The sequence below is a fragment of the Streptomyces tibetensis genome (genome assembly GCF_040647715.1).
GTDB lineage: Bacteria > Actinomycetota > Actinomycetes > Streptomycetales > Streptomycetaceae > Streptomyces > Streptomyces tibetensis_A.
In genome coordinates this window covers 804,037-861,707 of sequence record NZ_JBEZCR010000002.1, presented here as the reverse complement: position 1 = coordinate 861,707, position 57,671 = coordinate 804,037, and the positions used below count along the sequence as shown (strand labels likewise).

46 protein-coding genes and 1 tRNA gene (1 of these 47 running past the window's edge) are annotated in these 57,671 nt (G+C 71.6%); 14 read left to right on the top strand and 33 right to left on the bottom strand.

The genetic code is table 11. The annotated features are described in order from the left end of the window. The 3 genes from AB0B29_RS08455 to AB0B29_RS08445 form a co-directional block, all read right to left on the bottom strand. Window positions 1–82, bottom strand: the 5' end (the start) of a protein-coding gene (locus tag AB0B29_RS08455; RefSeq protein WP_362235611.1) for a tetratricopeptide repeat protein. It extends 1,742 nt beyond the left edge of the window; 82 of the gene's 1,824 nt are visible here — the first part of the coding sequence; its start codon is at window positions 80–82; its stop codon lies beyond the left edge, outside the window. A 233-nt stretch (window positions 83–315) separates the two neighbouring features. Next, window positions 316–389: transfer RNA gene (locus AB0B29_RS08450), tRNA-Met, on the bottom strand. A 57-nt stretch (window positions 390–446) separates the two neighbouring features. Further along, on the bottom strand, window positions 447–3,398 hold the full coding sequence (locus tag AB0B29_RS08445; protein ID WP_362235706.1) for a UPF0182 family membrane protein: 2,952 nt from the start codon (window positions 3,396–3,398) through the stop codon (window positions 447–449). Window positions 3,399–3,561: 163 nt separating this feature from the next. On the opposite strand from AB0B29_RS08445, the gene AB0B29_RS08440 reads away from it, so the two are divergent. After that, window positions 3,562–4,104 (top strand): PPA1309 family protein, encoded by a 543-nt coding sequence (locus tag AB0B29_RS08440; protein WP_344458685.1) that lies wholly within the window; start codon window positions 3,562–3,564, stop codon window positions 4,102–4,104. A gap of 78 nt (window positions 4,105–4,182) precedes the next feature. Here AB0B29_RS08440 and AB0B29_RS08435 read toward each other — a convergent pair whose 3' ends face one another. The 4 genes from AB0B29_RS08435 to AB0B29_RS08420 all read right to left on the bottom strand — a co-directional run bounded on the left by AB0B29_RS08435 (window position 4,183) and on the right by AB0B29_RS08420 (window position 7,493). After that, window positions 4,183–5,271, bottom strand: coding sequence for a YlbL family protein (locus AB0B29_RS08435; protein ID WP_362235609.1), 1,089 nt, complete (start codon window positions 5,269–5,271; stop codon window positions 4,183–4,185). Between the two features lie 102 nt (window positions 5,272–5,373). Continuing rightward, window positions 5,374–5,538: a hypothetical protein gene (locus AB0B29_RS08430; protein ID WP_361868795.1), complete on the bottom strand. Its 165-nt coding sequence runs from the start codon at window positions 5,536–5,538 to the stop codon at window positions 5,374–5,376. 201 nt (window positions 5,539–5,739) lie between these two features. Next, a complete protein-coding gene (locus AB0B29_RS08425) occupies window positions 5,740–6,201 on the bottom strand; it encodes a molybdenum cofactor biosynthesis protein MoaE (RefSeq protein ID WP_362235607.1) in 462 nt (153 codons plus the stop codon). A gap of 170 nt (window positions 6,202–6,371) precedes the next feature. Further along, window positions 6,372–7,493 carry an SDR family oxidoreductase gene (locus tag AB0B29_RS08420; RefSeq protein ID WP_362235604.1) on the bottom strand — a complete coding sequence of 374 codons (1,122 nt, stop codon included), beginning with the start codon at window positions 7,491–7,493 and terminating at the stop codon, window positions 6,372–6,374. Between the two features lie 192 nt (window positions 7,494–7,685). On the opposite strand from AB0B29_RS08420, the gene AB0B29_RS08415 reads away from it, so the two are divergent. Next, window positions 7,686–9,146, top strand: a complete 1,461-nt coding sequence (locus AB0B29_RS08415; protein WP_362235602.1) for a zinc-dependent metalloprotease — start codon at window positions 7,686–7,688, stop codon at window positions 9,144–9,146. Beyond that, window positions 9,143–9,670: an NUDIX hydrolase gene (locus AB0B29_RS08410; protein ID WP_362235599.1), complete on the top strand. Its 528-nt coding sequence runs from the start codon at window positions 9,143–9,145 to the stop codon at window positions 9,668–9,670. The genes AB0B29_RS08415 and AB0B29_RS08410 overlap by 4 nt, the downstream gene beginning before the upstream one ends. A gap of 156 nt (window positions 9,671–9,826) precedes the next feature. On the opposite strand, the gene AB0B29_RS08405 is transcribed toward AB0B29_RS08410, so the two are convergent. The 4 genes from AB0B29_RS08405 to AB0B29_RS08390 all read right to left on the bottom strand — a co-directional run bounded on the left by AB0B29_RS08405 (window position 9,827) and on the right by AB0B29_RS08390 (window position 13,773). Further along, window positions 9,827–10,582, bottom strand: coding sequence for an AIM24 family protein (locus AB0B29_RS08405; RefSeq protein WP_362235596.1), 756 nt, complete (start codon window positions 10,580–10,582; stop codon window positions 9,827–9,829). 16 nt (window positions 10,583–10,598) lie between these two features. Further along, window positions 10,599–11,279 carry an AIM24 family protein gene (locus tag AB0B29_RS08400; RefSeq protein ID WP_362235593.1) on the bottom strand — a complete coding sequence of 227 codons (681 nt, stop codon included), beginning with the start codon at window positions 11,277–11,279 and terminating at the stop codon, window positions 10,599–10,601. An 11-nt stretch (window positions 11,280–11,290) separates the two neighbouring features. Continuing rightward, the gene (locus AB0B29_RS08395; protein ID WP_362235590.1) at window positions 11,291–13,021 is read right to left on the bottom strand and encodes a TerD family protein; all 1,731 of its coding nucleotides are present in this window, start codon (window positions 13,019–13,021) and stop codon (window positions 11,291–11,293) included. A gap of 143 nt (window positions 13,022–13,164) precedes the next feature. Then, window positions 13,165–13,773, bottom strand: a complete 609-nt coding sequence (locus AB0B29_RS08390) for a M48 metallopeptidase family protein (RefSeq protein ID WP_362235587.1) — start codon at window positions 13,771–13,773, stop codon at window positions 13,165–13,167. Between the two features lie 414 nt (window positions 13,774–14,187). Here AB0B29_RS08390 and AB0B29_RS08385 point away from each other — a divergent pair, with 414 nt between their 5' ends. Further along, entirely contained in the window at window positions 14,188–15,402 is a 1,215-nt protein-coding gene (locus AB0B29_RS08385) for a ThiF family adenylyltransferase (protein ID WP_362235585.1), read from the top strand. After that, window positions 15,395–16,765 carry an ABC1 kinase family protein gene (locus tag AB0B29_RS08380; protein WP_362235583.1) on the top strand — a complete coding sequence of 457 codons (1,371 nt, stop codon included), beginning with the start codon at window positions 15,395–15,397 and terminating at the stop codon, window positions 16,763–16,765. The genes AB0B29_RS08385 and AB0B29_RS08380 overlap by 8 nt, the downstream gene beginning before the upstream one ends. Window positions 16,766–16,937: 172 nt before the next feature. Here AB0B29_RS08380 and AB0B29_RS08375 read toward each other — a convergent pair whose 3' ends face one another. The 4 genes from AB0B29_RS08375 to AB0B29_RS08360 form a co-directional block, all read right to left on the bottom strand. Then, window positions 16,938–17,261 carry a hypothetical protein gene (locus AB0B29_RS08375; protein WP_362235580.1) on the bottom strand — a complete coding sequence of 108 codons (324 nt, stop codon included), beginning with the start codon at window positions 17,259–17,261 and terminating at the stop codon, window positions 16,938–16,940. Then, window positions 17,258–17,626 (bottom strand): WhiB family transcriptional regulator, encoded by a 369-nt coding sequence (locus tag AB0B29_RS08370; protein ID WP_362235577.1) that lies wholly within the window; start codon window positions 17,624–17,626, stop codon window positions 17,258–17,260. Before AB0B29_RS08370 ends, AB0B29_RS08375 begins: the two co-directional genes overlap by 4 nt. Window positions 17,627–17,800: 174 nt before the next feature. After that, window positions 17,801–18,127 carry a hypothetical protein gene (locus tag AB0B29_RS08365; protein WP_362235575.1) on the bottom strand — a complete coding sequence of 109 codons (327 nt, stop codon included), beginning with the start codon at window positions 18,125–18,127 and terminating at the stop codon, window positions 17,801–17,803. 164 nt (window positions 18,128–18,291) lie between these two features. After that, window positions 18,292–20,487 (bottom strand): ATP-dependent DNA helicase UvrD2, encoded by a 2,196-nt coding sequence (locus tag AB0B29_RS08360; RefSeq protein WP_362235572.1) that lies wholly within the window; start codon window positions 20,485–20,487, stop codon window positions 18,292–18,294. A 183-nt stretch (window positions 20,488–20,670) separates the two neighbouring features. Between AB0B29_RS08360 and AB0B29_RS08355 the strand changes: the two genes are divergently transcribed. Continuing rightward, a complete protein-coding gene (locus AB0B29_RS08355; RefSeq protein WP_003992805.1) occupies window positions 20,671–20,913 on the top strand; it encodes a mycoredoxin in 243 nt (80 codons plus the stop codon). 87 nt (window positions 20,914–21,000) lie between these two features. Here AB0B29_RS08355 and nudC read toward each other — a convergent pair whose 3' ends face one another. The 5 genes from nudC to AB0B29_RS08330 form a co-directional block, all read right to left on the bottom strand. Further along, window positions 21,001–21,945, bottom strand: coding sequence for an NAD(+) diphosphatase (gene nudC / locus AB0B29_RS08350; protein WP_362235569.1), 945 nt, complete (start codon window positions 21,943–21,945; stop codon window positions 21,001–21,003). Window positions 21,946–22,101: 156 nt separating this feature from the next. Beyond that, window positions 22,102–23,505: a dipeptidase gene (locus AB0B29_RS08345; protein WP_362235566.1), complete on the bottom strand. Its 1,404-nt coding sequence runs from the start codon at window positions 23,503–23,505 to the stop codon at window positions 22,102–22,104. Between the two features lie 10 nt (window positions 23,506–23,515). Beyond that, on the bottom strand, window positions 23,516–27,259 hold the full coding sequence (locus tag AB0B29_RS08340) for an ATP-dependent DNA helicase (RefSeq protein ID WP_362235563.1): 3,744 nt from the start codon (window positions 27,257–27,259) through the stop codon (window positions 23,516–23,518). 90 nt (window positions 27,260–27,349) lie between these two features. After that, the gene (locus AB0B29_RS08335; protein WP_362235561.1) at window positions 27,350–30,775 is read right to left on the bottom strand and encodes an ATP-dependent helicase; all 3,426 of its coding nucleotides are present in this window, start codon (window positions 30,773–30,775) and stop codon (window positions 27,350–27,352) included. A gap of 266 nt (window positions 30,776–31,041) precedes the next feature. Next, the gene (locus AB0B29_RS08330) at window positions 31,042–31,443 is read right to left on the bottom strand and encodes an MGMT family protein (RefSeq protein WP_436845802.1); all 402 of its coding nucleotides are present in this window, start codon (window positions 31,441–31,443) and stop codon (window positions 31,042–31,044) included. A 177-nt stretch (window positions 31,444–31,620) separates the two neighbouring features. On the opposite strand from AB0B29_RS08330, the gene AB0B29_RS08325 reads away from it, so the two are divergent. The 3 genes from AB0B29_RS08325 to AB0B29_RS08315 all read left to right on the top strand — a co-directional run bounded on the left by AB0B29_RS08325 (window position 31,621) and on the right by AB0B29_RS08315 (window position 37,633). Next, window positions 31,621–34,350: a lysylphosphatidylglycerol synthase domain-containing protein gene (locus AB0B29_RS08325; protein ID WP_362235555.1), complete on the top strand. Its 2,730-nt coding sequence runs from the start codon at window positions 31,621–31,623 to the stop codon at window positions 34,348–34,350. Between the two features lie 132 nt (window positions 34,351–34,482). Further along, on the top strand, window positions 34,483–36,027 hold the full coding sequence (locus tag AB0B29_RS08320; RefSeq protein ID WP_362235552.1) for an alpha/beta hydrolase: 1,545 nt from the start codon (window positions 34,483–34,485) through the stop codon (window positions 36,025–36,027). 136 nt (window positions 36,028–36,163) lie between these two features. Beyond that, the gene (locus AB0B29_RS08315) at window positions 36,164–37,633 is read left to right on the top strand and encodes an alpha/beta hydrolase (protein WP_362235550.1); all 1,470 of its coding nucleotides are present in this window, start codon (window positions 36,164–36,166) and stop codon (window positions 37,631–37,633) included. A 71-nt stretch (window positions 37,634–37,704) separates the two neighbouring features. Here the strand turns inward: AB0B29_RS08315 and moeZ are convergent, their stop codons facing one another. The 12 genes from moeZ to AB0B29_RS08255 form a co-directional block, all read right to left on the bottom strand. Then, on the bottom strand, window positions 37,705–38,883 hold the full coding sequence (gene moeZ, locus AB0B29_RS08310) for an adenylyltransferase/sulfurtransferase MoeZ (protein WP_362235547.1): 1,179 nt from the start codon (window positions 38,881–38,883) through the stop codon (window positions 37,705–37,707). 63 nt (window positions 38,884–38,946) lie between these two features. Further along, window positions 38,947–39,696 (bottom strand): spherulation-specific family 4 protein, encoded by a 750-nt coding sequence (locus tag AB0B29_RS08305; protein ID WP_362235544.1) that lies wholly within the window; start codon window positions 39,694–39,696, stop codon window positions 38,947–38,949. Beyond that, window positions 39,684–40,643, bottom strand: a complete 960-nt coding sequence (locus tag AB0B29_RS08300; RefSeq protein ID WP_362235542.1) for an NAD-dependent epimerase/dehydratase family protein — start codon at window positions 40,641–40,643, stop codon at window positions 39,684–39,686. The genes AB0B29_RS08305 and AB0B29_RS08300 overlap by 13 nt, the downstream gene beginning before the upstream one ends. 158 nt (window positions 40,644–40,801) lie before the next feature. Beyond that, the gene (locus tag AB0B29_RS08295) at window positions 40,802–41,953 is read right to left on the bottom strand and encodes a hypothetical protein (protein ID WP_362235540.1); all 1,152 of its coding nucleotides are present in this window, start codon (window positions 41,951–41,953) and stop codon (window positions 40,802–40,804) included. Further along, on the bottom strand, window positions 41,953–43,698 hold the full coding sequence (locus AB0B29_RS08290) for a DUF3492 domain-containing protein (RefSeq protein ID WP_362235538.1): 1,746 nt from the start codon (window positions 43,696–43,698) through the stop codon (window positions 41,953–41,955). The genes AB0B29_RS08295 and AB0B29_RS08290 overlap by 1 nt, the downstream gene beginning before the upstream one ends. Before the next feature lie 260 nt (window positions 43,699–43,958). After that, entirely contained in the window at window positions 43,959–45,551 is a 1,593-nt protein-coding gene (locus AB0B29_RS08285; RefSeq protein WP_362235535.1) for an ABC transporter ATP-binding protein, read from the bottom strand. Further along, on the bottom strand, window positions 45,548–46,546 hold the full coding sequence (locus AB0B29_RS08280; RefSeq protein ID WP_362235532.1) for an ABC transporter permease: 999 nt from the start codon (window positions 46,544–46,546) through the stop codon (window positions 45,548–45,550). The genes AB0B29_RS08285 and AB0B29_RS08280 overlap by 4 nt, the downstream gene beginning before the upstream one ends. After that, window positions 46,543–47,553, bottom strand: a complete 1,011-nt coding sequence (locus tag AB0B29_RS08275) for an ABC transporter permease (protein ID WP_362235529.1) — start codon at window positions 47,551–47,553, stop codon at window positions 46,543–46,545. The genes AB0B29_RS08280 and AB0B29_RS08275 overlap by 4 nt, the downstream gene beginning before the upstream one ends. A gap of 4 nt (window positions 47,554–47,557) precedes the next feature. Then, on the bottom strand, window positions 47,558–49,276 hold the full coding sequence (locus AB0B29_RS08270) for an ABC transporter substrate-binding protein (protein ID WP_362235526.1): 1,719 nt from the start codon (window positions 49,274–49,276) through the stop codon (window positions 47,558–47,560). 169 nt (window positions 49,277–49,445) lie between these two features. Next, on the bottom strand, window positions 49,446–49,538 hold the full coding sequence (locus AB0B29_RS08265) for an Ms4533A family Cys-rich leader peptide (protein WP_311774658.1): 93 nt from the start codon (window positions 49,536–49,538) through the stop codon (window positions 49,446–49,448). 68 nt (window positions 49,539–49,606) lie between these two features. Continuing rightward, entirely contained in the window at window positions 49,607–51,136 is a 1,530-nt protein-coding gene (locus AB0B29_RS08260) for a DUF3152 domain-containing protein (RefSeq protein WP_362235523.1), read from the bottom strand. A gap of 8 nt (window positions 51,137–51,144) precedes the next feature. Continuing rightward, window positions 51,145–52,185 (bottom strand): alpha/beta fold hydrolase, encoded by a 1,041-nt coding sequence (locus AB0B29_RS08255; RefSeq protein ID WP_362235520.1) that lies wholly within the window; start codon window positions 52,183–52,185, stop codon window positions 51,145–51,147. Between the two features lie 255 nt (window positions 52,186–52,440). On the opposite strand from AB0B29_RS08255, the gene AB0B29_RS08250 reads away from it, so the two are divergent. From AB0B29_RS08250 to AB0B29_RS08235, 4 genes are all read left to right on the top strand, one after another. After that, entirely contained in the window at window positions 52,441–52,665 is a 225-nt protein-coding gene (locus AB0B29_RS08250) for a hypothetical protein (protein ID WP_344458652.1), read from the top strand. 207 nt (window positions 52,666–52,872) lie between these two features. Next, window positions 52,873–53,520 carry a TetR/AcrR family transcriptional regulator gene (locus AB0B29_RS08245; RefSeq protein WP_352101908.1) on the top strand — a complete coding sequence of 216 codons (648 nt, stop codon included), beginning with the start codon at window positions 52,873–52,875 and terminating at the stop codon, window positions 53,518–53,520. A 136-nt stretch (window positions 53,521–53,656) separates the two neighbouring features. Beyond that, the gene (locus tag AB0B29_RS08240; protein ID WP_030854792.1) at window positions 53,657–53,884 is read left to right on the top strand and encodes a DUF3107 domain-containing protein; all 228 of its coding nucleotides are present in this window, start codon (window positions 53,657–53,659) and stop codon (window positions 53,882–53,884) included. A gap of 357 nt (window positions 53,885–54,241) precedes the next feature. After that, window positions 54,242–54,511 carry a hypothetical protein gene (locus AB0B29_RS08235; protein WP_362235516.1) on the top strand — a complete coding sequence of 90 codons (270 nt, stop codon included), beginning with the start codon at window positions 54,242–54,244 and terminating at the stop codon, window positions 54,509–54,511. Between the two features lie 142 nt (window positions 54,512–54,653). Here AB0B29_RS08235 and AB0B29_RS08230 read toward each other — a convergent pair whose 3' ends face one another. Further along, a complete protein-coding gene (locus tag AB0B29_RS08230; protein WP_362235513.1) occupies window positions 54,654–55,403 on the bottom strand; it encodes a ferritin-like fold-containing protein in 750 nt (249 codons plus the stop codon). Window positions 55,404–55,878: 475 nt separating this feature from the next. On the opposite strand from AB0B29_RS08230, the gene AB0B29_RS08225 reads away from it, so the two are divergent. Then, window positions 55,879–57,671 (top strand): DEAD/DEAH box helicase (locus AB0B29_RS08225; RefSeq protein WP_362235510.1); only part of this gene is annotated, 1,793 nt, incomplete at its 3' end.

Below are 57,671 nucleotides of genomic sequence, written 5' to 3'. Positions count from 1 at the left end.
GGGTCTCGGTGTCCTCCCGGCTGGAAGGCTGCACAAAACGCCCTGTCTCGAACAGAGTTGCCTTGTCCCCCATAACGTCCATCGTCGCACCACCTGCAACCTGGGTACACCTGGTATACCGCAGCCAGTGAGGTCACTTCAGCGTTTTGTCGACATGCCCACAGAGAGACAAGTCAAACACAGATCGGCCAACTCCCCCCGGCGGCGCGGCCACAGCCGGCGCCAGCACATGCGTTCACACATCACGAAGGCCCGGATTCCTGTGTGGAATCCGGGCCTTCGGTGCCGCTTCGTCACTCGACATCGCGACTTCAGTAGCGGGGACAGGATTTGAACCTGCGACCTCTGGGTTATGAGCCCAGCGAGCTACCGAGCTGCTCCACCCCGCGCCGTTGTGTTCACAACCGTATCACGGCGCGGGACGGGCATCTGACCAGGCCAGGGCGCTAGCTGCTCGGCTTGGGACTCGGACTGCCGCTCGGGTCGCCGCTCGGCTTGCCGCTGGGCTTGCTCTCGCCGCCCCCGGAACCGCCCGCCCGGCTCGCCTCGGACTGCGCGTCCTCGGCCCGCTGCAGGGCGTCCTCAAGGTCCTTCTGCGCCTTGCCGTACGCCTCCCAGTCGTTCTTCTTCAGGGCCTCCTGACCCGCGTCGAACGCCTTCTGGGCGTCTTCCAGGGCCTGTTGGACCGTCGGGTTCTCGGACTTCGGCGGTGGTTGCGTCGTATCGCCCTCGCCCGGTGGCTCGGTGGTCGGGCCGTCCGCTCCGAAGACCTTGTTGAGGGCCTCGTCGAGGGTGTTCTCGAAGGCGGTCTGGCCTCCGTAGGTGACCAGCACCTTGCGCAGCAGCGGATACTTCAGTCCGCCACCGCGTACGTAGACCGGCTCCACGTACAGCAGCCCTCCGTCGAGCGGCACCGTCAGCAGGTTGCCGTACTCGACTTCGGAGTCGCCGCCTCTCAGGAGCCTGATGGACTCGGCGATGTCCTCTTGGGAGTTGAACTGGCTCTGGACCTGCTTGGGTCCGTTGACCGTGGTGTTGGTCGGCAGTTTCAGGATTCTGATCCTGCCGTAGTCACTGGTGCCCGCCTCCGCGTCGACCGCCATGAACGCGCTGAGGTTGTCCCGGCCGTTGGGCGTGAAGGTCGTCGTCAGCGAGAACGCCTGCGCCTTCTGGTCGGGCATCTTCATGCTCAGGTAGTACGGCGGCACCGCACTGCCCGACCGGTTCGTCGGGTCGTCCGGCACCTGCCACACCTCGCTGCCGCTGAGGAACGTCGTGGCGTCCTTCACGTGGTAGCGCGTGAGCAGCTCCCGCTGGACCTTGAACAGGTCCTGCGGGTAGCGCAGGTGGTCCATCAGGTCCTTGGAGATGTCGCTCTTGGGTTCCACCGTGTTCGGGAAGGCCTTCATCCAGGTCTTCAGGACCGGGTCCTTGGTGTCCCACTGGTAGAGCTTGACCTCGCCGGTGTACGCGTCGACGGTCGCCTTCACCGAGTTGCGGATGTAGTTGACCTGGTTCTGCTGGGCCACCACCGCGCGGTTGTCGTTGGTGGCGGTCAGCGAGTCGGCCGTCGTGTCACCGAGGGTCGTACGCGAGGAGTACGGGTAGCCGTTCGTCGTCGTGTACGCGTCGACGATCCACTGGATCCGGTGGTTCACGACCGCCGGGTAGGCGTCACCGTCGATGGTCAGCCAGGGGGCGACCGCCTCGACGCGCTCCTTGGGCGTGCGGTTGTAAAGGATCCGCGACCCCTCGCCGATGGCCCCGGAGTACAGGATCTGCGGCTCCCCGAACGCCACCGCGTACGCGGCCCGGTTGACCGGGTTGGAGAGGTTGACCCCGCTGTCGCCCTTGTAGCTGGTGGTCTTCTCGCCGTTGTCGTCGGAGTAGTCGATCTCCTTCTGGGGACCGCCGACGATCGAGTACGTGGTGGTCTTCTCGCCGTAGTAGACCCGCTGCTCGTACGTGCCGAGGTCGCCCTCGGAGGGCAGGTCGGACTCGGTGAAGTTCGGACGGCCCTGGGCGTCGGCGCTGGTGCCCTCGGCGGCGACCACTCCGTAGCCGTGCGTGTAACGGAAGTGGTTGTTGATCCAGTTCTTCTTCGGGATGCCCGCGAGGTTCAGCTCGCGCAGGCCGATGACCGTGTCCTGGTCCTTGCCGTCCTTGGCGTACCGGTCGACGTCCAAGTTGGTCGGGAACGCGTAGTAGTTCCTGATCTGCTGGAGCTGCTGGAACGTCGGCGAGACGATGTTCGGGTCCATGATCCGGATGCTCGCCGTGGACGGGACGTCGTCACGCAGTGTGGTCTTGTCCTCGGTCTTGCTCGTGCCCGAGTAGTCGGTGACCTTGGTGCCGTCGATGCCGTACGCCTGGCGCGTGGCCTCGAGGTTCTTCTCCACGTACGGCGCTTCCTTGGCCTGCTCGTTCGGCTGGACCTGGAACTTCTGCACGATCGCCGGGTACAGCCCGCCGATGAGGATCGCGGAGAGCACCATCAGGCCGAAGCCGATCACGGGCAGCTGCCAGGTGCGCCGCCAGATGGTGGCGAAGAACAGCAGCGCGCAGATGACGGCGATGCAGAACAGGATCGTCTTGGCCGGCAGGTAGGCGTTGGCGTCGACGTACCTCAGGCCCGTCCAGTTGTCGGTCGCCCTGAAGTCGCTGGACTTCACCGCGAGTCCGTACCGGTCGAGCCAGTACGCGACCGCCTTGAGGGCGACGAAGACGCCGATGAGCACCGACAGGTGGCCGGTGGCCGCGGCCGTGGCGCGGGCGCCGGGGCTCGTGACGCGCAGCCCGCCGTACAGGTAGTGGGTGAGCGCGGCGGCGATCACGGAAAGGATCGCGGCGGCGAAGCCGAAGCCGAGCAGGAACCGGTACCAGGGCAGGTCGAAGGCGTAGAAGGAGACGTCCAGCTTGAACTGGGGGTCCTTCTGCCCGAAGGGCACGCCGTTGACCCACATCAGCCATGTCCGCCACTGGCCGGAGGCGGAGGCGCCGGCGATCAGGCCCACGAGGGCGGTGATCCCCAACAGCAGCCACTTCTTGTAGGGCGCGATGCCCATCCGGTAGCGGTCGAGGTTCTGCTGCTCCATCGACATGGCGCTCAGCGGCGGCCGCAGCCGGTGCGCCAGCCAGATGTTGAAGCCGACGGCGAGGGCCATGAGCAGGCCGAAGACGAAGAAGAGCCCGATCTTGGTCCACAGGGTGGTGGTGAAGACCGAGGAGTAGTTCACCGAGCGGTACCAGAGCCAGTCCGTCCAAAAGCCCGCGAACATGGTGAACGCCATGCCGGCAACGGCCAGGACGCCCAGCGTCATGAGCAGGGTGCGGACACGCCGGGACGGGCGGCCCACTCTGATCCGCGGCCCTGTCGGGCCTCCGCCGCGGTCCGGCATCTGGAAAGCCAAGGTGCGCACCTCGAAGTTCGCTGTTGATTCGTCAGGCCCGCGTCTTCACGGACCGTACGTGGCCCCCGTGATCGTGGGCCCCCACCTATGCAACTTACTCACCGTTTACTCGGTTCCCGATTCCGGCCGGGAACGAGGCAGGATTGTGACCATGTCCAACACTCCCATGGCTGCGAACCCGCTCACCCGGGCCGTTCTCGAGATCGACGAGTACGTCTCCGGCCTCGGCTGGGACCAGCCGGCCCGCCTTTTCGCCCTCGTCGACACCGCACGGCTGCGGGCCGAACAACCCTCCCTCGCGGACCGGCTCGGTCTGGGCGACGAGTCGGAGAACTCCGGTCTCACCCCGATCGAGCAGGACGAAGTGCCAACGGGCAAGCCGCTCGACGAGTTCCTCGCCACCATCGCCTGGCCCGACGCGGTGGTCGGCTGCGCCCTCGCCGTGGAGCGCCTGATGCTGCCGCCGTCCGCGGAAGCGCAGGTTCCGCAGGGGCTGAGCGAGGCCGCCCTCACGAAGTGGGTGGCGGACCACCCGGACCGCCAGGAGGTCCGCATGACGGTCGCGGTCCTGCGCGACGGCACGCGTGAGTCGGCCCTGCGGCTGCGCGAGAAGGACTCCCCCACCGAGGTCCTGACCGGTTCCGACCTGGTCCCGGGCCTTGCGGAGGCGCTGGCGGCGACGTTCGAGGAATAGCGACCGCAGGGGACCGCTGACCGCGGGGCCCGGCTTTCCGGGCCCCCGGTCCTACGGCTGCTTACCGCACTCGGCTACTTACCGGCACTTCGGCAGGTCCGCGGTGTCGCCGCTGCGGATGTCCTTCAGGGCTCCGAGGGCGTCCTTGATGGTGCCCACCTTGACCAGGGTGAGACCGTCGGGGGTGTCCTTGGCGGCGGCAGCGCAGTTGTCGGCGGGCGTGAGGAAGTACTTCGCGCCCTTGGCCCGCGCGCCCACGGTCTTCATCTCGATGCCGCCGATCGGCCCGACCTTGCCGGCGTCGTCGATCGTGCCGGTGCCGGCCACGAACGCGCCCCCCGTCAGGCTGCCCGGGGTGAGCTTGTCGTAGATGCCGAGCGCGAACATCAACCCGGCGCTCGGCCCGCCGACGTCCGCGAGCTTGATGTCGATCGTGAACGGGAACGTGTGGTCGGTCCCTGCGGAGATCCCCACGATGGCGCGCTTCTCGCCGCTGTCGTCGGACGTGGTGGTGGTCATCGTGATGTCCTGCGTCCTGGTCGGCGTCCGCTTCTCCTTCTCCGCGGCTGCCTGCTCCTTGGCCGGCACGATCGTGAAGCGGACCTCCTGGCCCGGCTTGTGCTTGGTCACGAGCTTCGCAACGTCGGCGGGCTCCTTCACCGCCGTGCCGTCGACCTCCTTGATCACGTCCCCCGCGTGCAGCTTGCCCTCGGCGGGGGACCCCTTGACGACCGTGGAGACGATCACCCAGGACTTCACCGGGACGTCCAGCTGCTTCAGGGCCGCGACCTTGGCGCTCTCCTGGGACTGGCTGAACTCCTCGGCGTTCTCCTGGGTCGACTGCTCCTCGGTCTTGCCGTCCGGGTAGAGCGTCTCGTGCGGCACGACCTTGTTGTCGTGCGCGAGCCAGCCGTAGACGGCTTCGACCAGGTTCATCCGGTAGTCGGCGCTCGTGACCCGGACCGTCGTCATGTTCAGATGGCCACTGGTCGCGTACGTCTTCCTGCCCGCGATCTGCAGCACCGGCTCGCCGTCGTGATCGCCCAGGGTGTTCACCGTCGGCCCCGGGGACATCTCCGCATAGGGCACGGGGATGAACACTCCCGCGCACAGGAGCGCGATCAGCATCAGGGTGGAGGCGAGCATCGTCGCGGTGCGGCGTGGCATGAGTCGACAGTACGGGACGGTCCTGTCAGCGCACCGTCAGGGCCGCCCGTCCGAGGCGGCCCTGCCCTCCACGACGTCTGTGACCTGCTGGTTCCTCGGCTGTCAGGCGCCCGGGCGGGGCTTCTCCATGGCCTCGCGGAAGCGGGCGTAGCCGGTGAGTTCCGGCCCGTCGTTACGGGCCTTGCGGGTCCGGTGGGCCCAACTGCCCCAGAGCCCCGCGCCGATGGCAGCCACAAGCGGAATCAGCAACCAGGCGAGCGCCGCCATGCCGACCTCCAACCCCTTTGAGCATCCGCAACTGACTGATCAGCAGATTAACGATCCGCAGTGACAACGCTCACGCCAGGGGTCCGGTTACGCAACCGGAGGCCGACTCCCGGAACCAGCAGGCCGGCTACGGGCCCGGAAGGCGGACTTACGCGGGCAGCAGGCGGACTCACGGGGGTCAGACCGGCGGACTCATGGGGGTCAGCAGGCGCCGACCCACTCCTCGGTTCCGTCGGAGAACTTCTGGTGCTTCCAGATGGGCACTTCGTGCTTCAGGTCGTCGATCAGCTTCCGGCAGGCCTCGAAGGCCTCTCCGCGATGCGGGCAGGAGACGGCGACGACCACGGCGAGGTCCCCGACCCGCAGGTCCCCCACGCGGTGCACGGCCGCCAGGGCCCGCACCGGGAACTCGGCGGCGACCTTCTCCGCGATGCGCCGCATCTCGGCCTCGGCGCTGGGGTGGCAGGAATAGCCCAGCTCGTCGACGTCGGCGCCACCGTCGTGGTTCCGCACGGTTCCCACGAAGAGCGCGGTGCCTCCGGCCGCGTCGTCCCCGACGGCCCGGAACACCTCGTCCAGGGAGAGAGCCGAGTCCCGGATCCCGATCAGCTTGATCGGGTCGTGCGCGGCCTGCTCACCGGGGTGATCGTTCGTGGTTGCCATGCCTCCATCGTGCCGCACGCGACCGACGGCACGGAATAGAGCCATCGACCGGCACGCGCGCGTACCCGTTTGGAGCCTCCTACAGGGACGGCCTCCAGTGGGGGCTTCAGCGGCGGCCTTCAGCGGCTCTCCCGTACAGGCGTCCCTCAGATCTCCCGTACAGGCGTCCCTCAGATCCGCCGCCGGGCCTTCCGCGCCCGCCGCACCACCGCCGCCGCGCCCAGCAGCGCCACCGTCGCACCAGCCGCACCCGCGGCCGTCGCGTCCTTGCGGCCCAGTCGCCGCCCGGCGACCGTGTGCCGTCCGGAGACCTCCTCCAGGAGTTCCGCCAGCACCTCCTCGTTGGTGTACTGCGGCCGCCACCCGGCGTCGTGCAGTCGGCTGCCGCTCACCACCCAGGGGTACATCGTGTACGCCAGGTCCCCGGCCGGTGAGGGTGTGAGGCCGATGCGGTGCAGTCGCGCCGCCGCCCCCAGCGCGACCGCCGACGGCAGCTCCATCCGCCGGATCCCGCTGAGCTCCTCGACCTCCTCCTGCTCCAGCCAGCCGTCACAGCCGACGGCCAGTTCCCCGTCGACCTTGTCCAGAACGGCGTACTCCAGCGCGCTGCACAGGTCCTCGACGTGGCAGAACTGCCACGCCGGCCGCGACCCTGCCACCACCAGGAGCCGGGGCGACTCGAAGTACCTGGTCAACGCGGTGTCGGTGCCTCCTACCAGCACGGCCGGCCGGACCACGGTGACATTGAGCCCGGGGTGCGCCCGGGGTGCGCGCCGCGCCAGCCGTTCGATCTCCAGCAGGTCACCGACGCCCGTCGCCTCGGCCGTGGCGCGCAGCTCGGCGTCCTCGGACAGCGGCAGCTCGTTGTCGGGCAGCGCCCCGTAGACCATCGCCGAGGTGCACAGCACGACCCGGTGGACTCCGGCAGCCGCTGCGGCCGTCAGGACGGTCTGCGTCCCCCGTACGTTGTAGGCCGTTCGGGCGGCCGCGTCCGTCTCCAGGTCGAGATCCAAGGCCAGGTGCACCACCACGTCGGCCCCGCGCAGCTTGTCCGCGATGGCCGGATCCCGTACGTCCAGGATGTGCCACTCGGCCGCCGCGCACTCGCCGCGCCGCTCGTCGATGGCGACGACCTGCTTGACCTCGTCGGATGCGGCCAGCTGCTCCGTGAGCAGGGCTCCGACGCCGTACGCGGCGCCGGTGACCGCGACGACGGGTCCGCGCGCGGCGGGACTCGCGGAACTGGTTGACTGGTTTCGCGCTGCGCGAACCTGCGGATCTGGGGAACTCACCGGGCGTCTCCAGCGGTTGTCTTCAGTACGAGCGCGTCCGACGCGTGCGTACCAGGTGGCATCCATCCTGCCGCAGGCCGTCAGTCGGCGAAGCACCGAGGCCCGATCCGCCCCAGGTGTCTACGCTGGGTGGTGTTGTCGGGCAGCCGTGCCGCCGGAAAGAACCGGCGGCCCTACCAGCCGAGGAATCCCGTGAGTGACACCCCATTCGGATTCGGCCTTCCGCCGGAGGAGCCGGACGACGGCGACGAGGGCAAGAAGAAGGACCAGCAGAGCGGTGGTGGTCAGGGACCTGCCAACCCGTTCGGTTTCGGCGGCCTGCCCGGAGCCGGTGGCTTCGGGCAGGGCCCCGGTGGCCCTGGCGGCCCCGGTGCGGACAATCCGTTCGCAGCCATGTTCGGGTCGCTGAACCCCACCGACCTGGGCGCCGCGTTCCAGCAGCTGGGCCAGATGCTCTCCTACGAGGGCGGCCCGGTGAACTGGGACATGGCCAAGCAGATCGCCCGCCAGACGGTCTCCCAGGGCAGCCCTGACGGCACCAAGGACGCCAGCGTCGGCCCCGCCGACCGCAAGTCCGTCGAGGAAGCCGTCCGCCTGGCCGACCTGTGGCTCGACGACGCCACGTCCCTGCCCTCCGGCGCCGCCTCCGCGGTGGCCTGGAGCCGCGCGGAGTGGGTCGAGGCCACCCTGCCCGCCTGGAAGGAGCTGGTCGACCCGGTCGCCGAGCGCGTCGGCACCGCCATGGGTGATGTCCTGCCGGAGGAGATGCAGGCCATGGCCGGCCCGCTGATCGGCATGATGCGCTCGATGGGCGGCGCCATGTTCGGCACGCAGATCGGGCAGGCCGTCGGCGTGCTCGCCGGCGAGGTCGTCGGCTCGTCCGACATCGGCCTCCCGCTCGGCCCGGCCGGCAAGGCCGCGCTGCTCCCGGTGAACATCGAGACGTTCGGCAAGGACCTGAGCGTCCCCCAGGAGGAGGTGCGGCTGTACCTCGCCCTGCGCGAGGCCGCCCACCAGCGCCTCTTCTCGCACGTGCCGTGGCTGCGCTCGCACCTGTTCGGCGCCGTCGACGGCTACGCCCGCGGGATCAAGGTCGACACGGCCAAGCTGGAGGACGTGGTCGGCCAGTTCGACCCGCAGAACCCGGAGCAGTTGCAGGAGGCCCTCCAGCAGGGCATGTTCCAGCCGGAGGACACGCCCGAGCAGAAGGCCGCCCTGGCCCGTCTGGAGACGGCCCTGGCGCTCGTGGAGGGCTGGGTCGACGCGGTGGTCCACGCCGCCGCGAAGCCTCGCCTGGCATCCGCCGACGCCCTGCGCGAGACGCTGCGCCGCCGCCGCGCCTCGGGCGGCCCGGCCGAGCAGACGTTCGCCACGCTGATCGGCCTGGAGCTGCGCCCGCGCCGCCTGCGGGACGCCTCCCGTCTGTGGGCCTCGCTCACCGACGCGCGCGGGGTCGACGGCCGGGACGCCCTGTGGCACCACCCGGACATGCTTCCCACGGCGACCGACCTGGACGATCCGGACGGCTTCGTGCACCGCGAGCAGATCGACTTCTCCGAGCTGGACAAGATGCTCGGCGAGGCGGCGGACAAGCCCGACCTCAAGAAGAAGGACGAGGGCGAGGACGAGAACAGGGGCGACGACGCCGGGTGAGCCTGTACGACGACGCGGTCCTCGTACTGAAGGGGTACGAGGACCAGACGGAGCTGCGCCAGGCCTATCTGGACCATCTGGCGGACCATCCGGACGGCCTGTGGAAGGCCTGCCACGCGGGCCACATCACGGCGAGCGCCCTGGTGATCGACCCCGAGGGCGGCCGGGTGCTGCTGACCCTGCACAAGAAGCTGCGGATGTGGCTGCAGATGGGCGGCCACTGCGAGCCGGGCGATGCGTCCCTGGCGGGTGCGGCCCTGCGTGAGGCGACGGAGGAGTCCGGCGTCCCGGGGCTCACCCTGCTGCCCGGCGGCCCGGTGCGCCTGGACCGGCATCCGATCCCGCCTCCGTGCCACTGCCACTTCGACGTCCAGTACGCGGTCATGGCCCCACCGGACGCCACGCACGCGATCAGCGACGAGTCACTCGACGTGCGCTGGTTCGGCTACGACGAGGTGCCGGACGTGGCGGACGAGTCGGTCGTACAGCTACTGGCCGCGACCCGCGCGAGACTCACGACCTGAACGTGTGTAAGGGGCGACCGCTGTGGCGGCCGCCCCTTACGTGACGGCGGGTGGCGCCCCGTTCAGGGGCGTGGGGAACTGCGCGACCAGCACCGGACGGCCCGCAGCCGCATCGGGACCGCACACCCCCGAACCCCTCGGCCCCCCGCGGAGCGCTCAGCTCCAGACGTTGCCCTGGTTCTGCCCCCGCGCCCCCTGCTGGCCCATGCCGTACTGCGCGGCGAGACCCGAGCCGATCTGGGCGTTCTGCGGCGGCAGCAGCTCACTCGGCTGGACGAGCGCGTAGCCGGTCCCCATGAAGCTCAGCTCCCAGCCCTCACCTGTGCTGCCGCGGCGCCTCCACACCCCGGAGGAGTGCGTCTGGGCCTGCATCTGCACCCGCAGGCCCGTCGACCAGGCGACGATCGCGTCGGCGTCGCAGTTGACGTACTTGTCGGGCGTCACCTGCATCAGCAGCGGCATCCCGGAGGTCATCAGGGCGACCTTGCCCCGGCCGCTGATATTGAGCTGGTACTTCCCCGAGCCGGAGATGCCGTAGAGGCTGTCCACGGCGATGACCTCGTGGTGCAGGGAGGAGTCCATCGCCAGCACATAGCTGCTGTCGACGGTGAGGCCGTCCTGGTCCACGTCCATGACGTGGACGTGCTGCTTGAGGTTGGCGAGGTACACCGTGCCCTGCCCGTGGCAGCGCATCAGGTCCAGGCCCTCCCCGGTCTGCGCACGCGCGCGTGACTGCTGGTTGCTCTGGAACTCGGCGTCGAACTCGACGAGGCCCTGGTAGGCGACCATGGTGCCCTTGCGGGCCAGGACGTCGTCGTGGCCCTCCAGGGTGACGCGCAGCATCTGCTTGTTCTGCAGACTCCAGCGTTCCTGGGTCTGCTGCTCGTTGTAGGCGAAAATCGGGCTCTGCATGACGTGTGGCTCCCCCTCAGCCCCGGAACCGGAGGCGGTCGGTGCTGTCCTCGCTGGGCTGGACGACGACGATGCCCTGACCGGAGAAGGCCATCTGGTAGGCCTCGCCGCTGCCGCGGCCGATCAGCGACTGGGCCCGGAAGCTGCGCTTGCCCTTGACCTTGAGGTTCGGGGACCAGGCGACGAGCGCGTCGGGGTCGACGTAGGTCTCGTCCTCGCCGCCTCCGCAGTCGACGACGATGGGCTTACCCCGGGAGGTCAGCGCGACCCAGCCCTGCCCGGAGATCTTGGTGTTCCACAGGCCCTGCCCGGCGAACTTGGCCAGGCCCTTGACCCGCTCCACGCCCCAGCTGAGGTGGGCATCGAAGGCCAGCAGATTGGTGGCGTTGACCGAGATGCCGTCGCCGTTGAGATTGATGACGACGACGTTCGCCCCGTAGTCGGCGAGGTAGAGCAGACCGTCGCCGGAGCACTTCATCAGCGGCGCGCCCTCACCGGTCATCCAGTCCTTGGCGATCTGGCGCACGGCCGGCGGGTTGGGCTCGTACTGCACGAACCCTTCGTAGGCGACCATCGACCCCACGCGCGCGAGGAGGTCGTTCCCGGTCTGCATGGCGACCTTCAGCATGTGGTTGCCGTGGTTCTCCATGCGGGCGGTGACGGGTGCGGGGGCGTGGCCCGCGAGTTGCTGTGTCATGACGGGCTCCCTCAGACCTCGTACGGCTGGACGACGATGAAGTTGCCGGGCGCTCCCCGGAACTGGAGGTTGACGCTCTCCCCCGTGTCGCCGGGGTAGGCGTTGCGGCGCATCCGCACCTGGCTGGAGACGACGACCTGGGCGGCGGCCGACCAGGCGACCACGGCGTTGCAGTCGGCGAACGTGGTGGGCGTCACGGGCAGCACGACGGGAGTGCCGTGCGTCTTCACGACGATGGTGCCGGTGCCCTGGAACTGCATGGTGAACAGTGCGCCGCCGGGGATTCCGTGGCCCTCGATGCGGCGGACCTCGTAGGTGAGGCTCTCGTCGAAGGCGAGGACGTTCTCGGCGGAGACGCAGACGGCGTCGCCCTGCAGCTCCAGGGGGTGCAGCATGGTCGAGTTCTCGGCGAGGAAGACCTGCCCCTGGCCGGTGCAGCGCATCAACTGCATCTCCTGGCCGGTCGCGTTGCCCACGATCCGGCCGGCGAACCCGGCGCCCTTGTAGCTGAAGTCGACCTTGCCCTGGTAGAGCACCATGCTGCCCTGCCGGGCCAGTACCGGCTGTCCGCCGATGCCGAGGTCGACGCGCACGAGCTTCTTGTTCTGCTGTGTCCAGCGCTGCCCGGTGGGGGTCTCCTTGAACTGCTGGAGCGCAGCGGACACACCAGGGCCCTGAGGGGCACCCTGTGGAGCAGCGTGGGGCGCCTGTCCGTAGGGCGGCTGCTGGCCGTAGCCGGGGGGCTGTGCGGGCTGGCCGTAGCCCGGCGGCGGCGTGGGCTGGCCGTATCCGGGGGGCGGGGCCGGGGCGTGGGGCGCCTGCGGCGGGTGGGGTGCCTGGGGCTGGCCGTAGCCGGGAGGCGGCGGGGCCGTCTGGCCGGGGACCTGGCCGTGGTGCGGCGGCTGCTGGCCCGGCTGGCCGTAGGGTGCGGGCGCCGGGGCCGGAGGAGGCACCGGAGAGCCGCCGGGCGGGGTGTGCAGGGGAGCGACGATGGTCGGGGCGGCGTGCACCTGGGGCGCGGGCGCCGGAGGGGGCGTATGGCCGGGCGGCGGGGCGAAGCCCTGCGCGGCGGGCTGGGGTGTGGGGGCCTGGGGCGCCGGCTGGGCGGGCGGTGCGGTGGGTTCGGCAGCGGCCGGGACGCCGAACGCGGGCGGGGCGAAGGCGGGCGCTGCGCCGGCCTGCGGCTGCTGCGGGGCCGGCGCCGGCGTCTCCTCCTCGGCGACCTCGCCGCCGAAGTTCTTCAGCAGCGCGTCCAGACCTCCGTCGAAGCCCTGCCCGACGGCGGCGAACCGCCAGACGTCCTTCAGGTAGAAGTCGCCCAGCATCACGGCCCGTTCGGTGGAGAACTCCGAGCCGTTGAAGGCGTAGCGCGCCACCTCCTCGCCGCCCGCGACGATACGGATGTACCCGGAGGCGATCTGCGACATCTGGCCGGCGCCGTCGATCGTCGCCGTGAAGGAGAGCTTCTGGATCTGCGACGGGATCCGGTCGAGCGTCACCCGGAAGGACTCGGTGTCTCCCGCCTGGGCGCCCAGGAGCTGAATGGACTCCTCGGGGGATTTCGGCTGGTTGAAGAAGACGAAGTACCGGTCGTCCGAGAGCCGTTCGTCGGCGTCGAGGCCGAAGCAACTGATGTCGAAGCTCAGTCCGGGGCCGGCGATCTGTACACCTACGTACAGATCCGTACCCGCGGTGAGGTCACTGATCCTGGCCTTGTGGCCGCGTTGGAATTCCCTGGCCATGCGTAACGACCGTCCCCCATCCAGAACGTGAGTGCGTCGCGCCAGGCTAACGGCAAACTCGGACACCGGACGAGGTCGGTACAGAGCCGGTACACAACGCCCCGATCCGCCGTATCGGCTGTTCGCTCGCGGAAAGCGGTCGGTCACCTCGTGGGGCTGTCGCCCCTTGTGCCGGGTACATGGGGCAACCGCTCGGCGGCGACCACACCTTCGAGGTATCCCCGGGCCCGTTCGGTGCGCGGATAGGCCTTCAGCAGTTCCCAGAAGCGCGGTCCGTGTCCGGGAACGAGCAAATGCGCGAGTTCGTGGACGAGGACGTAGTCGACGACGTACTCGGGCATGCCCTGGAGGCGGTGCGAGAGGCGGATGCTGCCCTCGGCGGGGGTGCAGGAACCCCAGCGCGTGTTCTGGTTGGTCACCCAGCGCACCGACGCGGGCCGGGCGCGCCCCTCGAAGTACTGGTCCGAAAGACGCCGGGCCCGCTCGGCCAGATCGGCGTCGCCGAGGGCCCGCTTGCTCTCCTGGGCGGCCAGCTTGTCGAGCATGACGGTCACCCAGCGCTGTTCCTCCGCCTCGGACATCCGGGCGGGGATGAGCACCACGGTGCGATCGCCCTCGCGGTACGCGGAGACCGTTCGGCGTCGGCGGGCGCTCCTGCGGACCTCGATCGCGCTCGCCCTCGAGCCGCTCGGCGGCTGGCTCGTCGTGCTGCGCTGAGTGGTTCCGGCGCGGTGCAGTGGGTCGGCGGGCACGCCCCGACGTTACCCGCTGCACACGGGGAAGTCCCGACTCCGGGACGCTTCGGTGCCGCCGCTCCCGCCGGCCGCAGGATTTTTACGACCCGGCCGCCGGGTTCGTCTCGGGCACCGGGTTGGTCGTGGGCGCCCGGTTCGCATGTCGCGGGCACCGGGTTCGTCGCGGGCGCCCGGTTCGCATGTCGCGGGCGCCGACTCTGTAAGGCTCGTTGCCGACGGCAGGACACAGTCGTCGGACCAGTACGACTAATACCCGCGCCTGTGGACAACTTTCAGCGGGCCGCGGCGGGGTTGGGCATGCTGGATCTCGTCGGCGAAGCTACGGCGAGGCCGGTCCGGGAAACAGGGGCCGTGCCCGCGCTCGGGACCGTCGGCGGTACGGGGACGATCTACGGCATACGGGGGCCTGTCATGCATCCGATGGTGAAACCCGCGCTCAGGCGCGGCTGGCGCGACCTCAACACCGTGCAGTTCGGGATGACCCCGGCCCATGCGATGACGCTCGGCCCGATGGACCTGGCGACGGGCAGCTTCCTCGACCTGCTGAACGGCACGCGGGGGCTGGAGCTGCTCCGCGAGGAGGGACGCCGCATGGATCTGCCCGACGGTCATGTCGACAAGCTGGTGCGGGGGCTGGCACGGGCCGGACTGCTGGACGACGCCCGCGGTGGCGGGCCGGCCGCGGACGCGCTACGCAAGAAGAAGGACGTCCTCGACCGGCTGCGCCCCGACCTGGCCTCCCTCACCCTGACGACATCGTCCCCCGGCGACGCGATCGGGCGGCTGGCCGCGCGGCGCCCGCAGCGCGTTCAGGTGCGAGGCGCGGGCCGGGTGGGTGCCGTGCTGGCCTCGCTCCTGGCAGGGGCCGGCGTGGGCGGGGTGGACGTGATGGACGGCGGCCGTGTGCAGCCGTGGGACGTCGCGCCGGGCGGGCTGCCCGCGGATGCCGTCGGCGACCGCAGGGACGAATCGGCCCGTCGTGCCGTGCGCCGGGCGGCCCCCGACCGGCCGCCGCGCCGAGCGGCGGGTCAGGCGCCCCCGGAGGACGGCGACCCGGGGTTCTCGCTGGTGATCCTCGCCCCGCGGGACGATGTCGCCGTGCACGCGCCCGACCCGGCAGCGGCAGAGCCGCTGATGAGCTCCGGGACGCCCCATCTGTACGCCGGCGTCGTGGAGGGCACCGGCGTGGTCGGTCCTCTCGTTCTGCCCGGCGAGACGGGATGCGCGGGATGCCTGCACGAGGACCGTGTCGACCGGGACCCCACCTGGCCGCGTCTGGTCGCCCAGTGGCGCTCCGGCAAGCAGCGGCAGGTGCCGCCCTGCGACCTGACACTGGCCACGGCCGTGGCAGGACTCGCGGCCGCCCACGCACTCGCTTTCCTCGACGGCCGGGCCCCCTCCAGCGCCGGGGCACGCTGGGAGTGCTCCGTCCCGGATCTCCACTGGCGTACGCGGCCGGTCCGGGCGCATCCGGCGTGCCCGTGCGCTGCGGCGACGAGAGGAAAAGGGGAGCACCTCTCGGAGGACGGCGAGTCACACGAGACAATGGCTGTGCAACGGCCGTCGGAGCAGTGCCGTGAGGCAGAGGCGGAGCGGCCGGCTGGGACTTGGAGGGCGCATGTCTGATCTTCCCCGGAAGGCGGTTACCCGGACCGCCAAGCTCGCCGCGCTCCCGCTCGGCATCGCCGGGCGGGCGACCTGGGGATTCGGCAAGCGGATCGTCGGTGAATCCGCCGAGCTCGTCGGCCGCGAACTCCAACAGCGCACGGCGGACCAGTTGTTCAAGGTGCTGGGTGAGCTGAAGGGCGGCGCGATGAAGTTCGGGCAGGCCCTGTCCGTCTTCGAGTCGGCGCTGCCCGAGGAGGTGGCCGGCCCCTACCGGGCCGCGCTGACCAAGCTCCAGGAGGCGGCGCCGCCCATGCCGACCCGGACCGTGCACGCGGTGCTCGAGGAGCGGCTCGGCGAGGGCTGGCACGAACTGTTCCTGGAGTTCGAGGACAAGCCCGCCGCGGCGGCCTCGATCGGCCAGGTCCACCGAGGGGTGTGGCACGACGGCCGCGAGGTGGCCGTCAAGGTGCAGTACCCGGGTGCCGGCGAGGCCCTGCTGTCGGACCTGAACCAGCTGAGCCGCTTCTCCCGCCTGCTCGGCCCGCTGATTCCCGGCATGGACATCAAGCCTCTGATCACGGAGCTGAAGGACCGCGTTGCGGAGGAGCTGGACTACGGACTGGAAGCCCAGGCGCAGCAGACCCACGCCGAGGAGTTCACGGACGATCCGGACGTGGTCGTGCCGCAGGTGGTGCACCAGTCCGACCAGGTCCTGGTCACCGAGTGGATGGACGGCATCCCGCTGTCGGAGATCATTTCGGACGGCACCCAGGAACAGCGCGACCGTGCCGGTCAGCTGCTGGCCCGCTTCCTGTTCTCCGGCCCCGCCCGCACGGGCCTGCTGCACGCCGACCCCCACCCGGGCAACTTCCGGCTCCTGCCCGGTGGCCCGGAAGGGGAGGACGACTGGCGCCTGGGCGTGCTGGACTTCGGCACGGTCGACCGACTCCCGGGAGGTCTGCCGGCCACCATCGGCGAGTCCCTGCGGATGACCCTCGACGGTGAGGCGGATGCGGTCTACGAGCTTCTCTGCGCGGAAGGGTTCGTCAAGGAGACCATAGAGCTGGACCCGGACGCCGTCATGGACTACCTGCTGCCGATCATCGAGCCGGCCCAGGTCGAGGAGTTCACCTTCACCCGGGGCTGGATGCGCAGCCAGGCGGCGCGGGTCGCCGACCCCCGCTCCCCTGCCTACCAGCTCGGCAAGCAGCTCAACCTGCCCCCGTCCTATCTGCTGATCCACCGGGTGACGCTGAGCACGATCGGCGTGCTGTGCCAGCTGGGGGCGACGGTGCGGCTGCGCGAGGAGTTGGAGGAGTGGCTTCCGGGGTTCGTCCCGGAGGATCCGGCCGACGGCGAGGAGGCGGTGGCGGAAGCCTGAGCTCCGCCCCGGGGCTCACCTTCAGTCCGACTCCAGGCGCCGGACGTGCGCTTCCTCGGGCGGACGACCGCCGCGGGGGCCGGTCCGTTCGACACGGACCGGCCCCCGCAGTGAGAGGTCGGCGGGCAGCCCGGTCGTATCGACCGGAATGCCCCGCTTCAGGTGCAGCGGATTACTGCATGACCGCCATGGCGAGCGCCCGGCGGGCACGCAGTGAGGCGCGCTCCGCCCTGCGCTGCATCCGGCGGGCGGACGCCAGGCGCACGGCCAGGCGATCCCGCTCCGCCTCCTGCAGTCGCTCGCGCATATGCGCGCGGGCCATGGCTTCTGGGATGAGTTGCATCTCGCGGGTCCTGTTCTGACGCGAGTCCTTCGCGCCGTTGATGGAAAAGTCTTGGGTCGCCGAGCCGGCGGGCTCGTGAGTGGACGGCTTCATCGGGGCCTGCTTCTGGGGGTCGTGCGTGAGGGGACGGTCGATCGTTCCTGCGGTGTTCATGCCGTGACCGGGTTCTTGCGCGGGCGGCCACGCGGCCGCTTCCGGGCGACGACGACACCCTGGACGAACAGCTCGCCACCCCAGACGCCCCAGGGCTCACGCCGCTCCTTGGCGCCGGCGAGGCAGGCCTCGACGAGTGGGCAGGTGCGGCAGAGGGACTTGGCGTACTCGACGTCCGCGGGCGACTCGGCGAAGAAGACCTCCGGGTCGTAGGAACGGCACGGCACGGGTACGCCGAGGTTCTCGATGGCGTCGTCGAGCGCGGTGAGCGCGATGAGCGGGGTCAAGGCCGGGTCCTCCGTGGAGCAGGGCTTGGGGATCGTGTCGGAAGGCGGTACGGACGGGGCGTGCGCTTCGAGTTGCACGGTTGGGCTTCCTCGTCAGGTCGTTCCGGCCTGTTGGCCGGGGGGGTGGTGGTACCGGGTTCTTTTCTTGTCCCGAGGCTCCTTCGGTCTGTCATCCCTGTTCAGGGACAAACAGAAGGGCCGCGGATCCCGGATGGGGTTCCGCGGCCCTGAAGGCGCCGGCCTGATCGGCGATCAGGCTGGATCACTCCAGGGTTCTGGCCCACGGAAGGCCCACATCTGGTGGTGCTGCGTCGTCTGCTTCCGGAATCCGGCACCGGTCGCCGTAAAGGCATAGGCCTGTGCCTGTGCCGTTACTGCCGCTTCCAGTGCCTTGGTCGGTCGCTCATTGCGCTCACGGACAGGAAGGCCCGCGGGAGCAACGGAGGAGGACGCCGGGCGAGCGGCACGAATGCCGGACAGACCGGTGCCCAGGTTCGAAACGCCGAGCATGCACGCGGAGACGGCCGAGCGATCGGTCATTTTCACGATGCTGACGGAGCTGGTGTTGATGCTGATCACTGGACTCGCCTCCTCTCGGCGTCTTGGGGGACTGGGCGAACCAGTCCGACGGATATGCAAGTACAACACGGAATCAGGGCCTCCGAGAAGGCCGCTGCTCTCGTGCCTAAGAACCTATGGGGATTGCTGGGGCATGCGCAAACTATTTTTTCGACGAGTTCGTGTCAGTCCCGATCTCGGCTCTCCGCGCCCGACTGGCCTGCGCAGATGGCCAGTACCTCGGCCCCGTAGCGGGTGAGCTTGCGCATCCCGACGCCCGGGATGCGGGCGAGCTCGCGTTCGTCGTCGGGGGCGGACTCGGCGATCGCCATCAGCGTCCTGTCCGTGAACACGCAAAAGGCGGGCTGGCCACTGCTGCGCGCCTGGTCGGCCCGCCACTCACGCAGCCGCTCGTACAGGCCCTCGTTCATGTCGGAGGGGCAGTCGTCGCAGCGCATCAGCTTCATCTCGCCCGGGTCGGTCAGCGTGCGGCCGCAGACCCGGCAGCGGGCGGGAACTCGCTGGGTCCGCCTCGGGGCGGAATCCCTGGTTCCGGAAATGCCGCGCTCGATTCCGCCCGCACCGCCCGAGCCTGCACGGCCCGTGGTGGCCGTCGAGCCCGGGCGCAGTCCGTCGAGGAAGCGGCTGGGGCGGCGGTTCGGCCGGCCGCCGGGCGAGCGGGACAGCGCCCAGGAGACGTGGAGGTGTTCCCGCGCGCGGGTGACCCCGACGTAGAGGAGCCGGCGCTCCTCCTCGATCTGTTCGTCGGTCTTCGCGTAAGTGATCGGCATCATGCCCTCGGCCACACCCACCAGGAAGACGACGTCCCATTCCAGGCCCTTGGCCGAGTGCAGGGAGGCGAGGGTGACGCCCTGCACGGTGGGCGCGTGCTGGGCGTTCGCCCGTTCGTCGAGTTCGGCGACGAGGTCGGCCAGGGTGGCGCCCGGTTTGGCGGCGGCGAAGTCCTGGGCCAGGTTCACCAGGGCGGCCAGGGACTCCCAGCGCTCTCTCACGGCACCGGAGCCGGCCGGTGGCCGGCTCGTCCAGCCCTCTCCGGACAGGACGGCGCGCACCTGCGAGGGCAGGTCGACGACGTCGTCGAGAAGAGAGTCGTTGCCGCCGAAGCGGGCCGCGCCGCGTAGGGCGATGCCCGCCTTGCGCACCTCCGGACGGTCGAAGAACCGCTCGGCGCCGCGCAGCTGGTAAGGCACGGCGGCGTCGGCGAGGGCCTGCTCATAGGTCTCGGACTGCGCGTTCGTGCGGAAGAGGATGGCGATCTCGGAGGCCGGGACCCCGGAATCGATGAGTTCGCGGATCCGGCGGGCCGCGCCTTCCGCTTCGGCGGGCTCGTCGGTGTACTCGCAGTAGACCGGCTCCGGCCCCGCGCCGCGCTGGGAGACGAGCTCCAGACGGTGGTCGGCGGCCCGGCCCCGCGCCTGGGCGAGCAGACCGTTGGCGAGATGGACGACCTGGGGGGTGGAGCGGTAGTCGCGGACCAGCTTGATGACGGTGGCACCGGGGTGGCGGGTGCGGAAGTCGAGCAGGTGGTCAGGGGTGGCTCCGGTGAAGGAGTAGATCGTCTGACTGGCGTCACCGACCACACACAGGCTGTCCCGTTCGCCCAGCCACAGTTCGAGCAGGCGCTGCTGGAGGGGGCTGACGTCCTGGTACTCGTCGACCACGAAGTGCTGGTACTGGGCGCGGATCTGCTCCGCGATGTCGTGCCGGTCCTGCAGGACGGCCACGGTCAGCAGCAGTACGTCCTCGAAGTCGATGACGGACCGCTCGCGCTTGACGTCCTCGTAGGCGGCGTAGAGCTGGGCGATCTCGGCTGGGTCGCGGGGGGACTCACGGCCGGCCTTGGCGGCGGCGGGCGCGTAGTCGGCGGGGACGGTCTGGGTGACCTTGGACCACTCGATCTCGGCGGTGACGTCCCGCAGCTCGCCGCGATCGAGCCGGATGCGGCAGGCCGCCGCCGCGTCGGCGACGAGCTGGATCTTGCGGTCGACGAGCCGGGGCATGGAGCCGCCGATCGCTTTCGGCCAGAAGTACTGGAGCTGGCGGAGGGCGGCCGAGTGGAACGTACGCGCCTGGACACCGGCTGCGCCGAGCTGGCGCAGCCGGCCGCGCATCTCTCCGGCGGCACGGGCGGTGAAGGTGACGGCGAGGACGCTGGAAGGGTGCAGGATGCCCGCGCGCACTCCGTAGGCGATGCGGTGGGTGATCGCCCGGGTCTTGCCCGTGCCCGCGCCCGCCAGGACGCACACCGGGCCGTGCAGGGCCGTGGCCACCTCGCGCTGCTCGGGGTCGAGCCCTTCGAGCACGGCGTCGGCGGAGTCCGGTACCTGCGGGAACAGGGTGGAATGCGGTGCTGCTGTCACACCGCCATGCTGCCAGGTCGCGCGAGACGGCTGCGCCGGTTGTCCACAGGGAGGCACCGATAGTCGTACTAGTGCGGCAGGCGTCACGTAGGGCTGGGCCCGTGGGCCGGGAATGGTGGACCTGCCACATACGTTCCCCCACTGCGACCACCCGCCCCGAGCCACCGAAGGAGCACGAGAGACATGCTGGGCACTGTGACGATGTACAGCACCACGTGGTGCGGCTACTGCCGCCGGCTGAAGAGCCAGATGGACCGCGAGGGCATCGCGTACACCGAGATCAACATCGAGCAGGACCCGGAGTCCGCCGCGTTCGTGGAGAAGGCGAATGGCGGAAACCAGACGGTGCCCACCGTCCTGTTCCCGGACGGCTCGACGCTCACGAACCCCTCGCTGGCCCAGGTGAAGCAGAAGATCGGCGCCTAGTCACCACGTGCCGGTCCGCGGAAGGCGGCTCCTGAGAAAGCTCAGGGGCCGCCTTCTCTCATGCCGACGACGACCGCGCCGACGAGGTCAGAGGACGCTCCGCGTCGGGAGCGGCTTGCCGTACCAGAGTTCGATGAGGCGCGCCGCGATCGAGATGCCGTACGGCGGGAGCACCTCGCCGGACTCGAAGGCGGCGTGCAGCTCCTCGCGGGAGAACCAGCGGGCCTCGTGGATCTCGTCGCCGTCGACCTCGATCTCGGTCGAGGTGGCCCGGGCCATGAAGCCCAGCATGAGGCTGGACGGGAAGGGCCAGGGCTGGCTGGCGACGTACTCGACCTGGCCGACGCTGATGCCGACCTCTTCGTGGACCTCGCGGCGCACCGACTGTTCGATGGCCTCGCCGGGCTCGACGAAGCCGGCCAGTGTCGAGAAGCGGCCCTCGGGCCAGTGCACCTGGCGGCCGAGCAGGATGCGGTCGTCGTCGTCGGTCACGGCCATGATCACGGCGGGGTCCGTGCGCGGGTAGTGCTCCGCGCCGCAGGCCTGGCAGCGGCGGATGTGCCCCGCGGCGGCGATGACGGTGCGCTCGCCGCAGCGCGAGCAGAAACGGTGCGTGCGCTGCCAGTTCTCCAGTCCCACCGCGTGCACCATCAGACCCACGTCGCGGGCCGACAACAGGGCGCCCGCCTCGCGCAGGCCGGCCGGGCGTGCGGACTGGTCCATCCGTCCGGGCAGGGAGTCCTTCTGGAGGGCGAAGTAGCTGACACCGTCCTCGTCGATACCGAGGAAATAGCGGTGCGCCTCGGTGAGGGGAGCTTCGAAGGAGGGGGTCATGACGAGTTCGGTGCGCCCGTCCGCCGTCTCGTCGATGAGGACCTGCCCGCCGGAGACCACGAAACAGCGCGTCGTGGGGTGGCTCCACGCCGCCGCGAGCCAGGCCTCGTCGAGCCGGTGGTGGGCGGCCCGGTCGATGCCGCTCGGGGCGGTGAGCGAGATGGGGCGGTCGGCGTTGTGGTCGGTCCAGGTGGTCACGGGTGCTTCCAACTCCCCGGTGGGACGGTCGGGTTCGGCGGGCGGTTCAGCGGGACGTACGGCGGGGGGGCGACCGGGTCCGGCGGGCTCGGGCGGTGCGGGGCGGCGCTTCCAGTGTGCCCCGCGCGCGTGGCCGGCCCGGACGGATCGGGACGCTCAGGGCTCATGGCGCCAGTTCTCGGCGAGGTCACCCCACAGGTACGCAGTGGCCTCGACGCCCTTGAAAAGCAGGTCGAGTTCCACTTTCTCGTTCGGGGCGTGCCAGCCGTCCGAGGGGACGGAGATGCCCAGGAACAGCACCGGGGCGCCGAGGACGTCCTGGAGGTCGGCAGCCGGGCCGGAGCCGCCCTCGCGGGTGAAGCGGACCGGCTGCTCGAAGGCACGGCTCATGGCGCGGGTGACCGACTGGAGGGCGGGGTGGTCCAGCGGCGTCAGGCAGGGGCGCGTGGCGCCGCTGAAGGTGACGTCGCAGCGGATCCCGGGAGGCACCTGCTCCTCCGCCCAGGCGCGGACGGCCTTCTCCACATGGCCGGGGTCCTGGCCCGCCACCAGGCGGAAGGACAACTTCACCATGGCGGAGGCGGGGATGATCGTCTTGCTGCCGTGGCCCTGGTAACCGCTGCCGATGCCGTTGACCTCCGCGGTGGGGCGGGCCCAGATCCGCTCCAGGGTGGTGTAGCCGGCCTCCCCGCGGGTGGCGTTCGACTTGGCCGTGCGCAGCCACTGCTGCTCGTCGAAGGGCAGCTCGGCGAAGAGTTCGCGTTCGCGGTCGGTGAGTTCGACCACGCCGTCGTAGAAGCCGGGGATCGCCACGCGCGCGTGCTCGTCGTGCAGGGCGGCGACCAGGCGGGCCACGGCCGTCGCGGGGTTGGGCACCGCGCCGCCGAAGGAGCCGGAGTGGATGTCCTGGGCGGGTCCGTGCAGACGTATCTCGCACTCGGCGAGGCCACGCATGCCGGTGCACACCGTGGGGGTGTCCTCGGACCACATGCCGGTGTCGGAAACGATCACGGCGTCGGCGGCGAGCCGCTCGGTGTGCTGCTCGACCAGGGCCCGGAAGTGCGGGGAGCCGGACTCCTCCTCGCCCTCGATCAGCAGCTTCAGGTGCACCGCCGGGGTGGTGCGGCCGGTGGCGGCGAGGTGGGCGCGCACCCCCAGGGTGTGGAAGAACACCTGGCCCTTGTCGTCGGCCGCCCCGCGCGCGTAGAGGCGGTTGCCGCGCACGACCGGCTCGAAGGGTTCGCTGTCCCAGCCGTCGTCCCGGGCGGCGGGCTGCACGTCGTGGTGGCCGTAGACCAGCACCGTGGGCGCCTGCGGGTTGTCGCAGGGCCACTCGGCGAAGACCGCGGGGGCGCCCGGGGTCGGCCAGACCTCGACGGTCGGGAAGCCGGTCTCCTTCAGTTTGGCGGCGAGCCAGTCGGCGCTGCGTCGTACGTCGGGCGCGTGGTCCGGCTGCGCGGACACCGACGGGATGCGCAGCCACGCGGCGAGGTCGTCGAGGAAGGCGGCGCGGTGCTGCTGGATGTACGTACGGACGACGCTGTCCGGGGTCTGGCTCATGGTCACGAGCCTATCGGCCCGCACCGACGTCCTCGGAGTGCGGTTCCTCACCGGCCCCCGCCCCTGTCCGCGCGCCCGTCCGGGCACCGGCCGCCCCGTCGGACGGGTCCTCCAGCAGCAGCCGCTCCAGGGCCGCGCGGTCCGGCAGCTCCGGGCGCACGACCTGCCCGCTGCGCACATACAGGAACGCGGCCGTGACCGACTCCGGCGGCACGCCCCGCTGCTCGGCCCAGGCCAGGCGGTAGACGGCGAGCTGGAGCGGGTCGGCGGTACGGGCACGGTTGGTCTTCCAGTCGACGATCTCGTACGTCGCCTCGTCCCCGGCGCCCTCCTTGTAGACGGCGTCGATGCGGCCCCGGACGATCCGGCCGGCGATCTCCAGCTGGAAGGGAGCCTCCACCCGGTAGGGCGTGCGGTGTGCGTACGGGGTGCGCTCGAAGGCCTCCTTGAGTGCCTCCAGGTCCCGTTCGTCGGCGATCTCGGCCTCGCTGCCGGGCAGTTCCTCCGGTTCCAGCATGGGCAGCATGAGCGCTTCGAAGCGGGCCTCGACCCAGGCGTGGAAGCGGGTGCCGCGCCGGGCCGCGGGCTGGGGCGGGCGGGGCATGGGGCGGGCGAGCTCCTGGGCCAGGCCGTCCGGGTCGGCGGCGAGGAGCAGCAGCTGGGACGCCGAGAGCGAGGCGGGGAGGGGGACCTCGGTGACGCTGTCGCGGGCGCGCAGGAGTTCGCCGGTGAGGGCGTCGAGGTCGCGGTCCCAGGAGGCGATGGTGCGGGCTTCCTCCGGGGTGAGGTGCGGGTGGTCCCGGCGACCGGGGCCCAGGTGCTCGGGGGCCTCGCGGTGGGGGCGGGCGGCCTGGGGCTCCGGTGGCGCCGCCTGATGGGGGAGGGTGGGGCGGACCGTCGCCCGGGCGTCACCGCCCGCCGCGTCTTCCCCAAAGGTGCTTTCGTACAGGACCTCTGCGACGGAACCCTCACCGACTGGGCCGTCGTCGAAGAGGTCGTCGTCGAACGGGTCCTCCTCAAAGGGCTCCTCCTCGAGGTGCTCCTCGTCAAGGGGCTCCTCCTCGAGGTGCTCCTCCTCGAGGTGCTCCTCGTCAAGGGGCTCCTCCTCGAGGTGCTCCTCGTCGAACGGATCCGGTTCGTCGTGCAGGGGGCTCTCGTGAGGGGGCTCGTCGTCCTCGGGGGGCGGCGGCCACTCCGGGTCGACGAGGTCGTCCGGGTCGTGCGTGGCCGTGGGGTGCCCGTCCTCCCGGGCCGCGAGGTCCTCCAGGTGGGCCAGGACGGTCTCGGCGGCCGCGCGGCGGCGGGCCAGGGCCGTCTCGTCCAGCGGCAGGGGCCAGACCTGGTCGGCCGTCGCCCGGTGCAGGGCGGGGTTCTCCTCGTCCTCGGCGGGTTCGTCCGCCCATGCCTCGATCTCGCCGTACCCGGCCTCGCAGTGCTCGTAGAGGGCCTGGAGGAAGGCGGACGGCCCCCGGCGCTTCTTCTGGGTCGGGCCCCACCAGTGGCCGGAACCGAGGAGGAGGGAGCGGGGCCGGGTGAAGGTGACGTAGCCGAGGCGGAGTTCCTCGGTGTGCTGGTGGTCCTTCATGGCCTCGTGGAAGGCCTTCAGTCCCTTGGCGTCCCAGGACTCCACGTCGGGCAGGGTGTCGGCGTCGCCGCGCAGCCCATGCGGCAGGACCTTGCCCTGGGAGGTCCACTTCTCGCGGCCCTGGCTGCTGGGGAAGGTGCCGGTGACCAGGCCGGGGACGACCACGACGTCCCACTCCAGGCCCTTGGACTTGTGGGCGGTGAGCACCTTCACGGTGTTGTCGCCGCCCGGGAGGGCGTTGTCGAGCCCCTTCTCGTACTGGGCGGCGGTGCGCAGGAAGCCGAGGAAGGCGAGCAGGGTGGCCTCGTTGTCGCCGGCGGCGAAGGAGGCGGCGACGTCCAGGAAGTTGGACAGGGTCTCGCGGCGGCGGGCGGCCAGGGCGTGCGGGGAGGCCGACAGCTCTACTTCGAGGCCGGTGACGGCGAGGACGCGGTGCAGGACGTCCATCAGCGGGTCGGCCAGGGAGCGGCGCAGCTCGCGCAGTTCGGTGGCGAGCCGGGCGAAGCGCACGCGCGCGTCGGACGAGAACGGCAGTCCGTCGTCGTCCCCGCGGCCGTCCAGAGGCGTCTCCAGGAACGTGTCGAGGGCGTCCGCGAGGGAGATCACCTCGGACGGGTCGACCCCTTCGACGGCTTCGGCGAGGCGGCGGTCCTGGTCGTCGTCGTCCGCCACGCGCGCGTGGGCCACGAGGAGCCGGGCACGCCTGCCCAGGAGGGCGAGGTCGCGTGCGCCGATGCGCCATCGGGGGCCGGTGAGCAGGCGCACCAGGGAGGCGTTGGCCCCGGGGTCCTGGAGGACCTCGCAGACGGCGACGAGGTCGGCGATCTCGGGCAGGTGCAGCAGCCCGGACAGGCCGACGACCTCGACCGGGACGTCCCGGGCGACCAGGGCGCCCTGGATCTCGGCGAAGTCGGTCGCCGTGCGGCACAGGACGGCGATCTCGCCCGGTGCCGTCCCGGTCCGCACGAGGTGGGCGACGGAGTCGGCGGCCCAGTCGATCTCCTCGGCGTGGGTGGGCAGCAGAGCGCAGCGGACCGTGCCGTCGCGTTCGGCGCCGGGGGCGGGGCGGAGGGCCTCCACGCCCGCGTGCAGGGCGCGCAGGGGTTCTGCGAGGCCGTTGGCGAGGTCGAGCAGGCGGCCACCGCTGCGGCGGTTCTCGCTGAGGGCCTGGCGGGTCGCGGGGCGGCCGTCGGCGTGGGCGAAGTGCTCGGGGAAGTCGTCGAGGTTGGCGACGGAGGCGCCGCGCCAGCCGTAGATGGCCTGGCAGGGGTCGCCGACGGCGGTGACGGGGTGGCCGGTGCCCTCGCCGAACAGGCCTGCCAGGAGGACGCGTTGGGCGACGGATGTGTCCTGGTACTCGTCGAGCAGGACCACCCGGAACTCCTCGCGCAGGAGGCGGCCCACCTCGGGGATCCCGGCGAGCCGGGCGGACAGGGCGATCTGGTCCCCGAAGTCGAGCAGGTCCCGCTCGCGTTTGACGGCCCGGTAGCGGGTGACCAGCTCGGCGAGTTCCCGCCGGGCGGCGGCCGCGTCGGGGACCTTGCGCAGGTCGGCGTTGCTGAGCTTGGCGCCCCGCAGCGTCAGCAGCAGTTCGGCGTCGTACGCGCGCAGGGCCTCGGGGCGTACGAGGTGCTCGGCGAGTTCGGAGTCCAGGGCGAGGAGGTCGCCGACGAGGTCCGGGAAGGAGCGGGTCAGGGCCGGGTAGGGCCCGGGGGCCTCGCGCAGGACGCGCGCGGCGAGCTGGAAGCGGGTGGCGTCGGCGAGCAGCCGGGACGTGGGCTCGAGACCGATGCGCAGGCCGTGGTCGGTCAGCAGCCGGCCCGCGAAGGAGTGGTACGTGGAGATCACCGGCTCGCCCGGCGGGTTGTCCGGGTCGATGGCGTCCGGGTCGGTCACTCCGGCCTTCACCAGCGCCTTGCGGACGCGCTCGGCGAGTTCGGCGGCGGCCTTGTTGGTGAAGGTGAGGCCGAGCACCTGCTCGGGGGCGACCTGGCCGGTGCCGACCAGCCACACCACGCGGGCCGCCATCACCGTCGTCTTGCCCGAGCCGGCTCCGGCCACGATCACCTGCGGGGCGGGCGGCGCGGTGATGCAGGCCGTCTGCTCCGGGGTGAACGGGATGCCGAGGAGCTCTTTGAGCTGTTCGGGATCGGTGATACGGGCGGGCACATCGAAAGGCTAGCGGCGGCCACTGACAGTGGTGACCGAACGGGGCTCCGGGGAGGAGGAAGCGCAGGTCGGCACCGGTGGTGCGATAGCTCACTCCACGACGTGACGCCCCTCCTGGCGCGCGCTGCACGAAGCCCGGAAAGCGCAGTGCGTGCAGTGCTGCCCGGCGGTCGGCGTGAAGCGTTCGTCGAGGACCTTGCCGGCGGCGGTGGCGAGCAGGTCGCCGACCCACTCCCCCTCCAGTGGCTCCTGGGCCTGCACCTTGGGCAGGCTCTCGCCGCCGTCGCGTTTGGCAGCCCCCTGCCGGAGATGGACGAGTTCGGCGCCGCCCGGCTCGGGACGCACACCGTCGAAGGCCTCGTCGACGGCACCCTCACGGACGGCCAGCTGATAGACGGCGAGCTGCGGGTGGCGCTCGACCTCCTTGGAACTGGGCGCCTGCTTGCCGGTCTTGAAGTCGACCACGTAGGCACGGCCGTCGCCGTCCGCCTCGACCCGGTCCATCTGGCCGCGGATGCGCACCTGGTAGTCGCCCGCTTCGAGGGTGACGTCGAAGTCGTGCTCGCTGGCCACGGGGGTGCGGCCGGTGCGGTTCATGACGTGCCATTGCAGGAACCGTTCGAGCGCCACGCGCGCGTTGTCCTTCTCCTGGGCCGACTTCCACGGCGCGTCGAAGGCCAGCGCGTTCCACACGGAGTCGAGGCGTTCCATGAGGACACCCAGGTCGGCCGGGGTGTGCCCGGAGGCGACCTCGTCGGCGAGGACGTGCACCACGTTGCCGAAGCCCTGGGCGGCGGTCGCGGGCGCGTCGGCCTTCACCTCCCGGCCGAGGAACCACTGGAGGGCGCAGGTGTTGGCCAGTTGGTCGAGGGCGCTGCCGGAGAGCACCACGGGCTGGTCGCGGTCGCGCAGCGGCACCTTGGACTCGGTCGGCTCGAACATGCCCCACCAGCGGTAGGGGTGCGCGGACGGCACCAGGGGGCGGCCGTCCTCGTCGGCGAGGGCGGCGAGCCGGGCCAGGCGGCGGGCGGCTGCCTCCCGGAGGGCGTCGGAGACCCGCGGGTCGACCGTGGTGGCGCGCAGTTCGGCGACGAGCGCGGCGACGGACAGCGGGCGTCGGGGCCGTCCGGTGACGTCCTTGGGTTCGACGCCGAGTTCGGTCAGGAAGCGGGAGGGCTGGTCGCCGTCGTCGGCGGGGGCCTTGACCGCGGTGACGACGAGGCGTTCACGCGCGCGTGTGGCGGCCACGTAGAACAGGCGGCGCTCCTCGGCGAGCAGCGCGCCGGGGGTGAGGGGCTCGGCGAGTCCGTCGCGGCCGATGCGGTCGGCCTCCAGGAGGGAGCCGCGGCGGCGCAGGTCGGGCCACAGGCCCTCCTGGACGCCCGCGACGACCACCAGGCGCCACTGGAGGCCCTTGGAGCGGTGCGCGGTCATCAGGCGGACGGCGTCGGGGCGTACGGCACGCCGGGTGAGCGTGTCGGCGGCGATGTCCTCGGCGTCGATCTCCGCCAGGAAGTTCAGGGTGCCGCGGCCGCCGGTGCGCTCCTCGGCGCGGGCGGCGGTGGCGAACAGGGCGCACACGGCGTCCAGGTCGCGGTCGGCGTTGCGTCCGGCGGCACCGCCCCGGCGGGCGGCCCGTTCCAGCCGTGTGGGCCATGGTGTGCCCTCCCACAGGTCCCACAGCGCCTCCTCGGCCGTACCACCGCCGGCCAGGCGCTCGCGGGCCTTGCGCAGCAGCGCGCCGAGGCGCTGGGCGCCTCGCGCGTACGTGGGGTCGTGCACGGCGAGCCGCTCGGGCTCGGCGAGCGCCTGTGCGAGCAGCACGTCGGAGGGCGGCGGCAGCGGGTTGCCGGCGGCGCGCTCCTCGTCGCGCAGGGCGCGGCCGAGGCGGCGCAGGTCGGCGGCGTCCATGCTCGCGAGGGGGGACGTCAGGAGGGTGAGGGCGGTTTCGGTGTCGAGCCAGCAGGTGCTGCCCTGGGGGTGCGCGGGAGGAGCACCCTCGGCGGACTCGTCCAGCGGCTCCGGGGACTCGTCGCGCGGGCCATCACCGACCTCGGCCTTTTGAAGGTCCGCCCGTTGAGCCTGCGCCTCCTTCGCCTCCTGGGCCGCGGCGAAGGACCCGGCCTCCGCCGCGGCCACCGCCCGCAACGCCGTCAGCAGTGGCGCCACCGCCGGTTCCTGCCGCAGGGGCAGATCGTCACCGTCGACGTCCACCGGGACGCCGGCCGCCGAGAGGGCGCGGCGGAGGGTCGGGATGGTGCGGGAACCGGCGCGCACCAGGACCGCCATGTCGCTCCACGGAACACCGTCCTCCAGGTGCGCCCTGCGGAGGATGTCGGCGATGTTGTCCAGCTCCGTCCCGGACGTCGGGTACGTGTACACCTCGACGCGGCCGCCGTCCCGCACCGGGGCGAGTGCGCGATGGGCGCGGACCTTCTCGGCGGGCAGGCGGGTCAGGGGCATGCGCTGGGTGAGCAGGCGGGTGGCGGCGAGCAGGCCGGCGCCGGAGCGGCGGGACGTCCGCAGCACCGAGACGGGGGCCGGGCGGCCGTCCGCGCGCGGGAAGGCGTGCGGGAAGTCCAGGATGCCGTTCACGTCGGCGCCGCGGAACGCGTAGATCGACTGGTCGGGGTCGCCGAAGGCCACGAGCGTGCGGCCCCCGCCGGCCAGGGCCTCCAGCAGCCGCACCTGAGCGGGATCCGTGTCCTGGTACTCGTCGACGTAGACGGCGTCGTACCGGGCGGCGAGCCAGGCCGCGACGTCGGGGCGGCGGGCGAGGAGCACCGCGCGGTGGACGAGTTCCGCGTAGTCGATCACGCCCTGCAGGTCGAGCACGTCGAGGTACTCGGCGAGGAAGGCGGCGGCGGCACGCCAGTCGGGTCGTCCCGTGCGGCGGGCGAAGGCGTCCAGGGCGTCGGGGCCGAGGCCCAGCTCGCGGCTGCGGGCGAGGACGGCGCGGACCTCGTCGGCGAAACCGCGGGTGGTCAGGCAGGCGCGCAGCTCGTCCGGCCAGCGCACGTGCGCGAGCCCGAGCCGTTCCAGATCGACCTGGCCCGCGAGCAGCTCCCGCACCGAGACGTCCTGCTCGGGTCCGGACAGCAGGCGCAGCGGCTCCACGAACAGGTCGCTGTCCTGGTGGGCGCGGACCAGGGCGTAGCAGAACGAGTGGAAGGTGGTCGCCCGGGGGGCGCGGGCGGCGCCGGTCCGCAGGGCCATGCGGTCGCGCAGTTCGACGGCCGCCCGGCGGCTGAAGGTGAGCACCAGGACACGCTCGGGGTCCCCGCCCCGGGCGACGCGCTCGGCCACGGACTCGACCAGGGTGGCGGTCTTGCCGGTGCCCGGACCTGCGAGGACGAGCAACGGACCGGCCGTGTGGTCAACCACGGAGCGCTGCGCGGCGTCCAGAAGAGGGGGGTCCATGCGGGCAGGGGGGGTACGTACCAGTCGGTAAGCGCCACGGCTCCCCCGCCGTACCCGGGGGTGCGACAGGCCGCTGGTGGAGGAAGAGGAGCTCACGTGGTTCGCCGGTTCTGGTGGAAGTGCTGGGTGGCGGGCCACCGCGCGTGGCGGGCGGTGACCGCGGGGTGACGGGGGCACGCGCAGCCGACGCTACGCCGACGGGTCAGGCGGAAGCAGGGCTTCCCCTTCTTCCCGTCGACCACTCCAGGCACACGTGGCGCTCATGCCCCTCGCCTCACGAACGTACGTCATGCTCTCGGTGTGCCCCGATTCCCCCGTACGGATCAGGGGTCACACGGGCGGCCGTCCGATGGCGGAAGCTGTCAGGTGTGTCCCTCCGCGCGATCACCGCCGTCCCACCGCGCGCGTCTCATGTCGATGCGCGGCAGGTGGCCCTCGGCGGCGCGGCTCGCCTCCTTCAGGGGCGTGCCCTCCGTCCGGTAGTGGCCGAGGGCCCGTTGCTCGTGCCCGGGCAGCAGGACGCCGTCCGCGCGGACGACCCGCCACCAGGGAGCGGCTCCGCCGTAGAGCGCCATCACACGGCCGACCTGGCGCGGGCCGCCCTCCTCCAGCCACTCGGCGACGTCCCCGTAGGTCATGACCCGACCCGCCGGGATCAGTTCGGCGACGTCGAGGACCCGCTCGGCGTACTCGGGCAGCGCCTGCGCGAGCTCGTCCTCGTACCGGCCCCCCTCAGGGCTCCTGTGCTCACTCATCCGCCCCATCCTGCCCCACCCCACCGACAACGGGCCGGGCGCGCTCCGGAGCGTTTCCCGCACCGGGCAGGGGCGCATCGGGCAGACTGTCCGCCCCCGCATGCGCACCCTGATTGCCCCATGTGCCGGTGCGGCATGCCACCATCGTGCGGGCGGTGACCGGTGATACGAGACCAAGAAGAGACGATGAAGCAGCAGGGTGCGCACCCCGAGAACACGGAGGGCATCTCTGACGCTTCGTCGCGCCCGGGCACTCCGGACCATGCTCCGAAGGGGGCCGCGAAGAAGACGCGCGCCGCCGCCGAGGAGCCCGACTTCGCACACATCGACGAGGTGGAGGGCGACGAACCGCTGCTCCCCGCGCGCGTGCACCGCCCGTCCGACCTGATGCGTCTGCTGGTGGGTGTGCTCGCCGTCGCGTTGCTGATCGGCATCGCCGCGTTCGCGCACGGCACCACCTCGGGCCTCGAACAGGACATCAACAAGGGCACCGGGCAGGCACCCGACCTGCTCATCAAGATCGCGGGGCTGGCCTCCAGCATCGCCATCCTGCTGGTGCCGGTCGCCTTCGCCATCGAGCGGTTGATCAAACGGGACGGGCTCCGCATCGCCGACGGCGTCCTCGCGGCGGTCCTCGCACACGGCGTGACCCTCGCCACGGACCTGTGGGTCGCCCGCGCCGCCCCCGACTCCATCCAGGAGGCGCTCACCCAGCCCTCCCCCGGCGACATCCACGCGCTGACCGACCCCGTGCACGGATACCTCGCCCCGGTCATCGCCTATATGACGGCCGTCGGCATGTCCCGCAGACCGAGATGGCGCGCGGTGCTGTGGGTCGTGCTGCTCCTCGACGCCTTCTCGATGCTCGTCACCGGGTACACGACCCCGTTCTCGATCATCCTGACCGTGCTGATCGGCTGGACCGTGGCCTACGGCACGCTGTACGCGGTCGGCTCCCCCAACGTCCGGCCCACGGGGCAGACGCTGATGGCCGGCCTGCGGACCGTCGGTTTCCGCCCGGTCAGCGCGTCACGCGAGGACACCTCCGACAACCCGGACACCGGGGACCGGGGTCGGCGCTACTTCGTCACCCTTGAGGACGGCCCGCCCCTGGACGTGACGGTGGTCGACCGCGAGCAGCAGGCCCAGGGCTTCTTCTACCGAGCATGGCGCAACCTCACCCTGCGTGGCTTCGCCACCCGCAGCAGTCTCCAGTCGCTGCGGCAGGCCCTGGAGCAGGAGGCGCTGCTGGCGTACGCGGCCATCGCGGCCGGCGCCAACGCACCCAAGCTGATCGCCACCTCCGAGCTCGGCCCCGACGCGGTGATGCTCGTCTACGAGCACAGCGGCGCACAGACCCTCGACTCGCTGCCGGACGAGGAGATCACCGACGACCTGCTGCGCGACACGTGGCACCAGGTGAAGGCGCTGCAGTCGCGGCGCATCGCGCATCGCAGGCTGGTGGGCGACGCGATCCTGGTGGATCGTTCCGGCACGGTGATCCTCACCGACCTGCGCGTCGGCGAGATCGCCGCCGGTGATCTGCTGCTGCGCATGGACACCTCCCAGCTGCTGGTGACGCTCGGCCTCCGGGTGGGCGCCGAGCGGGCGGTGGCCTCCGCGGTGGGCGTGCTCGGCCCCGACGCCGTGGCGGACTGTCTGCCGATGCTCCAGCCCATCGCGCTCAGCCGCTCCACGCGCGCGACGCTGCGCAGGCTGGCCCGGGAGCGGGCCCAGCGCGAGCGGGACGCGGTATTGGAGGCCTCCCGGCTGGCCAAGCAGGCCCGCCTGGAGGAACACGCGGACGACTCCGGGCCCGCCCTGGAGAAACCCGACAAGAAGGCCGTACGGGCGGAGCAGCGCGCCGAGAAGCGGGCGATCGACGAAGCCGTGGAGGAGGCGCGCGAGGAGGACCTGCTCACGCAGATCCGGCACGCGGTGCTGCGGATCAGGCCGCAGGCACCGGTCGAACCGGCGCGGCTGGAGCGGGTGCGTCCGCGCACGCTGATCAGCTTCATCGCCGGCGCGATCGGCGCGTACTTCCTGCTGACGCAGCTCACGCACATCGAGTTCGGGCCGCTCATCGCGAACGCCGAATGGGGCTGGGTCGCCGCGGCCGTGCTGTTCTCGATGTGCAGTTACGTCGCCGCGGCGATGGCCCTGCTGGGATTCGTACCCGAGCGGGTGCCGTTCGTGCGGACCGTGGCGGCGCAGGTCGCCGGGTCGTTCGTGAAGATCGTCGCCCCGGCGGCCGTCGGGGGTGTCGCGCTGAACACGCGCTTCCTGCAGCGCGCGGGAGTACGGCCGGGGCTGGCGGTGGCGAGTGTCGGCGCATCGCAGCTGTTCGGGCTCGGCTGCCACATCCTGATGCTGCTGTCCTTCGGCTATCTGACCGGCACCGAGAAGACGCCGTCGCTGTCGCCCTCCCGGACGGTCATCGCCGGCCTGCTGACGGTGGCGGTCCTCGTGCTCGTGGTGACCTCGGTGCCGTTCCTGCGGAAGTTCGTCGTCACGCGCGTGCGGTCGCTGTTCGCGGGTGTCGTGCCGCGCATGCTGGACGTGCTTCAGCGGCCGCAGAAGCTGGTCACCGGCATCGGCGGCATGCTGCTGCTGACGGCCTGCTTCGTGATGTGCCTGGACGCGTCGATCCGCGCGTTCGGCGACGACTCCACCTCGATCAGCATCGCCAGCGTCGCCGTCGTCTTCCTCGCGGGCAACGCCCTCGGGTCCGCGGCGCCGACACCGGGCGGTGTGGGCGCGGTCGAGGCGACCCTGACCGTCGGTCTGATCGCCGTCGGACTCCCGAAGGAGGTCGCGGCACCGGCGGTCCTGCTGTTCCGCCTCCTGACCCTGTGGCTGCCCGTCCTGCCGGGCTGGCTGGCCTTCAACCACCTCACCCGCAAACAGGCCCTCTGACCGCGCCGGACCGGGCTCGGGTACGTCGGCGCCCGTCCGCCCGGCGAGCAGCCTTATCGCCTCACCGAACCCTCCTACCTCGTACGGCACGCGTCCCGCGCGCCTGGTCCGGGGCCGCCGCAGGATGGAACCATGCCAACCCTCCTCCGGCTGCGCGCCGCCGCCCTGACCGCCTCAGCCGTGCTGCTGACCACCGTGCTGGCGGGCTGCGGCGACGACGCCCAGGACGAGGACGTGACGCGGCAGGAACTGAGCTGGAAGGCTTGCCAGGCCCCGGACGAGGCCCAGGGCGGCGGTCCCGCGCCCACTCCCCTGCCGGACGACGGTGAGTGGCAGTGCGCGACGATGAAGGCCCCGCTCGACTGGAGCGACCCCAAGGGCGACACGATCGGCCTCGAACTGATCAGAGTCAGGACCACCGGCAGCGGGAACGAACGCATCGGCTCGCTCGTCTTCAACTTCGGCGGCCCCGGCGGCTCGGGCGTCGCCACACTGCCCTCTTTCGCCAAGGACTACGAGAAGCTGCGCACCCGCTACGACCTGGTCAGCTTCGACCCGCGCGGGGTCGGCCGCAGCGACCCCGTGATCTGCGAGAACGACCAGCAGCTCGACGCCTACTTCCAGCAGGACGGCACGCCCGACGACGCCGCCGAACGCACCCAGCTCCTGGACAGCACCAAGGAGTTCAACGACGCGTGCGAGCAGAACTCGGAGAAGGTCCTGCCGCACGTGCGCACCACCGACGCGGCCCGCGACCTGGACCTGATGCGCCAGGTCCTCGGCGACGACAAGCTGCACTACTTCGGCATCTCCTACGGCACCGAGCTGGGCGGCGTCTACGCCCACCTGTTCCCCGAGCGGGTCGGCCGTGCGGTGTTCGACGCCGTCGTCGACCCCACGCGGGACCCCGAACAGGGCACTCTGGGGCAGACCAAGGGCTTCCAGCTGGCGCTCGACAACTTCGCCGAGGACTGTGTGTCGAAGACCGAGGAGTGCCCCATCGGCGACAGCGCGCAGGACGTGAAGGACCGCATCGCCCGGCTGCTGCACGACCTCGACGGCAAGCCGATCCAAGGCATTTTCCCCCGCCAGCTGACCCAGACCGCGGCGACCAGCGGCATCTTGCAAGCCCTGTACTCGAAGGACTTCTGGGACATCCTCACCGATGGCCTGGAAGAGGCCTACGACGGCAACGGCAGCACCCTCATGCTGCTCTCCGACTCGATGAACGGACGCAGCGAGAACGGCGAATACGACAACTCGACCGCCGCCTACACCGCTATCAGTTGCGCCGACGCCAAGCCGCGCTACGACGCCGCCTACGTCGAGCAACGGCTGCCCGAGTTCCGGGCCGCGTCACCCCTGTTCGGCGACGCCCTGGCCTGGGGCATGATCGGCTGCACCGACTGGGCCGTGGCGGGCGCCGCCGACCACCCGGACGTCAGCGCCCCGGGCTCGGCGCCCATCCTGGTCGTCGGCAACACCGGTGACCCGGCCACGCCGTACGAGGGTGCGCGGGCGATGGTGGACGCGCTGGGCAAGGGCGTCGGAGTCGAGCTCACGTACCGGGGCCAGGGCCACGGCGCCTACGACAGCAAGAACCCGTGTGTGCAGGGCGCGGTGAACGGCTATCTGCTGGACGGAAAGGTGCCGCCGGCGGGGACCGTCTGCACCTGACGCCCTCAGCTGTCCGGCAAAACTCGCAGGTCAGAGGGTTATCCACAGGCTGAGACGGCCGACGCGGGATGTGCCTACGATGGCCGGACCGCCATCCGCGGCACGAAGCGGACGGCCTGTGAGGGGGGGATGGGCAATGACGCGCTTCGTTCGGTGGTCCGCTCTGGCGGCCGCATCGGCCCTGCTGGCCGCGGGCTGCAGCGGCGGTCCGTCCGACGACGACAGGAGCGGGCTGTCGTGGGGGCGCTGCAAAGCCACGGCCGACGGGCCCGCGCCGAGCAGCGACTGGCAGTGCGCGACGCTGAAGGTGCCGCTGGACTGGTCGAAGCCGGACGGCGAGACGATCGGTCTGGGGCTGATCCGAGCCAAGGCGCGCGGCGGCGATCGCGTCGGGTCGCTGCTGTTCAACTTCGGCGGCCCGGGGGCGTCGGGCGTGTCCATGATGCCGTCGTACGCCCCGACCGTCTCCTCACTGCGCGAGCGGTACGACCTGGTGAGCTGGGATCCCCGCGGGGTGGGTGCGAGCGAAGGGGTCCGTTGCCGGGGAGACAAGGAGATCCAGGCCGCCGAGTCGGTGGACCTCACCCCGGACACCCCGGCCGAGGAGAAGGCGTTCCTGGAGGACGCCACCGACTTCGGCAAGGGCTGCCGGAAGGACGCCGGCAAGCTCCTGACCCACGTCTCGACGGCCGACTCGGCCCGTGACATGGACCGCATCCGTGCAGTCCTCGGCGACAGGAGGATGAACTACTTCGGCATCTCCTACGGCACCGAACTGGGCGGCACCTACGCGCACCTCTTCCCCAAGAAGGTGGGACGCATGACGCTGGACGCGGTCGTCGACCCCGGGGCGGACACCGTGGGCCACGCCGAGAACCAGGCGCGGGGCTTCCAGCGCGCCCTGGACAGTTACCTCGAGTCCACGGGCCAGGACCCTCAGGCGGGCTCGCGGAAGATCGCGGCCCTGTTGCAGCGGATCGACGCCCGCCCCCTCCCGGCGGGCCTGCCCGGCCGGAAGCTGACCCAGGCCCTCGCGGTGACCGGCATCATCCTGCCGCTGTACAGCAAGGACAGCTGGCCGACACTGACGAGTGCCCTCGACGCGGCCGAACAGGGCGACGGCTCGGAGCTGCTGGCCCTCGCCGACCGCTACAACGAACGTGCCCCCTCGGGGCGTTACGGCACGACGACCCACTCCCAGCGGGTCATATCGTGCCTGGACGACCGGCAGCGGCCGACGGTGGCCGGGACGAAGCGGCTGCTGCCCCGGTTCGAGAAGATCTCCCCGGTCTTCGGGACGTTCCTCGGCTGGGACACGGCCGGCTGGTGCCACGACTGGCCGGTGCCCGGACAGCACGACACCCCGGAAGTGAGCGCCCCCGGCGCGGCACCGGTGCTGGTGGTCGGCAACACCGGCGACCCGGCCACCCCGTACGAGGGCGCGCGCCGGATGGCGGACGAACTGGGCAAGGGTGTCGGAGTGATGCTCACCTGGCGGGGCGAGGGGCACGGTGCGTACGGCAGCGGGAGCGACTGCGTCGACTCCACGGTGAACGCCTACCTGCTGGACGGTTCGGTGCCGAAGGACGGCAAGGTCTGCTCATGACGACGGCGGGGGTCCCGGACACCCGTGGTGTCCGGGACCCCCGCCGCACGGGAAGCGAGGCCGGATACGGCTCAGTACACCGGCTTGGACGGCTCGATCTGGTTGACCCAGCCGATCACGCCACCGCCGACGTGCACCGCGTCCGAGAAGCCCGCGGACTTCAGCACCGCGAGGACCTCCGCACTGCGGACACCCGTCTTGCAATGCAGGACGATCTTCTTGTCCTGCGGGAGGTTCTCCAGGGCGGTGCCCATGAGGAACTCGTTCTTCGGGATCAGCCGGGCGCCCGGGATGGAGACGATCTCGTACTCGTTCGGCTCGCGGACGTCGATGATGTCGATGCTCTCGCCGTCGTCGATCCACTCCTTGAGCTGCTTGGGAGTGATCGTGGAATCGGCGGCGGCCGCCTGGGCCTCCTCGGACACGACGCCGCAGAAGGCCTCGTAGTCGATGAGCTCGGTGACGGTCGGGTTCTCGCCGCAGACCGCGCAGTTCGGGTCCTTGCGGACCTTGACCTGGCGGTACTGCATCTCCAGGGCGTCGTAGATCATCAGCCGGCCGACCAGCGGGTCACCGATGCCGGCGAGCAGCTTGATGGCCTCGTTGACCTGGATGGAACCGATGGACGCGCACAGCACACCGAGGACGCCGCCCTCGGCGCAGGAGGGGACCATGCCGGGGGGCGGGGGCTCCGGGTACAGGCAGCGGTAGCAGGGGCCGTGCTCGGACCAGAAGACGGACGCCTGGCCGTCGAAGCGGTAGATCGAGCCCCAGACGTACGGCTTGTTCAGCAGCACACAGGCGTCGTTGACGAGGTAACGGGTCGCGAAGTTGTCCGTACCGTCGACGATCAGGTCGTACTGGCTGAAGATCTCCATCACGTTGTCGGCCTCGAGCCGCTCCTCGTGAAGGATCACGTTCACGTACGGGTTGATGCCCTTGACGCTGTCGCGGGCCGACTCGGCCTTGGGGCGGCCGATGTCGGCCTGGCTGTGGATGATCTGGCGCTGCAGGTTCGACTCGTCGACCTCGTCGAACTCCACGATGCCGAGGGTGCCGACGCCCGCGGCGGCCAGGTACATCAGCGCCGGCGAGCCCAGGCCGCCGGCGCCCACACACAGCACCTTGGCGTTCTTCAGCCGCTTCTGCCCGTCCATCCCGACGTCGGGGATGATCAGGTGGCGGGAGTACCTGCGGACCTCGTCTACGGTGAGCTCGGCAGCCGGCTCGACCAGGGGTGGCAGCGACACGGGGACTCCGTTGGTCGGTCAATCACTACGGTTGTTCTCCCCGTAACAGTGCCATGCCCTTTTTCATTCCGAGACACCTGTTCCGACACGCGAGACGAATTCGTCCCAGTAGCCGGGCATGGCCTCCCAGGGGTCGGTGTGACCGCCCTCGTCCGTGTGGTCGGTGATCCAGACCGTCGCGGCGCCCTGCCACCGGGCGATGCGCAGTGCCTCGGCCAGGTGGGGGCGGGGCACGCCGTGGACGAAGTGGCAGAAGCGCTCGGGCGCGTGGTCGACGGTCCACTCCGCCACCTGCGACCAGCGGTAGTCGCTCCAGGGCCCGGAGAAGGTGACCAGCTGGTCGGCGAGATCGACGTAGCCGGGGTGCGGGTGGATGCCGTGGCCGAGGACGATGTGGGCAGCGTCACGGATCACGCGCAGCGTGGCGACGGTGCGGCGGACCTCGGGCAGCCCGGCGTGGTCGGCGGGGCAGCGCTCCAGGAGAAAGCCGTCGACCTGGTACCAGTCGACGAAGCGGTGGGCGTCCGAGATCAGCTCGCCGAAGTTGCGGGTGCCGTACCGGGTGTCGAGGTGGCCGAGGACGCGGATGCCCGCGTTGCGCAGGCGGCCGGCCGCCGCCAGGCAGTGCGGGTCGGGGCGCGTGCCGGGACCGTCGGCCACATTGAGGACCACCCAGTGCAGCGGGGTGCCGGGGCGGGTCAGCTCACCCCATTCGGTGGGGGCGAGGAGGGGATGGGCGTAGCCGGGCACCCCGACGCCGGGGCGGAGTTCCGTGCCCGAGGTGCTGCGCCGGAATCTGGTCAGATGCGGCACGCCGCCTCCATCCAGATGTCGGCGAGGGACTCCTCCAGGCCGATCCGGGGACGCCAGCCGAGCCGGTCGCGCGCGGTGCGCACGTCGGCCTGCTGCCAGCTGCCGCAGCCGTCCGGGTACGGGTACGCGACGGGGGGCGCGTGGTCCGGGTCGGGGCGGGGGTGGCCGATGGCCGTGCGCAGGGCGCCGGCAGGTCCGTCGAGTTCGTGGAGGGCGCCGCCGTACCCGGCGACCCGGGCGAGGACGGCGGCGGCGTCGCGCAGGCGCACGGCGCGTCCGGAGCCGATGTTGATGACGCCCTGCGCGGCGGAGAGCGAGGCGGCGTGGACGGCGCGGGCCACGTCGCGGACGTCGACGAAGTCGCGCTGGGCGCCGAGCCCGCCGAGTTTCAGTTCGCCGTCGCCGGACTGCATGGCGCGGCGCATGGCCTCGGCGAGACGGCCCAGCGGGGAGCCGGCGGGGGTGCCGGGCCCGGCCGGTGAGAAGACGCGCAGGACGACGGCGTCCAGGCCGGAGCCGAGGACCAGTTCGGTGGCGGCGAGTTTGCTGACACCGTACGGGCCGCCGGGCCGGGGCACCGCGTCCTCGGCGGTGGACGAGCCGGGCTGGCTCGGACCGTACTCCGCGCTGCAGCCGATCTGCACCAGCCGGGCGCCGCAGCCGCTGCGGCGCAGGGCCTCGCAGACAGTGGCGACGGCGACGGTGTTGTGGCGGGTGAGCTCGCGGGCGCCGCCGCGGGTGGCGCCGGCGCAGTTGACGACGACACCCGGGTGGACGGCGTCGAGGAAGCGGGTGAGGGCGCCGGGGCTGCCCGAGGCGAGGTCGAATCGGACGTCGGCGTCGTCTCCACGGCCGAGGGCGGTGAGCTGCACGGCCGGGTCGGCGAGCAGGCGGTCGGCGACGAAGCGCCCGATGTAGCCGTTGGCTCCGATCAGCAGGACTCTCATCGCGCGGCTCCCCATGTCGCCGGGGTTCCTGGGTGGGTGATCATGCGGGTTCTCCTAGAGGCGGAAAAGAGAGGCGGGAAGGAGGGGAAAGAAGGGAAAGGAAGGGGGCAGAGTCGGGGTGAATGCCTCCCGCGGCGGCGGGCCGGGACCGGCAGCGGTCACCGCGCGGGCTCCGGCGGTGCGTGGGCCGAGGCCCGGGCGAGCTTGCGGGTCGTGTGGACCAGCAGGGCCAGGGCCGCCGCTCCGCAGGCGAGGGTGGGGACGCTGCCGGCGCCCCAGGTGGTGACGAGGGTTTCGACGGGGGTGGCCAGGAAGTCGAGACCAAGGAGGCGGGAGGCGAACACTGTGGCGAGGGCGACCGCCTCTGCCATGGCCGTCGCGGTGAGGACCACGGCGGGGGCATAGGTGAAGCCGTGCGTGGTCAGGAGGCGGGCCAGGAACAGGAGCGCCCCCAGTGCGAGGGCCTGAGCGGAGGCAGCGGACTCGCCGAGGACTGCCCCGCAGAGGGCGAGCAGGACCGCCAGGGCACCCAGGAACAGGGCGAACGTGCCGAGCAGCAGGGGGCGTACGGCGGCGGCGAAGTCCTCCAGGCCGCGGCTGGAGGCGAGTTTGCGGCGGGCGCGCACGGCGAGGAGGTGCGCGGTCCAGGCAGCGGGCGCGCAGGCCAGGGCCAGAGCCAGGACGGGGGTGGCGGTGAGGGGCCAGGCACCGTCGGGCGCGCCGGTTGGCAGGGTGTCGGGGCCTCCGGCGAGGGCGTTGCGGAGCAAGCCGTCGCCCAGGAGGGCGTAGAGGACGAGCGACAGGGTCCACGGGGTGGTCCTGCCGGAGGCCGCGCCCGGTCGCGGCCCGGGCCGGTCCGTGTCGGTCCTGCTGAGGGGCCCTCGGCGCAGGGCCGCGCGCAGTCCCAGGGCCACGGCCAGGGCACCCGCCGCGGCCGCGAACAGGCGCGGGCGCCCATGGGTGAGGTGCACGGCGGTCACGGCAGCGGCGCACAGCGCACCGGGCAGGAGGGTCAGAAGGGCCCAGCCGGCGCGCACCCGGGGAGGGGCGGGTACGGCGGGCAGGGGTGTGTTCCCGTCCCGTGAGACCCGCGCGTACATCTCCTCCGCGAGGGAGAAGACGTCCCGGTGGCGGAAGCGGGCCGCGGTCCGGTCGGTGATGCCGTGCGCCTCCAGTCCCGCGGCGATCTCCAGAGAGTCCACCGCGCGCTCACAGAGTTCGCGGTGACGGTGCATCAGCGCCTTGACCGGGTCGGCAGCGCCCCGGCGCGAGGTGCTTCCCGGACGGTCCAGTTCGCCCAAGTCGCTCATCACGCACCCTCCGATGCGGACACGGGAGTGGTCGCCCGCACCGGTCTGCCCGCCGCCCGGCCGGGGCCACTGCGGGCGGCGGCGAGGCGGGGCGACGCGGCGGTCCAGCGGACGGGTACGTGGGCCTCGGCGGGCACCGCGAACGGCAGTGGTGCCCCCGCTCCGTCGAGGAGGACACGGCGGACGGGCGCGTGCGAGACGATCTCCAGGTAAATGCCGTGAAATGCCTCGATGTTCTGCTCGACCGTGAACAGTTCGAGAGCACGGGCGCGAGCGGCGGCCCCCAGGCGCGCACGGCGCTGAGGGTCGCGCAGCAGCGCCACGCACGCGTCGGCGAGCGCCCGCGGATTGCGCGGCGGTACCACGAGCCCCGTGCCGCCGATGACCTCCACGACCGCGCCGACGTCCGTCGACACCGTCGCGCGTCCGCAGAGCATGGCCTCGACGAGGCCGACGGGAAAGCCCTCGACCACGCTGGACAGGACGATCACGGCACCCGAAGCGTGGGCGTCGGCGACGGCCGGGAGTTCAGGGCCGCCGATCTCCTCGAAGGACACCGGATTGTCGCCGGCGGCGTGCGGGCCCTCGGCCTCGTCGGGGAAGAGCTGGGCGGCCAGCGCCCTGCAGTGACCGAGGTAGGCGGCACCCTCGGGGCCGTCGGGGGTGCCCACGATGCGCAGCCGCGTCCGCGGCTCCTGCTTGCGCACTTCCGCGAAGGCGTGCAGCAGCGAGACCAGGTCCTTCGCGGGCTCGACGCGGCCGACCCAGACGAGCGCGTACGGGTCGGCGCGGTCCGGGAACTCGCCCACCTCGGCGAAGGGCCGGGCCTCCATGCCGGGGTAGACCGTGCGGAGCTTCTCGCGATCGGCGCCGCAGCGCTCCTGCCATCGGCGGGTGTGGGTGTTGCCGGCGGTGACGACCTCGGCCCGCCCGTAGGCCTCGGCAGCGAGCCGGCCCTGGAAGGCCGCGAGCAGGGACCGTACGGCGGGCGGGGCAACGGGGGCGGTGAGGTAGTGCGTCCGTAGGCGCACGCCGTATTCGCTCACCATCAGGGGCACGCCGGTGAAGTGCCGGGCCAGCAGGCCCGGCAGGGCGGCCGTACCGCCGGACGCGGCGTGACAGAGGTCGACCGCGCCGAGCCCGTCGTCCTCGTACCAGTCGAGGGAGAGGGGGCGCAGGGCGCGTTCGAGGTGCGCGGCGACGGTGAGCAGATCCGGTACGCGCGCCTCGCGTGCCGCGCGATGGGCGCCGGGCGCACGACAGGCGCGTTCCAGGGTGCGCACGGCGGCCTCCGACCGGAGCGCTCCCGTCAGTCCGCCCTCTTCGCGGGCGAGTTCGGCGAGCCCGTACAGAGCGTTGGCGAAACGGTCCGCCTCGGAGGTGGGCGCGCTTGCGGAGAGCCGACCGGCAGCGCTCGGGACGCCCTTCGCGGCCGGGGAGGCGGCTCCTCCCGGCCCTCCGCACAGCACGGCGGCCAGCTCTCCGAAGTACTCGGTGAACCGCCGGCGTGCGCGGCGCCCGAGCACCACCTCGTCGTCCTCGGCCATCCACAGGGGCGCGGTGCGCACCCGGCGGACGTTCGGTGACAGCGGGACCCAGCCCTCGTCCTCCTGGTGCTCGCTGCGACTGAGCGCGTAGACGTCGAACTCGTGCTGGGCGAGCCCGCGCACCAGCCGGTCGCACCAGAGCCTGGCGTCACCGCTCACATACGGATAGCCACCCTCCGTAAGCAGTCCGATGCGCACGTGTGCACCCCCGATCTCCCGTATGGGGAGCCGCCGTTGTCCGGCGGCTCGCAGCGGGACGAACGTATGCGGACAAGGCGGTGGTACGACGGACGGTTGTCCGTCGTACCACCAAAAGGGGTGAACGGTCGTAACTTTCCCGTGCAGGTCGCGTTCTGTCGCGCTAGGAGATCAAGCGGACACGGATCGTCACACCGTGGCCGCCTCCGACGCCGAACGCGGCATCACGCCGCGACCGACTCCGGACGCCGAACGCGGCATCACGCCGCCGCCAACTCCCGTCGCTCCGCCCTGCGTCGTGCGGCGGCCTGCGGATCGAGTGCCGGGACTGCGGCCAGCAACTGCCTGGTGTAGGGGTCGCGCGGCGACTCGTACACCTCACCGGCGGGCCCTTCCTCGACGATCCTGCCGCGCCGCATCACCGCGACCCGGTCGCTGACCTGCCGGACGACGGCCAGGTCGTGTGCGACGAAGACGAGCGCGAGCCCGAGTTCGCGCTGCAACTCCCCCAGCAGCTCGACCACATGGGCCTGGGTGGTGACGTCGAGGGCCGAGACCGGCTCGTCGCAGACGATGACCCGTGGGTCGGCCGCGAGGGCCCGGGCGATGCCCACCCGCTGGCGCTGCCCGCCGCTGAACTCATGGGGATAACGGTCGTAATGCGCCGCTTCGAGCCCCACGCGCTCCAGCAATTCGCCCACGCGCTCCCGGATGCGCCCCTCCTGCCGCTCACCTCGTGCGCGCAGCGGGTCGGCGATGGACTCGCCCACGCTGCGGCGGGGGTTGAGCGAGGAGACCGGGTCCTGGAAGACCATCTGCACGGCCGGGTGCACACCGGTGTGCGGACGGCCCTCGAAGGTCAGCGATCCCGCCGTCGGCTCCAGCAGCCCGACGAGCATGCGCCCGAGGGTCGTCTTGCCGCTGCCGCTCTCACCGACGATTCCGAGGGTCTCGCCGCGGCGCAGGACCAGCGACACGTCGTCCACGGCCGTGACCGCCCGTTTCCCGCGCCCGAACGCGCGCCGCAGGCCGGTCGCCTCCAGGACGACCTCCTCGGGGGCCGTCGAGGCCTTCCCGGGCGCGTCCAGCCGGGGGACGGCGGCCAGCAGTTCCCGGGTGTACGGCTGGGCCGGCGCGCCCAGCACGTCGCCGACCGGGCCGTGTTCGACCGCCCGGCCGTGCCGCATCACCAGCACCTCGTCGACGCTCTCGGCGGCGACGCCGACGTCGTGCGTGACGAGCAGCAGGCCCATGCCGGTCTCCTCGCGCAGCGTGTGCAGCAGGTCCAGGACCTGGGCCTGGACCGTCACGTCGAGGGCGGTCGTCGGCTCGTCGGCGATCAGCAGCCGGGGTTCGCACGCGAGCGCCATGGCGATCAGGGCGCGCTGGCGCATGCCGCCGCTGAACTCGTGCGGCCGGGACCGGGACCGCCGGGCGGCGTCCGGGATGCCCACCCGGCCGAGGACCTCCACGGCACGCGCGCGTGCCGCCCGCCGGGACACGCGCGCGTGCACGCGGTACACCTCGGCGATCTGGTCGCCGACGGCGTAGTACGGGTCGAGGGAGGACAGCGGATCCTGGAACACCATGGCGGCCCGCCCGCCGCGCAGCCGCCGCAGTTCCTCGTCGGAGGCGCGCTGCACGTCGGTGCCGGCCACCTCGACCGTGCCCTCGACCCGCGCGCCGGTGCCGCGGTGCAGACCGAGCAGCGCGGACGCCACCGTCGACTTGCCGGAGCCGGACTCGCCGACCAGGGCGAGGGCGGCGCCCTCCTCCAGACGGAAGGAGAGTCCGTCGACGGCACGCAGCGCGCCGAAGTCCACGCGCAGGCCCGTCACGTCGACCAGGCTCATGCCAGCACCACCCGTCGGTCGGCCACCGCGTACAGGACGTCCGCGACGGCGTTGGCGAGGACCACGAAGAATCCGATGACCAGGACCATGCCGACCACGACCGGCAGGTCGACGACGTTGACGGCATGGACGAGTTCCTGTCCGATGCCGGGCAGGCCGAACAGCGTCTCGGTGAGCACCGCGCCGCCGATCGCCGACCCGACGTTGTTGGCGTTCAGCGCGATGACAGGGGCGAACGCACCGCGCAGTGCGTGCCGCCCGACGATCGACCGTTCGCCGACGCCGTAGGCGCGGAAGGTGCGGATGTGGTCCTCCGCCAGCGTCTCCAGCATCGAGGCCCGGGTCAGCCGGGCGAACGAAGCGGCCTCGATGAGGGCGAGCGACAGCCAGGGCAGCAGCAGGTTCCACGCCCACTGTTCGGGGTCCTCGCCGAACGCCACGTACTGCGGGAAGGGCAGCAGTTGCAGTTCGCCGCAGACGACGATCATCAGGACCAGGCCGATGACGAAGACGGGGGTGGCCGTGCCGGCGAGGGTGATGCCGGTCAGCACCCGCTCGGAGATGCGGCCGCGCCGCCAGGCGGAGAGCACACCGGTGCCGACACCGAGGACCAGCCAGATGACCATCGCCCCGCCCACCAGGGACACGCTGACCGGGAGCTTGGTCAGGATCAGCCGCGTGACCTGCTGGTCGCTCTGGTACGACAGGCCGAGGCAGGGCGCGGAGCAGTGCTGCACGGACGTACCCGTCGAGTAGTCCTGCCCGGCCAGGAGGCCCTGCAGGAAGTGCCCGTACCGCACGAAGAGCGGGTCGTCGAGGTTCAGCTGCCGGGCCACCTGGTGCACCTGTTCCGGGGAGCAGCGCGGACCGCAGGTGATCTGGGCGACGTTGCCGGGGGTGGCGTAGAAGACGACGTAGACGATCACCGAGATGACGAACAGGGTGATGACGGCGCCGACCGCGCGGCGCAGGAGGAAGCCGGTGAGGCCGTTCATGCCGTGCCTCCCTCGTCCGCCTTGGACTCCCTCTTGCGTCCCGTCCCGACGCGCAACCGGGAGGCCGCGCGCGGGTCGAGGGCGGTGCGGATGCCGTCGCCGAGGACGGTGAGGGCGAGCACCGTGACGAACAGGGCGCCCGCGGGCAGCAACAGGTACTGCGGGGCGGCCTGGTACCAGACGTCGGCGCTGGTGAGCATCTGCCCCCAGGAGGGCGTCGGCGGTTTCACGCCCACGCCGAGGAAGGACAGCGCGGCCTCGACGGTGATGTTCATCGGGACGAGCAGCGCGGCGTACGTGATGACGGGCGCGGCGATCCCGGGCAGGAGCTCGCGGCGGGCGATGCTCCAAGTGCCCCAGCCGCTGAGGCGGGCCGCGGCGACGTGATCGAGTTCCTTGAGGGTGAGCGTCTGCGCCCGGACGATCCGGGCGATGTTGCCCCAGCTGATCAGGCCGATGACGAGCGCGACCAGCACGGGCCGCGGGAAGCTCGCCGGGACGATCGCCAGCAGCGCCAGCGACATGATCATGAGCGGCATGGCGACGATGACGTCCGTGAACCGGCTCAACAGTTGATCAACCCATCGCTTCCCGAGTGCGGCCGCGACGCCCAGGGTGATCCCGAGGGCCACCTGCACGACCGTCGCGGCCAGGGCGACGCCCAGGGACACGCGTGCGCCGTACACCAGCCGCGCGAACAGGTCGCGGCCGGTCTGCGGTTCGACGCCGAACCAGTGGTCGGCGTTCGCTCCGCCGAGGGACCCGATGGGCACGCCGCCGCGCGCGGAGTCCACGAGGGAGGGGTGGTAGGTGGTCGGGTCCTGGCCTTCCAGGGCGGTGAGCAGCGGCGCGGCGAGCGCGACCAGGACGAGCAGCGCGACGACTCCGGCCGCGACGAGGGCGGCGCGCTGCGTGCGCAGCCGCCGCCAGAACTGACGGGCCCCCGAGGCGGCCGGGACGGTGGTGTCCGTCCCGGCCGCCTCGGTGGCGAGAAGTGCCTCACTCACGGCGTCACTTCACCGCGACCTGGGAGATGTCCAGCACGCCGGTCCAGTCGCTGATCACGACGTTCTTGACGTCCTTGCCGACCAGTCGCTTGTAGACGGGGTGGAACAGCGGCACCGTCAGGGCCTGCTCACCGATCTTCTTGTCCAGTGCACCCCACCTCTTGGCGGCCTGGTCAAGATCCGTCAACTTGTTGATCGCGTCGATCTCGGCATTGACCGACTTGTCGTTCAGCAGGCCCGTGTTGAAGTTCGCACCGTCCTTGACGATCTGCCGGCCGTCGAAGATCGGGGCGAGGAACGGCCCGCCCGAGGGCCAGTCGGCGCCCCAGTGGGCGAGGAAGAAGCCGGGCTCGGACTTCACGTTGTGGATCTTGTCGGAGTAGTCGTTGTCCTCCAGCCCCTGCAGCTTGACCGTGATGCCGGCCTTCTTGAGCGCGTCCTGGATGGCGGTGGCGATCTCGGGGCTGGTCTCGAAGTCCTTGGCGTTGGAGTGCGTCAGCGTGACGATGAGGCCGTTCGCGTGACCGGCCTGCTTCAGCAGTTCCCTGGCCTTGGCCGGGTCACCGGTCTTGCCCGCCGGGAAGAGGTCGTACGGCGTGTAGCCGAAGGACTTCTGGTCCGGCAGGAAGGTGGTGGCGGGCTCGGCCAGCGCGGACCCGCCCGCCGCGTTCACCACGGACGACCGGTCGATGGCGTACGAGACCGCCTGCCGCACCTTGGGGTCGTCGAAGGGCTTGACGGTCGGGTTGAACGCTATGTAGTTGGTGTAGCCGAAGTGCCCGGTGCCGACCCGGGAGGCGAGGTCCTTGTCGCCGGTGACCTTGGCCAGTTCGGCCGGGCCGAGGTTGGTGTCCGTGGTGACCGCGGCGGCGTCCGCTCCCTGGGACGCGGACAGCCGCTGGTTGATCACGGAGGAGTCGAGCCCGGACCGCACGTCGATCTTGTCCGGGTAGGCCTTGCGCTCGGCGTCGGTCGCGGCGGACCAGTGCGGGTTGCGCTCCAGGGTCACCCGCTCACCGTCGTTCTCGTTCCGCACGACCTTGTACGGCCCGGAGGAGACCGGGTGCTCCTCGTACTTGGTGCCCGTGTCCTTGCTCTTCGGGACGGGCGCGAACTGCGTCTGCGTGGCCAGGTACGGGAACTCGCCCTCGGGCTTGTTCAGGTGGAAGACGATGGTCCGCTCGTCCGGCGTCTCGATCGCGTCGAGGCCCTTCTTGTCCTTGTACGGGCCCTGGTAGTCGGCCGCGCCCACCAGCCAGTCCCGCAGGTAGGGGGCGCCGCCCGACAGCTCGGGGGCGAAGGAGCGCTCGATGCCGTACTTGATGTCGGCCGAGGTGATGGGGGTGCCGTCCTCGTACTTCAGGCCCTTCTTCAGGGTGTACGTCCACACGGTCGCGTCCTTGCCGGGACGCCCGGTGTCGGTGGCGAGGTCGGGGACGACCTTGGCGCCGGCGGCACCGTTCTCCCGGTTGCGGGTGGTGAGCGTACGGAAGACCAGGGACGGGACGTTGCCGCCGCCGGAGGTGTAGAGGCGGGCCGGGTCGAAGTCCTGCTGCGGATTGGCGTTCAGCACGGTGAGCGTGCCGCCCTTGTGAGGCGTGGAGTCGCCGCCGGCGCCCTTGGCATCGTTGTCCTTCGGCCCGCAGGCGGCGGCACCCGCTGCCAGGACCAGGCTGACGGATGCCGCGGCCACGCGGCGCGCTGTGACGGACGGTTGGCGCATCGGAATGACGACCTCTCGGAAAGGAGTCCCGGATCACGAGTTCTCGTATCGCGAGACGAAAAGACGAAGGGTGAGACGAAAGAAGACAGACGTCTGCCCGGCGCCGAGCCGTCGGAAGAACCGCGACGAAGTCACGGGGAGAAGGAGCGACGCGCGCCGGGGGCGGGCGTCAGCAACAGTGGATGTCGGCCACGCAGAGCGGGGTCACGCCGATGAGCGCCAGCTCGATGGCTGCGCGAACGGAGACGTGACGGGGCGACATGCCCAGAAATATGAACGAACTTTCCGAGCATGTCAACGCGAGCCGCGCCACACCTTGTGAGGCGCCTGTCAACTCCCGGGGTAGGGCCAGGGGTTGGGGCGGCAGTGGATGCCGTCGTGGTCGAGGAACTTGGTCTGCTGCTGCATGACCGGGGCCAGGCCCCCGTCCTTGTCGCAGGTGACGTGGTTGTAGCCGAGGCGATGGCCGACCTCGTGGTTGATCAGCATCTGCCGATAGGCGTGGATCTTGCTGTCGCCGTAGGTCTCCGAGCCCTGCGCCCACCGATAGGCGTTGATCATCACGCGCTCGGTCGCCGCCGAGTCGCAGGAGACGTTGTCCTCGGTGGTGTCCAGGCCCGACTTGGCACACCAGTCGGCGGTCGTGCCGGGGCTGGCCAGGGTGATCACGAAGTCGGGCTTGCCGGAGTAGATCCGCTCGAAGGTGCGCGCGCCGTTGTGGGCCCAGCTGCGCTGGTCGTTGAGCGTCTTCTGCACGGCCTCGGCGAACAGCGCGCCATCGAGCCCGAGGCCCTGTTCCACGTCAACGCGGTAGGTGAACTTCTGCCCGGCACCCGGCGCCTTGGCGATGCCGGGGACCGCGTCGAACCTCCCGGAGCCCTTGAGGGTGGCGCCGAGCGGATACGTTTTGCCCATCTTCTCGTCGTACGTCAGCAGCTTGGCCTCGGGGGCGGGCGCCCGGCCGTCCGCGCGGGACGCGGGGTCCCGGACGTCACGGGCCTGGTCCGTGGCGGACTGCGACTGCACGCCGGCGCCGCCGTGGTCGTCGGCGACCTGCCCGGCGACGATGACGGCCAGCACGGTGGTGACGGCCGCGGCCGCGATGCCGGTGAAGGTACGGCCCTTGCCACCCCGACCCGGCGCGGGCGCGCCGGTGGGCCCCGCGTCGTCATGACCGGACCCGGAGTCGGCAGGGCTGCCGACGTTCCAGTCCGTGACGGAGGCGTAGGCGTCCGCGGCGTGCGCGGAGGCGGGCGTACGGGGCGCGAAGACGTCGTCCTCTTCGTCGACGAAGGCGTCGATGTAGTCCTGCCGCGGCCCCGGCACGGATGCCCGTCGCTGCCGCGGTATGGGTACGCCGACCCCGGCGGTCCCCCCGCCGGCCCCTCTCGGCTCACCCCAGCCGCCCCCGGCTTCCCGCTGCTCGGGGTGCCCGCCACGGGCTTGTGGAAAGCCGTGCGCGGGGGTGCCGTCCGGCAGCCGGGGAACACCGTGCGCCGGGGTCCCGTCGCCCCGCCTCGGAACGCCTGGCGAGGGAGCGTCGTCCGCAAGGCGGGGTACTCCCCGTACCGGCGTGCCGTCGGGCAGGCGCGGCATGCCCTGGGCCGGCGTGCCGTCGGGATGCCAGCCGTCGGGCAGGCGCGGCATGCCGTGCGGCGGCGTTCCGTTCGCCGGCGCGGGCCTCGGCCCCGGCACCCTGCGCGAGCCCTGCGGCGCGGTCCTGGCTCCCCCGTCGGCGTCCGGCGCCTGGTCCTGGCCAGGCCGCCGGCCCTGCGCGGCATCGGCCCGGCCGTCCCGAGCCGCGGTCGTGTCCGCGCTGTCGTCCTTGACGACCGGTCCGCGGCGGCTGTGGCGTCCCACGTCGCGCCTCAGCCCCCCATGCTCTCGTCGGTGCCTGCTCCCTCGCCGGCGGCGACGCCCCCGGCATCCGGCCGCCCGGCCCGCCGCGTGCCCAACTCGCCCGCTCCTTCGAGCAGTTCCCGAAATGCCAGGGCCACGGTCTCCGGGTACTCCATCATCGCCACATGGCCCGCATCGGGCAACGTCACCATCCGGGATCCCCGGAAGGCCCGGGCGGCCTTCTGCGCCATGCGGAAGCCGACGAGCTGGTCGCGGCCGCCGTAGACGAGCAGGGTCGGCGCGAGGACTCGTTCCGCCTGGCGCCACAACCCCTGCTGGCCGCCCAGCGTGTAGGCGTTGACGATCCCGCGCGCGGAGCGCGCCATCGCGTCCCAGAAGTACGGCAACCGCATCCGCCGCTCCATCTCCTGCACGGCGTTGCGGAATCCTTCCGGCGTCACCCGCCCGGGGTCCCCGTAACACAGCGCCATCACGCCCCGGACCCGCTGCTCCGCCGTCCACTCCCGGGTGAGCCGGGTGAAGAGCAGGGCCACACCGGGCACCGCCAGCAGCCCCGTGGGCACAGCGGTGCGCTGCACTCGGATTTCCGGCAGGGCGGGCGACACGAGCGTCAGCGTACGGACCAGATCGGGTCGAACCGCGGCGACACGGGTGGCGATGGCGCCGCCGAGCGAGTTCCCGAACAGGTGCACGGGGCCGCGCCCGGAGGCGTCGAGGTGGCGGATGACCGCGCGCGCGTGCCCCGTGACGGAGTAGTCGCCGTCGTCCGGTGGCGGGGAGTCGCCGAAGCCGGGCAGGTCGAGCGCCTCGCCGTCGACGGAGTCGTCCAGCAGGGCCATCAGCGCCGACCAGTTCTGTGAGGAACCGCCGAGCCCGTGCACGAACAGGGCGGGAGGCAGCCCCTCGCGCGCCGGAGGCCTCGACCGCATCGTGAGCGTGACGCCGGGCAGCTCGACCGACCTCAGCCGCTCACCCTCCGCGACCCGGACGGTCCCCACCTTGGGCAGCACATTGGCGGGCGGCACGAACGGCAGCTCGGTCGAAGACATGCGGCAATGTTACGAGACGATCACGCAGTGGCTCATGTGTTCGCCTGTGTTCGCCGTCACAGGAATCGGCCGGTTGGGAACGCGGAAGAACAGGCACCCGGGCACGCGGGGAGCGCAGTCGACGGGCGCAGCGTTGCGTCACGTCCCGGACGCGGATCGCATAGCGTCCGGATCGGGTGTCTCCTAGGCTCGTACAGAGGGCACCCGCGTGTGGCCCCTGCATTCCCAGGGACGTTCGTAGGAAGGGAGCCCAGCATGGCCGTAGACCCCACCGACCCGGAGACGTTCGAGGCCGAGGACGCGCCGGAGGCGCAGGAGTTCGACGTCGAGGCGCCCGAGGTCGACGCGGCCGAGCAGCAGGCGGACATCGCGCCGGACCGCGACGACCCGCTGACCGGCGTCGACCCGGACCGCGCCAACGAGGCGGACCTGGTGGAGCAGGCCCGGATCGTCTCGCTCGACGAGGACGACTACCGGTGACACTCGTCGCCGACGGGCGACGAACCGCTCCACAGAACAGGAAAGGGGCAGCTTTTTGCCCGCTCTGCCCCTGTTTGAAACCTTGGCAACCGCTTTCGTATCCGGCCGGTCCGTGAAATTCTGCGCTCTCACCGCGCACACCACGGTTACCGAAAAGTACGATGGCGACGCGGCCAGATCCGCACGTGGACGATTATGGGAGGCGGCGTGACAGCCATCGAGCAGACAGAGGCGGTTCGCCCGCGGGGCACACGCCTGCCACGCCGTGCCCGACGGAACCAGCTCCTGGGTGCCGCCCAGGAGGTCTTCGTGGCCCAGGGCTACCACGCGGCCGCGATGGACGACATCGCCGAGCGTGCCGGCGTCAGCAAGCCGGTGCTCTACCAGCACTTCCCGGGCAAGCTCGACCTCTATCTCGCACTGCTGGACCAGCACTGCGAGTCGCTCATCCAGGCCGTACGGAACGCGCTGGCGTCGACGACCGACAACAAGCAGCGCGTACGGGCGACGATGGACGCGTACTTCGCCTACGTCGAGGACGACGGCGGCGCGTTCCGCCTGGTGTTCGAGTCGGACCTGACGAACGAGCCCGCCGTGCGCGAGCGCGTCGACAAGGTCACGAACGAGTGCGCGGAGGCGATCTGCGACGTCATCGCCGAGGACACCGGCCTGTCGCGCGCGGAGTCGATGCTGCTCGCCTCGGGTCTGGGCGGCCTCGCCCAGGTGGTCGCGCGGTCCTGGCTGCACAGCGACCGCAGCGTGCCGCGGGACCAGGCCGTACAGCTGCTCACCTCGCTGGCATGGCGCGGTATCGCGGGCTTCCCGCTGCACGGCATGGACCAGCCGCAGCACTGACGGGCGCCTTTGTTCCCGCCCGGTGTTCGCTCGTGGCGTTCTCGGGCGGAGCATGTACGTCCCCTCACCGGGCTAATGTGTGCTGCGTACGGCGCGGAAGGTCGCGCACATCACTGACCGTCGGAGGGACATAGCCGTGGAGGTCAAGATCGGCGTGCAGCACGCGCCCCGCGAGATCGTTCTGGAGAGCGGTCAGACTGCCGAGGAGGTCGAGCGCGTGGTCGCCGAGGCACTGGCCGGGAAGTCGCAGCTGCTGAGCCTCGTGGACGAGCACGGCCGCAAGCTCCTCGTCCCGGCCGACCGTCTCGCCTACGTCGAGATCGGTGAGCCGGCCCCGCGCAAGGTGGGCTTCGGCGCGCTGTAGGCGCACGCGTGCAGCGGGGCGGGACGGCTTCGGCCGTCCCGCCCCGCTTGCGTTTGCCCGGCCGCCGAGCGGTCCCGCCCGCGGTGCTACCGGGCCGTCCCGTTCGGGTCGCTGCCGGGCCGTCCCGTTCGGGTCGCTGCCGGGCCGTCCCGTTCGGGTCGCTGCCGGTCCACCGCGTTTGCGTCGCCCTGCCTCGGACACCCCTCTCGGGTAGCCCTCGGCTTGCCCTTGCGGCGCACCGGTTCCTCCACGGATGGAGCACAAGTCGCCCACAGGGGTGGATTGGATTTCGCAGGTCAGGGGTAAGACGGGCTACGACCGATTTGGGCAGGCCGGCCACGTGGGAGGGACCCCGACATGCTCCTGGAAGCATTGAGCTCCGCGATCCTCGGCCTGGCTCTGGCATGGGCGGCCGCACACCGCCTGCCGCACCGTCTCCCGGCCCGTTCCCTGGTGCTGTCGACCGGAGTCGCAGGCGCCCTCTTCGGGGCCTTCGTCATGCACAGCGCGCTGGAGGCGGGACATGTGCTGCTCGTCCTGCTCGGCGCGGTGATCGTCTCGGTGGCCTCGCTGTCGCTGCTGCTGCGCCCCGCGGGAAGACTGCGCCGCCGGTCGGCGACCGCGTGAACAGACGCCGATGGTGGCGCTTTTGAGGATGGGATCGGCCGGAAGGCGGCTGGCCCCGCCCGGCCGGATCTCCCGGCGTCGCGGGGCCCGGGCCGGCTGAGAGGCACATGTCCCACAGCCGGCCGGCTCTGGACGGCAGGTTTTAGGCGGCCAGCCCCAGGGCGGCCATCCGCTTGGTGTGGGCCTCGGTGATCCGGGAGAACATCTTGCCGACCTCTGCGAGGTCGAAGCCGTCCGCGACACCACCCACCAGCATGGTGGACAGCGCGTCACGGTCGGCGACCACCCGCTGGGACTGCGACAGGGCCTCACCCATCAGCCGCCGCGCCCACAGCGCGAGCCGTCCGCCCACGCGCGGGTCGGCGTCGATCGCGGCCCGCACCTTCTCCACGGCGAAGCCGCCGTGCCCCGTGTCGTCGAGCACGGCCAGCACCAGGTCACGCGAGTCGGAGTCCAGCCGGGCGGCCACCTCCCGGTAGAAGTCGCTGGCGATCGAGTCGCCCACGTAGGCCTTGACGAGGCCCTCCAGCCAGTCCGAGGGGGCCGTCTGCTTGTGGAACCCGTCGTACGCGGCGACGAACGGCTCCATCGCCCGCGTCGGCTCCTCCCCGATCTCGGCCAGCCGGTCGCGCAGCCTCTCGAAATGGTGGAACTCCGCCGACGCCATCTTCGCCAGCTCCGCCTTGTCCGCCAGCGTCGGCGCCAGCTTGGCGTCCTCCGCGAGCCGCTCGAACGCCGCCAGCTCCCCGTAGGCGAGCGCACCGAGCAGATCCACGACCGCGGCACGGTACTGCGGGTCGGCGGAGGCCGTCGCCCAGTCCCGGGCGGCGACTGGGGTGGGTTCGGCGGCGGCGGTGTCCGAGGCGTTCTCAGGCTTGTCAGAGCTCGTCATGAAGCGCACAATAACCCGCTTGCCGGGAGGCGTAAGGCCCTGGTCAATCACTGTGACGACGACTACGTGACCGAATCGGCCATCGCATGTGCGCGATTCCGGGGTATGGTGGTAATGCGCCTGCTGGTACGTCGACGTACCTCGACAGGCCGCACGTATGAGGATGCCCGGTCGGTGGCCCGATCGGCTCCGACCCGACAGCCCTCCCCGGCCGTCCGCCACAGTGCGTACGAGACCCGGAGGGGGACACCCTCAGCGGCACGAGCGCTAGAGCGTCGGCGTGGTCCCGTGCTCTACGGCCCGCCCGTAGGCAGCCGACGTCCCCGGCACGGTCTGACACGACCCCGCGCTCGCCTCGCGCCGCCCACACAGAAGAGGCAGCACCCTGACTACGTTCCGAGAGCTCGGAATCCTCCCCGAGACCGCCGAGGCCCTTGAGGCCGTCGGCATCATCACCCCCTTCCCCATCCAGGAGATGACGCTCCCCGTCGCCCTCTCGGGCAAGGACGTCATCGGTCAGGCCAAGACCGGCACCGGCAAGACGCTGGGCTTCGGCCTCCCGCTCCTCGAGCGCGTCACCGTCCCCGCCGACGTCGAGGCCGGGCGCGCCGAGCCCGAGGACCTCACCGAGGCCCCGCAGGCGCTCGTCGTCGTCCCCACGCGCGAGCTGTGCACGCAGGTCACCAACGACCTGCTGACCGCGGGCAAGGTGCGCAACGTCCGCGTCCTCGCCATCTACGGCGGCCGGGCCTACGAGCCCCAGGTCGAAGCCCTGAAGAAGGGCGTCGACGTGGTCGTCGGCACCCCGGGCCGGCTCCTCGACCTCGCCGGTCAGAAGAAGCTGAACCTGAAGCACGTCAAGTCGCTGATCCTCGACGAGGCCGACGAGATGCTCGACCTGGGCTTCCTGCCCGACGTCGAGAAGATCATCAACATGCTGCCGGTGCGCCGTCAGACGATGCTGTTCTCGGCCACGATGCCGGGCGCGGTCATCGGCCTGGCCCGTCGCTACATGTCGCAGCCCACGCACATCAGTGCCACGTCGCCGGACGACGCGGGCGCGACGGTCGCGAACACCAAGCAGTACATCTATCGCGCGCACAACATGGACAAGCCCGAGATGGTCGCGCGCATCCTCCAGGCCGAGGGCCGCGGGCTGGCCATGGTGTTCTGCCGCACCAAGCGCACCGCGGCCGATCTCGCCGACCAGCTGAAGCAGCGCGGGTTCGCCTCCGGCGCGGTCCACGGCGACCTCGGCCAGGGCGCCCGCGAGCAGGCGCTGCGCGCCTTCCGCAACGGCAAGGTGGACGTGCTCGTCTGCACCGACGTCGCCGCCCGCGGTATCGACGTCGAGGGCGTCACGCACGTCATCAACTACCAGTCGCCGGAAGAGGAGAAGACGTACCTGCACCGCATCGGCCGGACGGGCCGCGCGGGTGCGAAGGGTACGGCGATCACCCTGGTCGACTGGGACGACATCCCGCGCTGGCAGCTGATCAACAAGGCGCTGGAGCTGGACTTCAACGACCCGCCGGAGACGTACTCCACCTCCCCGCACCTCTACTCCGACCTCGGCATCCCCGAGGGCACGAAGGGCGTCCTGCCGCGCTCGGAGCGCACGCGCGCCGGGCTGGACGCGGAGCAGCTGGAAGACCTGGGCGAGCCGGGCGGCCGCGGGCCGCGCGGACGCGGCGGGCGAGGTGGCCGCGGCGACCGGGACGAGTCCCGTTCGGCCGACCGCGAGCAGTCGTCGCGGACGCCGCGTCGCCGCCGCCGTACCCGTGGCGGGGCCGCGGTGGACGGGGCTCCCGAGCCCGTCGGCACCACGGCGCCGGGTACCGCTTCCACCGACAGCGCCGCCGAGGCTGACGCCGTGACGGCTCCGCGCACCCCGCGCCGCCGTCGCCGCACCCGGGGCGGGGCGCAGTCCCAGCCCGCTCCCGTCGCGGCGGTCGAGTCCACCACGTCCGAGCAGGCGGAGAGCGCCGTCGCGACGGCGGAGGGCACGGCCACGGAGTCCCCCGAGACGGCTGCGGATCCGCGCCGGCGCCGTACGCGCCGTTCGGAGACGCCGGTCGTGGAGACCGAGACCGCGGTGACGCCGCCGGTTTCGGAGCCGGCGGTCGCCGCGGAGCAGGCGGTCGCCGCTGAGGCACCGGCCGCCGCGGATGCCGCACAGCCCGAGGCCGCCGCCAAGCCGCGCCGCCGCACCCGCAAGGCCACGGCGGCGTCCGCGGCCGAATCGGCGCTCGACACGGCCGAGGGGAC

What these genes read in the sequence shown, in the direction of transcription:
- AB0B29_RS08445 (WP_362235706.1), bottom strand. Translation starts at nt 3,398, where the DNA reads ATGCCGGACCGCGGCGGAGGCCCGACAGGGCCGCGGATCAGAGTGGGC.
- AB0B29_RS08440 (WP_344458685.1), top strand. Translation starts at nt 3,562, where the DNA reads ATGTCCAACACTCCCATGGCTGCGAACCCGCTCACCCGGGCCGTTCTC.
- AB0B29_RS08435 (WP_362235609.1), bottom strand. Translation starts at nt 5,271, where the DNA reads ATGCCACGCCGCACCGCGACGATGCTCGCCTCCACCCTGATGCTGATC.
- AB0B29_RS08430 (WP_361868795.1), bottom strand. Translation starts at nt 5,538, where the DNA reads ATGGCGGCGCTCGCCTGGTTGCTGATTCCGCTTGTGGCTGCCATCGGC.
- AB0B29_RS08425 (WP_362235607.1), bottom strand. Translation starts at nt 6,201, where the DNA reads ATGGCAACCACGAACGATCACCCCGGTGAGCAGGCCGCGCACGACCCG.
- AB0B29_RS08405 (WP_362235596.1), bottom strand. Translation starts at nt 10,582, where the DNA reads ATGCAGAGCCCGATTTTCGCCTACAACGAGCAGCAGACCCAGGAACGC.
- AB0B29_RS08400 (WP_362235593.1), bottom strand. Translation starts at nt 11,279, where the DNA reads ATGACACAGCAACTCGCGGGCCACGCCCCCGCACCCGTCACCGCCCGC.
- AB0B29_RS08395 (WP_362235590.1), bottom strand. Translation starts at nt 13,021, where the DNA reads ATGGCCAGGGAATTCCAACGCGGCCACAAGGCCAGGATCAGTGACCTC.
- AB0B29_RS08385 (WP_362235585.1), top strand. Translation starts at nt 14,188, where the DNA reads ATGCATCCGATGGTGAAACCCGCGCTCAGGCGCGGCTGGCGCGACCTC.
- AB0B29_RS08380 (WP_362235583.1), top strand. Translation starts at nt 15,395, where the DNA reads ATGTCTGATCTTCCCCGGAAGGCGGTTACCCGGACCGCCAAGCTCGCC.
- AB0B29_RS08375 (WP_362235580.1), bottom strand. Translation starts at nt 17,261, where the DNA reads ATGAACACCGCAGGAACGATCGACCGTCCCCTCACGCACGACCCCCAG.
- AB0B29_RS08355 (WP_003992805.1), top strand. Translation starts at nt 20,671, where the DNA reads ATGCTGGGCACTGTGACGATGTACAGCACCACGTGGTGCGGCTACTGC.
- AB0B29_RS08345 (WP_362235566.1), bottom strand. Translation starts at nt 23,505, where the DNA reads ATGAGCCAGACCCCGGACAGCGTCGTCCGTACGTACATCCAGCAGCAC.
- AB0B29_RS08330 (WP_436845802.1), bottom strand. Translation starts at nt 31,443, where the DNA reads ATGGGGCGGATGAGTGAGCACAGGAGCCCTGAGGGGGGCCGGTACGAG.
- AB0B29_RS08325 (WP_362235555.1), top strand. Translation starts at nt 31,621, where the DNA reads ATGAAGCAGCAGGGTGCGCACCCCGAGAACACGGAGGGCATCTCTGAC.
- AB0B29_RS08320 (WP_362235552.1), top strand. Translation starts at nt 34,483, where the DNA reads ATGCCAACCCTCCTCCGGCTGCGCGCCGCCGCCCTGACCGCCTCAGCC.
- AB0B29_RS08315 (WP_362235550.1), top strand. Translation starts at nt 36,164, where the DNA reads ATGACGCGCTTCGTTCGGTGGTCCGCTCTGGCGGCCGCATCGGCCCTG.
- AB0B29_RS08300 (WP_362235542.1), bottom strand. Translation starts at nt 40,643, where the DNA reads ATGAGAGTCCTGCTGATCGGAGCCAACGGCTACATCGGGCGCTTCGTC.
- AB0B29_RS08295 (WP_362235540.1), bottom strand. Translation starts at nt 41,953, where the DNA reads ATGAGCGACTTGGGCGAACTGGACCGTCCGGGAAGCACCTCGCGCCGG.
- AB0B29_RS08285 (WP_362235535.1), bottom strand. Translation starts at nt 45,551, where the DNA reads ATGAGCCTGGTCGACGTGACGGGCCTGCGCGTGGACTTCGGCGCGCTG.
- AB0B29_RS08280 (WP_362235532.1), bottom strand. Translation starts at nt 46,546, where the DNA reads ATGAACGGCCTCACCGGCTTCCTCCTGCGCCGCGCGGTCGGCGCCGTC.
- AB0B29_RS08270 (WP_362235526.1), bottom strand. Translation starts at nt 49,276, where the DNA reads ATGCGCCAACCGTCCGTCACAGCGCGCCGCGTGGCCGCGGCATCCGTC.
- AB0B29_RS08265 (WP_311774658.1), bottom strand. Translation starts at nt 49,538, where the DNA reads ATGTCGCCCCGTCACGTCTCCGTTCGCGCAGCCATCGAGCTGGCGCTC.
- AB0B29_RS08255 (WP_362235520.1), bottom strand. Translation starts at nt 52,185, where the DNA reads ATGTCTTCGACCGAGCTGCCGTTCGTGCCGCCCGCCAATGTGCTGCCC.
- AB0B29_RS08250 (WP_344458652.1), top strand. Translation starts at nt 52,441, where the DNA reads ATGGCCGTAGACCCCACCGACCCGGAGACGTTCGAGGCCGAGGACGCG.
- AB0B29_RS08235 (WP_362235516.1), top strand. Translation starts at nt 54,242, where the DNA reads ATGCTCCTGGAAGCATTGAGCTCCGCGATCCTCGGCCTGGCTCTGGCA.
- AB0B29_RS08230 (WP_362235513.1), bottom strand. Translation starts at nt 55,403, where the DNA reads ATGACGAGCTCTGACAAGCCTGAGAACGCCTCGGACACCGCCGCCGCC.